The 57,671-nt window shown below is 67.6% G+C and carries 50 protein-coding genes (2 of these 50 only partly in view); 37 read left to right on the plus strand and 13 right to left on the minus strand.

Features of this window, described 5'->3' with window-relative positions; genetic code table 11:
• The 7 genes from WT60_RS23605 to gltA all read left to right on the plus strand — a co-directional run.
• Positions 1–756, plus strand: partial view of a GntR family transcriptional regulator gene (locus WT60_RS23605; RefSeq protein WP_081989283.1) — the 3' portion only. Its footprint begins 45 nt before the window's first position; 756 of the gene's 801 nt are visible here — the last part of the coding sequence; the start codon falls outside the window, past its left edge; the stop codon is at positions 754–756.
• Between the two features lie 199 nt (positions 757–955).
• On the plus strand, positions 956–1,372 hold the full coding sequence (gene sdhC / locus WT60_RS23615) for a succinate dehydrogenase, cytochrome b556 subunit (protein WP_038743506.1): 417 nt from the start codon (positions 956–958) through the stop codon (positions 1,370–1,372).
• Positions 1,373–1,376: 4 nt separating this feature from the next.
• Positions 1,377–1,745, plus strand: coding sequence for a succinate dehydrogenase, hydrophobic membrane anchor protein (gene sdhD / locus WT60_RS23620; protein ID WP_038743509.1), 369 nt, complete (start codon positions 1,377–1,379; stop codon positions 1,743–1,745).
• 3 nt (positions 1,746–1,748) lie between these two features.
• Positions 1,749–3,524, plus strand: a complete 1,776-nt coding sequence (sdhA, locus tag WT60_RS23625; RefSeq protein WP_059576296.1) for a succinate dehydrogenase flavoprotein subunit — start codon at positions 1,749–1,751, stop codon at positions 3,522–3,524.
• Positions 3,525–3,545: 21 nt separating this feature from the next.
• On the plus strand, positions 3,546–4,247 hold the full coding sequence (locus WT60_RS23630; RefSeq protein ID WP_038743513.1) for a succinate dehydrogenase iron-sulfur subunit: 702 nt from the start codon (positions 3,546–3,548) through the stop codon (positions 4,245–4,247).
• Position 4,248: 1 nt separating this feature from the next.
• Positions 4,249–4,521 (plus strand): succinate dehydrogenase assembly factor 2, encoded by a 273-nt coding sequence (locus WT60_RS23635; RefSeq protein ID WP_004528990.1) that lies wholly within the window; start codon positions 4,249–4,251, stop codon positions 4,519–4,521.
• Positions 4,522–4,573: 52 nt separating this feature from the next.
• Positions 4,574–5,875 carry a citrate synthase gene (gene gltA / locus WT60_RS23640; RefSeq protein WP_060355666.1) on the plus strand — a complete coding sequence of 434 codons (1,302 nt, stop codon included), beginning with the start codon at positions 4,574–4,576 and terminating at the stop codon, positions 5,873–5,875.
• An 82-nt stretch (positions 5,876–5,957) separates the two neighbouring features.
• On the opposite strand, the gene WT60_RS23645 is transcribed toward gltA, so the two are convergent.
• Positions 5,958–6,929: an AraC family transcriptional regulator gene (locus WT60_RS23645; protein ID WP_038743519.1), complete on the minus strand. Its 972-nt coding sequence runs from the start codon at positions 6,927–6,929 to the stop codon at positions 5,958–5,960.
• 75 nt (positions 6,930–7,004) lie between these two features.
• Between WT60_RS23645 and WT60_RS23650 the strand changes: the two genes are divergently transcribed.
• The 3 genes from WT60_RS23650 (at position 7,005) to WT60_RS23660 (ending at position 9,471) form a co-directional block, all read left to right on the plus strand.
• Entirely contained in the window at positions 7,005–7,394 is a 390-nt protein-coding gene (locus WT60_RS23650; protein ID WP_059642285.1) for a VOC family protein, read from the plus strand.
• 220 nt (positions 7,395–7,614) lie between these two features.
• Positions 7,615–7,932, plus strand: a complete 318-nt coding sequence (locus tag WT60_RS23655; protein ID WP_226383157.1) for a hypothetical protein — start codon at positions 7,615–7,617, stop codon at positions 7,930–7,932.
• Positions 7,933–8,226: 294 nt separating this feature from the next.
• Entirely contained in the window at positions 8,227–9,471 is a 1,245-nt protein-coding gene (locus WT60_RS23660) for a DUF1479 domain-containing protein (RefSeq protein WP_060355667.1), read from the plus strand.
• A gap of 121 nt (positions 9,472–9,592) precedes the next feature.
• Here WT60_RS23660 and mdeB read toward each other — a convergent pair whose 3' ends face one another.
• Entirely contained in the window at positions 9,593–12,316 is a 2,724-nt protein-coding gene (gene mdeB, locus WT60_RS23665) for an alpha-ketoglutarate dehydrogenase (protein WP_059576286.1), read from the minus strand.
• Between the two features lie 161 nt (positions 12,317–12,477).
• Here mdeB and WT60_RS23670 point away from each other — a divergent pair, with 161 nt between their 5' ends.
• The 5 genes from WT60_RS23670 (at position 12,478) to leuB (ending at position 16,651) form a co-directional block, all read left to right on the plus strand.
• Positions 12,478–13,005, plus strand: coding sequence for an Lrp/AsnC family transcriptional regulator (locus tag WT60_RS23670; protein ID WP_059642276.1), 528 nt, complete (start codon positions 12,478–12,480; stop codon positions 13,003–13,005).
• Positions 13,006–13,208: 203 nt separating this feature from the next.
• Positions 13,209–14,618, plus strand: a complete 1,410-nt coding sequence (gene leuC / locus WT60_RS23675) for a 3-isopropylmalate dehydratase large subunit (protein ID WP_059576282.1) — start codon at positions 13,209–13,211, stop codon at positions 14,616–14,618.
• Between the two features lie 2 nt (positions 14,619–14,620).
• Positions 14,621–14,764 carry an entericidin A/B family lipoprotein gene (locus WT60_RS23680; RefSeq protein ID WP_038743532.1) on the plus strand — a complete coding sequence of 48 codons (144 nt, stop codon included), beginning with the start codon at positions 14,621–14,623 and terminating at the stop codon, positions 14,762–14,764.
• A gap of 77 nt (positions 14,765–14,841) precedes the next feature.
• A complete protein-coding gene (gene leuD / locus WT60_RS23685; RefSeq protein WP_038743535.1) occupies positions 14,842–15,492 on the plus strand; it encodes a 3-isopropylmalate dehydratase small subunit in 651 nt (216 codons plus the stop codon).
• 91 nt (positions 15,493–15,583) lie between these two features.
• Positions 15,584–16,651, plus strand: coding sequence for a 3-isopropylmalate dehydrogenase (gene leuB / locus WT60_RS23690; protein ID WP_060355668.1), 1,068 nt, complete (start codon positions 15,584–15,586; stop codon positions 16,649–16,651).
• 171 nt (positions 16,652–16,822) lie between these two features.
• On the opposite strand, the gene WT60_RS23695 is transcribed toward leuB, so the two are convergent.
• On the minus strand, positions 16,823–16,993 hold the full coding sequence (locus WT60_RS23695; RefSeq protein ID WP_060355669.1) for a hypothetical protein: 171 nt from the start codon (positions 16,991–16,993) through the stop codon (positions 16,823–16,825).
• Here WT60_RS23695 and asd point away from each other — a divergent pair.
• From asd to WT60_RS23765, 14 genes are all read left to right on the plus strand, one after another.
• Positions 16,992–18,113 carry an aspartate-semialdehyde dehydrogenase gene (gene asd / locus WT60_RS23700; RefSeq protein WP_038743541.1) on the plus strand — a complete coding sequence of 374 codons (1,122 nt, stop codon included), beginning with the start codon at positions 16,992–16,994 and terminating at the stop codon, positions 18,111–18,113. The genes WT60_RS23695 and asd overlap by 2 nt on opposite strands.
• Positions 18,114–18,248: 135 nt before the next feature.
• A complete protein-coding gene (locus WT60_RS23705) occupies positions 18,249–20,939 on the plus strand; it encodes a FimV/HubP family polar landmark protein (RefSeq protein ID WP_060355670.1) in 2,691 nt (896 codons plus the stop codon).
• Entirely contained in the window at positions 20,939–21,751 is an 813-nt protein-coding gene (truA, locus tag WT60_RS23710) for a tRNA pseudouridine(38-40) synthase TruA (RefSeq protein ID WP_060355671.1), read from the plus strand. The genes WT60_RS23705 and truA overlap by 1 nt, the downstream gene beginning before the upstream one ends.
• Positions 21,752–21,771: 20 nt before the next feature.
• Positions 21,772–22,479 carry a phosphoribosylanthranilate isomerase gene (locus WT60_RS23715; protein WP_226383219.1) on the plus strand — a complete coding sequence of 236 codons (708 nt, stop codon included), beginning with the start codon at positions 21,772–21,774 and terminating at the stop codon, positions 22,477–22,479.
• A gap of 69 nt (positions 22,480–22,548) precedes the next feature.
• Complete coding sequence (trpB, locus tag WT60_RS23720) at positions 22,549–23,742, plus strand: tryptophan synthase subunit beta (RefSeq protein WP_038743549.1); 1,194 nt, start codon at positions 22,549–22,551, stop codon at positions 23,740–23,742.
• A gap of 9 nt (positions 23,743–23,751) precedes the next feature.
• Positions 23,752–24,600: a site-specific DNA-methyltransferase gene (locus WT60_RS23725; RefSeq protein WP_038743551.1), complete on the plus strand. Its 849-nt coding sequence runs from the start codon at positions 23,752–23,754 to the stop codon at positions 24,598–24,600.
• Positions 24,601–24,641: 41 nt separating this feature from the next.
• Complete coding sequence (gene trpA, locus WT60_RS23730) at positions 24,642–25,457, plus strand: tryptophan synthase subunit alpha (protein ID WP_059576484.1); 816 nt, start codon at positions 24,642–24,644, stop codon at positions 25,455–25,457.
• Between the two features lie 83 nt (positions 25,458–25,540).
• Entirely contained in the window at positions 25,541–26,413 is an 873-nt protein-coding gene (accD, locus tag WT60_RS23735; RefSeq protein WP_038743556.1) for an acetyl-CoA carboxylase, carboxyltransferase subunit beta, read from the plus strand.
• A 112-nt stretch (positions 26,414–26,525) separates the two neighbouring features.
• Complete coding sequence (gene folC / locus WT60_RS23740) at positions 26,526–27,839, plus strand: bifunctional tetrahydrofolate synthase/dihydrofolate synthase (protein WP_038743868.1); 1,314 nt, start codon at positions 26,526–26,528, stop codon at positions 27,837–27,839.
• Positions 27,840–27,868: 29 nt separating this feature from the next.
• Positions 27,869–28,693, plus strand: a complete 825-nt coding sequence (locus tag WT60_RS23745) for an SPOR domain-containing protein (protein ID WP_060355672.1) — start codon at positions 27,869–27,871, stop codon at positions 28,691–28,693.
• 6 nt (positions 28,694–28,699) lie between these two features.
• A complete protein-coding gene (locus tag WT60_RS23750; protein ID WP_059576261.1) occupies positions 28,700–29,194 on the plus strand; it encodes a CvpA family protein in 495 nt (164 codons plus the stop codon).
• 52 nt (positions 29,195–29,246) lie between these two features.
• The gene (purF, locus tag WT60_RS23755) at positions 29,247–30,782 is read left to right on the plus strand and encodes an amidophosphoribosyltransferase (RefSeq protein WP_038743561.1); all 1,536 of its coding nucleotides are present in this window, start codon (positions 29,247–29,249) and stop codon (positions 30,780–30,782) included.
• Positions 30,783–30,958: 176 nt separating this feature from the next.
• Positions 30,959–32,230, plus strand: coding sequence for an O-succinylhomoserine sulfhydrylase (locus tag WT60_RS23760; RefSeq protein WP_186448654.1), 1,272 nt, complete (start codon positions 30,959–30,961; stop codon positions 32,228–32,230).
• 244 nt (positions 32,231–32,474) lie between these two features.
• Positions 32,475–32,852: a cupin domain-containing protein gene (locus tag WT60_RS23765; RefSeq protein ID WP_059576255.1), complete on the plus strand. Its 378-nt coding sequence runs from the start codon at positions 32,475–32,477 to the stop codon at positions 32,850–32,852.
• On the opposite strand, the gene WT60_RS23770 is transcribed toward WT60_RS23765, so the two are convergent.
• From WT60_RS23770 to WT60_RS23780, 3 genes are read right to left on the minus strand one after another with little or no spacing between them, the layout of a single operon-like run.
• Positions 32,837–33,805, minus strand: coding sequence for an NAD-dependent epimerase/dehydratase family protein (locus tag WT60_RS23770; protein ID WP_060355673.1), 969 nt, complete (start codon positions 33,803–33,805; stop codon positions 32,837–32,839). The genes WT60_RS23765 and WT60_RS23770 overlap by 16 nt on opposite strands.
• Positions 33,792–34,835, minus strand: coding sequence for a GDP-mannose 4,6-dehydratase (gene gmd, locus WT60_RS23775; RefSeq protein WP_038743568.1), 1,044 nt, complete (start codon positions 34,833–34,835; stop codon positions 33,792–33,794). Before gmd ends, WT60_RS23770 begins: the two co-directional genes overlap by 14 nt.
• A 34-nt stretch (positions 34,836–34,869) precedes the next feature.
• Positions 34,870–35,928 carry an acyltransferase gene (locus WT60_RS23780; RefSeq protein ID WP_060355674.1) on the minus strand — a complete coding sequence of 353 codons (1,059 nt, stop codon included), beginning with the start codon at positions 35,926–35,928 and terminating at the stop codon, positions 34,870–34,872.
• A gap of 557 nt (positions 35,929–36,485) precedes the next feature.
• On the opposite strand from WT60_RS23780, the gene WT60_RS23785 reads away from it, so the two are divergent.
• The 3 genes from WT60_RS23785 to WT60_RS23795 are packed head-to-tail and all read left to right on the plus strand — an operon-like array spanning position 36,486 to position 42,622.
• A complete protein-coding gene (locus tag WT60_RS23785) occupies positions 36,486–38,648 on the plus strand; it encodes a hypothetical protein (protein WP_038743572.1) in 2,163 nt (720 codons plus the stop codon).
• Between the two features lie 48 nt (positions 38,649–38,696).
• Entirely contained in the window at positions 38,697–40,163 is a 1,467-nt protein-coding gene (locus WT60_RS23790; protein ID WP_038743574.1) for an oligosaccharide flippase family protein, read from the plus strand.
• Positions 40,160–42,622 carry a glycosyltransferase gene (locus WT60_RS23795; protein WP_060355675.1) on the plus strand — a complete coding sequence of 821 codons (2,463 nt, stop codon included), beginning with the start codon at positions 40,160–40,162 and terminating at the stop codon, positions 42,620–42,622. The genes WT60_RS23790 and WT60_RS23795 overlap by 4 nt, the downstream gene beginning before the upstream one ends.
• Positions 42,623–43,678: 1,056 nt before the next feature.
• Here WT60_RS23795 and WT60_RS23805 read toward each other — a convergent pair.
• Positions 43,679–44,851: an acyltransferase gene (locus WT60_RS23805; protein ID WP_038743578.1), complete on the minus strand. Its 1,173-nt coding sequence runs from the start codon at positions 44,849–44,851 to the stop codon at positions 43,679–43,681.
• Positions 44,852–45,069: 218 nt separating this feature from the next.
• Between WT60_RS23805 and WT60_RS34700 the strand changes: the two genes are divergently transcribed.
• Together WT60_RS34700 and galU are read left to right on the plus strand one after the other, a co-directional pair.
• Positions 45,070–45,213, plus strand: a complete 144-nt coding sequence (locus WT60_RS34700) for a hypothetical protein (RefSeq protein WP_009915643.1) — start codon at positions 45,070–45,072, stop codon at positions 45,211–45,213.
• A 275-nt stretch (positions 45,214–45,488) separates the two neighbouring features.
• On the plus strand, positions 45,489–46,376 hold the full coding sequence (galU, locus tag WT60_RS23815) for a UTP--glucose-1-phosphate uridylyltransferase GalU (RefSeq protein WP_038743581.1): 888 nt from the start codon (positions 45,489–45,491) through the stop codon (positions 46,374–46,376).
• A gap of 827 nt (positions 46,377–47,203) precedes the next feature.
• Here galU and WT60_RS23820 read toward each other — a convergent pair.
• Positions 47,204–48,331, minus strand: coding sequence for an acyltransferase (locus WT60_RS23820; RefSeq protein ID WP_059641810.1), 1,128 nt, complete (start codon positions 48,329–48,331; stop codon positions 47,204–47,206).
• Between the two features lie 274 nt (positions 48,332–48,605).
• Between WT60_RS23820 and WT60_RS23830 the strand changes: the two genes are divergently transcribed.
• Entirely contained in the window at positions 48,606–49,049 is a 444-nt protein-coding gene (locus tag WT60_RS23830; protein WP_038743586.1) for an HU family DNA-binding protein, read from the plus strand.
• A 2,578-nt stretch (positions 49,050–51,627) separates the two neighbouring features.
• Here WT60_RS23830 and WT60_RS35320 read toward each other — a convergent pair.
• The 3 genes from WT60_RS35320 to WT60_RS23845 form a co-directional block, all read right to left on the minus strand.
• A complete protein-coding gene (locus WT60_RS35320; RefSeq protein ID WP_038743590.1) occupies positions 51,628–52,782 on the minus strand; it encodes a porin in 1,155 nt (384 codons plus the stop codon).
• A gap of 459 nt (positions 52,783–53,241) precedes the next feature.
• A complete protein-coding gene (locus WT60_RS35325; RefSeq protein WP_038743592.1) occupies positions 53,242–54,189 on the minus strand; it encodes a YihY/virulence factor BrkB family protein in 948 nt (315 codons plus the stop codon).
• Positions 54,190–54,428: 239 nt separating this feature from the next.
• Entirely contained in the window at positions 54,429–54,662 is a 234-nt protein-coding gene (locus WT60_RS23845; RefSeq protein WP_059576226.1) for a hypothetical protein, read from the minus strand.
• A gap of 205 nt (positions 54,663–54,867) precedes the next feature.
• Here WT60_RS23845 and WT60_RS34705 point away from each other — a divergent pair, with 205 nt between their 5' ends.
• Entirely contained in the window at positions 54,868–55,365 is a 498-nt protein-coding gene (locus WT60_RS34705; RefSeq protein WP_060356725.1) for a hypothetical protein, read from the plus strand.
• A gap of 53 nt (positions 55,366–55,418) precedes the next feature.
• Positions 55,419–56,441, plus strand: a complete 1,023-nt coding sequence (locus tag WT60_RS23850) for a succinylglutamate desuccinylase/aspartoacylase family protein (protein ID WP_038743872.1) — start codon at positions 55,419–55,421, stop codon at positions 56,439–56,441.
• Positions 56,442–56,728: 287 nt separating this feature from the next.
• Here WT60_RS23850 and WT60_RS23855 read toward each other — a convergent pair whose 3' ends face one another.
• Entirely contained in the window at positions 56,729–57,487 is a 759-nt protein-coding gene (locus WT60_RS23855) for a GvpL/GvpF family gas vesicle protein (protein WP_060356726.1), read from the minus strand.
• Positions 57,475–57,671: the 3' end of a GvpL/GvpF family gas vesicle protein gene (locus tag WT60_RS23860; RefSeq protein ID WP_059576215.1), read on the minus strand. It continues 604 nt past the right edge of the window; 197 of the gene's 801 nt are visible here — the last part of the coding sequence; the start codon falls outside the window, past its right edge; it ends in the stop codon at positions 57,475–57,477. The genes WT60_RS23855 and WT60_RS23860 overlap by 13 nt, the downstream gene beginning before the upstream one ends.

Here is a 57,671-nt window from a genome sequence, read left to right on the forward strand (position 1 = left end):
GGCTCCACGCAGCCCGGCGGCGAGGCCGCGGCCGCGCCTTCGCCGACTTTCAGCCCGCTCTATCAGCAGATCAAGGCGCTCATCACGCAGAGCCTCGAGGCGGGCGAGTGGAAGCCCGGCGAGATCATCCCGAGCGAAGTGGAGCTCGCCGGCCGCTACAAGGTAAGCCAGGGCACCGTGCGCAAGGCGATCGACGAGCTCGCGGCCGACAACCTGCTCGTGCGCCGCCAGGGCAAGGGCACGTTCGTCGCGACCCACAGCGAGGAACGCGCGCAATTCCGGTTTCTGCGCCTGCTTGCCGACGACGGCGCCGAGCATCCGCACGTGAGCCGCCTGCTCGAATGCCGGCGGATGCGCGCGCCCGCCGAGATCGCGCGCCAGCTCGACCTGAAGCCGGCCGACCCCGTCGTCCAGGTGCGGCGCGTGCTCGAGTTCGACGGCGTCGACACGGTGCTCGACGAGATCTGGCTGCCGGGCGCGATGTTCCGCGGGCTCACGTTCGAGCGCCTGAGCGATTACAAGGGGCCGCTCTACGCGATGTTCGAGAGCGAGTTCGGCACCCGGATGATCCGCGCGAGCGAGAAGATCCGCGCGATCGCGGCCGAGCCCGCCGTCGCGGATCTGCTCGGCGTGCCGCCCGGCTTCCCGCTCTTGTCGGTCGAGCGCGTGTCGTACACGTATGGCGATCGTCCCGTCGAAGTGCGGCGCGGATGGTATGTCACAACCGGGTACTACTATCAGAACGATTTGAGCTGACATTCGGGTTCAGGGTAAGGCGTAGCCTGAATCAAGGTAAGGCGAAACGACAGGTAATTGCGTGCCCCATGTGCGTAGCACGTTTCGTGAAGCGTTTATACCGTGAAATGCAACGCTCCAGAGCAGAGCTTTCGCTGCAGCGCGAAATAAAAAGGCGCTAAAATCACGGATTAGTGTGACAACATAGTAGGGGTCTAGCATGTCTGAAACAGTAAGAAAGCCGAGGCCGGAGTACCGGAACATCGGGTTCGGCGACATCACGCTCAAGTACCGTATGCCGCTCGCGGCTCGGGTTTCGATTCTGCACCGGGTCAGCGGCGCTCTGCTGTTCCTGTTCCTTCCTTTCCTGCTGTACCTCTTCGACCAGAGCCTGACGTCCGAACTCAGCTTCGAGGTCTTCAAGGCGTTCCTCTCCAACATCATCGTCAAGCTGATCGTCCTCGCGCTGTCGTGGGCGTTCCTGTTCCACTTCTGCGCCGGGATTCGCCATCTGCTGATGGACATGAACCACGACGCGGTGTCGAAGGAACGCGGCAAGAAGACGTCGGTCGTCGTGCTCGCGGTGTCGAGCATTCTCACGATCGCCGTCGCGCTCAAACTGTTCGGAGCATTCTAAGAAAATGGCAGCGAATAACCGTATCGGCTCGAAGCGCCTCGTCGTCGGCGCTCACTATGGTCTGCGCGACTGGCTCGCGCAGCGCGTCACCGCCTGCGTGATGGCGATCTACACCGTCATTCTGCTCGTCTGGTTCTTCACCGCGCGCGATTTCTCGTATGAGGGCTGGGCGTCGATCTTCGCGACGCAATGGATGAAGCTCGCGACCTTCGTCACGCTGCTTTCGCTCTTCTATCACGCGTGGGTCGGCGTGCGCGACATCTGGATGGACTACGTCAAGCCCGTCGGTGTGCGCCTGCTGCTGCAATCGCTGACCATCGTCTGGCTGCTCGCGTGCGCGGGCTACGCTGCGCAGATTCTCTGGAGAGTTTAAAGAATGGCTGCAATCAAAACTTCCCTGCCGCGTCGCAAGTTCGACGTGGTGATCGTCGGCGCGGGCGGCTCGGGGATGCGCGCGTCGCTGCAACTGTCGCGCGCGGGCCTCTCCGTCTGCGTGTTGTCGAAAGTGTTCCCGACCCGTTCGCACACGGTCGCCGCGCAAGGCGGGATCGGCGCGTCACTCGGCAACATGAGCGAAGACAACTGGCACTACCACTTCTACGACACGATCAAGGGCTCCGACTGGCTCGGCGACCAGGACGCGATCGAATTCATGTGCCGCGAAGCGCCGAACGTCGTGTACGAGCTCGAGCACTTCGGCATGCCGTTCGACCGTAACGCCGACGGCACGATCTATCAGCGTCCGTTCGGCGGCCACACCGCGAACTACGGCGAGAAGCCGGTGCAGCGCGCGTGCGCGGCGGCCGACCGCACCGGCCACGCGCTGCTGCACACGCTGTATCAGCAGAACGTCGCGGCGAAGACGCAGTTCTTCGTCGAATGGATGGCGCTCGACCTGATTCGCGACGCGGACGGCGACGTGCTCGGCGTGACGGCCCTCGAAATGGAAACGGGCGACGTCTACATCCTCGAAGGCAAGACCACGTTGTTCGCCACGGGCGGCGCGGGCCGGATCTTCGCGGCGTCGACCAACGCGTTCATCAACACGGGCGACGGCCTCGGCATGGCCGCGCGTTCGGGCATCGCGCTGCAGGACATGGAATTCTGGCAATTCCACCCGACCGGCGTGGCCGGCGCGGGCGTGCTGATCACCGAAGGCGTGCGCGGCGAAGGCGGCATCCTGCGCAACGCGAACGGCGAGCGCTTCATGGAGCGCTATGCGCCGACGCTGAAGGATCTGGCGCCGCGCGATTTCGTGTCGCGCTCGATGGACCAGGAAATCAAGGAAGGCCGCGGCGTCGGCCCGAACAAGGATCACGTGCTGCTCGACCTGTCGCACATCGGCGCCGAGACGATCATGAAGCGTCTGCCGTCGATCCGCGAGATCGCGCTGAAGTTCGCGAACGTCGACTGCATCAAGGAACCGATTCCGGTCGTCCCGACGATCCACTACCAGATGGGCGGCATTCCGACCAACATTCACGGCCAGGTCGTCGGCACGTCGCGCGACCACAAGGAGCCGGTCAACGGCTTCTACGCGGTGGGCGAATGCTCGTGCGTATCCGTGCACGGCGCGAACCGTCTCGGCACGAACTCGCTGCTCGACCTCGTGGTGTTCGGCCGCGCGGCCGGCAACCACATCGTCGAGCACGTGAAGAACCAGAAGGAGCACAAGCCGCTGCCCGCGGACGCCGCCGAATTCTCGCTGTCGCGCCTCGCGAAGCTCGAGAAGTCGACGTCGGGCGAGTACACGCAGGACATCGCGAACGACATCCGCGCGACGATGCAGAAGCACGCCGGCGTGTTCCGCACGTCCGCGCTGCTCGAGGAAGGCGTCGAGCAGATGGCGGGCCTGACGGAGCGCGCCGCCAACGTCCACCTGAAGGACAAGTCGAAGGTGTTCAACACCGCGCGCGTCGAAGCGCTCGAGCTCGCGAACCTGATCGAGGTCGCGCGCGCGACGATGGTGTCGGCGGAAGCGCGCAAGGAAAGCCGCGGCGCACACGCGCACAGCGACTACGAGCACCGCGACGACGAGAACTGGCTGCGCCACACGCTCTGGTACAGCGAAGGCGATCGCCTCGACTACAAGCCCGTCCAAATGAAGCCGCTGACGGTCGAGTCCGTGCCGCCGAAGGCGCGTACGTTCTAAGCCAGCGCAAAGGAATCTGAAATGGCCAAACGCATTTTCGAAATCTACCGCTACGATCCGGACAAGGACGCCGCGCCGCGCATGCAGTCGTACGAGCTGGAGATCCAGCACGAGCGGATGCTGCTCGACGCGCTCGTCAAGCTGAAGTCGGTCGACGAGACGCTGTCGTTCCGCCGCTCGTGCCGCGAAGGCGTGTGCGGATCGGACGCAATGAACATCAACGGCAAGAACGGCCTCGCGTGCCTGACGAACCTGAACGACCTGCCGCAGAAGATCGTGCTGCGTCCGTTGCCGGGCCTGCCCGTCGTGCGCGACCTGATCTGCGACTTCACGCAGTTCTTCAACCAGTACCATTCGATCCGTCCGTACCTGATCAACGACGAGCCGCCGCCCGAGAAGGAGCGTCTGCAGTCGCCGGAAGAGCGCGACGAGCTCGACGGCCTGTACGAGTGCATTCTGTGCGCGAGCTGCTCGACGTCGTGCCCGAGCTTCTGGTGGAATCCGGACAAGTTCGTCGGCCCGGCGGGCCTCTTGCAGGCGTATCGCTTCATCGCGGACAGCCGCGATCGCGCGACGGGCGAGCGCCTCGACAACCTCGACGATCCGTACCGTCTGTTCCGCTGCCATACGATCATGAACTGCGTCGACGTGTGCCCGAAGGGCCTGAACCCGACGAAGGCGATCGGCAAGATCAAGGAATTGATGGTGCGCCGCGCGGTCTGACATGAGCGAATCGTCGCATCAATCCGACCCGCATCGCCGCGCGCGGCTTCGCTGGCGCGCGCGGCGCGGTCTGCTGGAGAACGATCTGATTTTCGAGCGTTTCTTTGCCAGACACGAGCACGACCTCAGCGACGCAGACGTGAGCGCACTGTCGCGCCTGCTGGATCTAAGCGACAACGACCTGATGGACTTGCTGCTCGCGCGCAAGGAACCAGAAGGCGACCTTGCCGGCCCGGACATGTCCAGGCTGCTGGAGATGCTGCGCAGCGTTTGAGAGCGTTGTGCCCGTTATCGAATCCGTTTCTATTTTCGATTGAGGATGTGTCATGACCCCGTCTGATGTTAAAGCCACGCTATCGTTCAGCGATAATTCGCCGAGCGTCGAACTGCCGATCTACAAGGGGACGATGGGCCCGGACGTGATCGATATCCGCAAGCTGTACGGCCAGACCGGCAAGTTCACGTATGACCCGGGCTTCATGTCGACGGCGTCGTGCAACTCGGCGATCACGTACATCGACGGCGACAAGGGCGAGCTGCTGTATCGCGGCTACCCGATCGACAATCTCGCCGAGAACGCGGACTTCCTCGAATCCTGCTATCTGCTGCTGAAGGGCGAGCTGCCGAACGAGGCGCAGAAGAAGGAGTTCGTCGCCACGGTCACGAAGCACACGATGGTGCACGAGCAGATGCAGTTCTTCTTCCGCGGCTTCCGCCGCGACGCGCACCCGATGGCGATCCTCGTCGCCGCGGTCGGCGCGCTGTCCGCGTTCTACCACGACTCGCTCGACATCAACGATCCGCGCCACCGTGAAGTGTCGGCGATCCGCATGATCGCGAAGCTGCCGACGCTCGTCGCGATGGCGTACAAGTACAGCATCGGCCAGCCGTTCGTGTATCCGCAGAACAATCTGTCGTACAGCGCGAACTTCATGCGCATGATGTTCGCGAACCCGTGCGAGGAATACCAGGTCAACGACGTGCTCGTGCGCGCGCTCGACCGCATCCTGATCCTGCACGCCGACCACGAGCAGAACGCGTCGACGTCGACGGTCCGTCTCGCGGGCTCGTCGGGCGCGAACCCGTTCGCGTGTATCGCGGCCGGCATCGCGTGTCTGTGGGGCCCGGCGCACGGCGGCGCGAACGAAGCCGCGCTCAACATGCTCGAGCAGATCGGCACGCCGGACAACATTCCCGAGTTCATCAAGCAGGTGAAGGACAAGAACTCGGGCGTGAAGCTGATGGGCTTCGGCCACCGCGTGTACAAGAACTACGATCCGCGCGCGAAGCTGATGCGCGAAACGTGCTACGAAGTGCTGAACGAGCTGGGCCTGCACGACGACCCGCTGTTCAAGCTCGCGATGCAGCTCGAGAAGATCGCGCTGGAAGACGAATACTTCGTGTCGCGCAAGCTGTACCCGAACGTCGACTTCTACTCGGGCATCGTCCAGCGCGCGCTGGGCATCCCGACTTCGATGTTCACCTGCATTTTCGCGATGGCGCGTACGGTGGGCTGGATCGCGCAGTGGAACGAGATGATCGCCGATCCCGAGCAGAAGATCGGCCGTCCGCGGCAGCTGTTCATCGGCGAAACGCCGCGTGCGGCGAAGCCGATCGGTCAGCGCTGATCGACGGCTTGCGCGGCGTGCGGCTAGCCCGCCGCGCACCACGCTGCATCGAACACCCCGACGGTTTGCCCGTCGGGGTGTTTTATTTTCGGCGACGCGTTTTGCCGCTAGACGAGCCGCGCTCGAGCGAAGGCGGGCGCACGTCGATGCTTGCGTCGCGCGCGGGCGCTTCGTCGGGCGTGCGGCCGGGCCCGGCGAGGAACTGCCGGTAGGCGCGCGGCGTCATCCGGCGCGCGGCGAGAAACTGGCGGTTGAAGTTCGCGAGATTCGCGTAGCCGGAGCGTGTCGCGACGAGCGACACGGGCCAGCCGGTCGACGCGAGCAACCGCGCCGCGTGCGCGAGCCGCAGCCGCTGCAGATAGCGGCCGATGCTTTCGCCGACGTGTTGCGCGAAGCGCCGCTGCAGCGAGCGCTCGGACAGGTGCGCGACCGCCGCGAGCTCGGCGACGCGCAGCGGCTCGTGAAAGCGGCGGTCGAGCAGATCGAGCACGCGGTCGAGCCGCTCGGCTTCGGGCGCGAGCGCCGCGTCGTCGGCGGCGCGGTAGGCGGCGGCGGTCGCGAGCGGCGTCGCCGGCGCGTCGGCGAGCAAAGCGAGCACGTCGAGCGCGGCCGCGAGCCGCACGCGCGGCGCGCGATCGACGAGCGCGGGCAGCCGCGCGCGCATCTCGGCCGTGGCGTCGGACCCGAACGCGAGCCCGGGCGCGGCCCGGCGCAGCAGCGTGCGCAGGCCGGCGAATTCGGGGCAGCAGGCGGCGACGCGCTGCGCCCAGTCGCCGTCGAACCACACGACGAGCGCGACGAGCGGCGCATCCGGGTCGATACGCTCGTCCGACGCCCACGTATGCGGCAGGTTCGGCGGCACGAGCACGAGGTCGTCGCCCGCGTAATCGGCGGCATGATCGCCGACGAAGCGTTTGCCGCGGCTGTTCAGCGTGAGCGTCAGCTCGTATTCGGGGTGGTGATGCCATTCGTACGGAATCTGCGCGAGCCGGCGCCGAAAGACGCGGACCGAGCAGCCGTCGGGGATCGCGACCCGTTCGTAGCGCGGCTTCACGCAGGCCTCCGTCCGCTCGCGCGGCGCGCGCGCGTGGCATCATCGCCGAATCTCGACGACACGAGAGGCACGCGAATGTTTTCACATGTCTGCATGGGCGTAACCGATATCGAACGCGCTTTCGCGTTCTATGAGCCGTTGATGGACGCGCTGCGGCTCGAGCTCAAGTTTCGCGATCCGCACGGCTGGACGGGTTGGAAGCCCGCCGATGCGCCGCGTCCGCTGTTCCTGATCGGCCGGCCGTTCGACGGCGCGCCGCCCGCGCCCGGCAACGGCCAGATGACCGCGTTCCTCGCGGCCGACCGCGCGACAGTGGACCGCGTGTACGCGCTCGCGCTGCAGGCGGGCGGCGCGAGCGAAGGCGCGCCCGGCTTGCGGCCTCATTACCATCCGAACTACTACGGCGCGTACTTTCGCGATCTCGACGGCAACAAGCTGTGCGTATGCTGCCACGAGCCGGAGTAAGTGTGCGCGCCGCCGAACGGTGGGGGGAACGCGAGCACGTGTTCGCAAGATCTTTCGACGGCCGCCGCGCGCGCGGCGACGGCGCTCGCATGCGCGGGAGAGCGGCCGTCGCTGCGCGCGGCAAAATGGCAAACGGCGCCGTGCGCACGCGTCTAGAATGGCGACATTACATTTTTCTTGCGGGGTACGGCATATGCGCGCAATGGGGCTTGTGGCGGCGTTGGCCTGTTCACTGTCGATCGAGGGCGCGGCCGCCGGCGTTGCCGAGGACAACGTGCTGAGGGCCGCGCGTGCGATGCCTGAGCGATCGGCGGCGGCCGACTGCCGGCAATGGGCGCAGCCCGTCCCCGTCCATGCGCAGGACGGCGCGTCGTCAGGCTGGGTGCGCGCGCTCGTCGCGATGGCCGCCTACAACGCCGCGGCGGCGTCGAGCACGCCCCGTTCGCGCGAGACGGCCCGATCGCTGTGCGACGAGCATCGCGCGGCGATGTTCTCGAGCGAACACTACATGTTCGCGCCGCCGACGATGGCGCGCTGATCGCGCGGCGCGATTTCTCCACGCGAGCGGCGGCGGACAAGCCGCCCGCGGTCCACCGGGTGCGTTCGTCGCGACGGCGCGAGTCGTGCCTTCGCGCACGCGTCGCCGCTTCCACGCCCGCGCCGAGCTGCGCGGCCGTCACGTGGGCCTTCGCAGGACGCCTGTCCGGGCGATTGGCGTCATCGTATCGATAGTCGGCGCGATTGCATCGCTTCGAGCGGATCGGGCGATCTACGCTGAATGGGCGCGTCAAAGCACGCCGCACCATCCAGAACCCGATCCAGGAGACATCCGATGCCGTTCCCTATCGACGACCTCCCGGCGGCGATCCGCACGACGAAAGCGGTGCTGCGCGCCGCGCTGCCGAACCGCGCTCGGGTGTTTCGCGAGCTCGAAGGCGAAATCGCGCGGCAGGCCGACGCGATCCTGACCGATCGCGCGCAAGGCCGTGACACGATCGCCGTGCTGCGCTTCGCCGACATTGCCGCCGGCCGCGTCGATCCGGCGTCGCTCGCCGCGTTGAGAACGCGCGGCGCGTGCGTGATTCGCGGCGTGTTCGACGAACGGCGGGCGAGCGACTGGAACGACGAGATCGCCGCGTACGTCGAGTCGAACCGGCTCGACGACAAGCTCGCGCATCGCGCCGAGGACCGCTATTTCGGCACGCTCGCGTCGAGCAAGCCGCAGATCTACGGCATCTACTGGTCGAAGCCGCAGATCGCCGCGCGCCAGTCGCCCGAGCTGACGCAGGCGCGCGTGTTCCTGAACCGTCTGTGGCGCGCGCAGAGCGAAGGGCGCGTGCATTTCGATCCGGCGCGCGTGCCGACCTACGCGGACCGCATCCGCCGGCGGCCGCCGGGCTCGTCGTCGCTCGGGCTGTCGCCGCACGTCGACGGCGGCTCCGTCGAGCGCTGGCTCGGGACGAATTTCCGGCGCGTCTATCGGCACGTGCTCGCGGGCGACTGGCGCGCGTACGATCCGTTCGACGCGGCGTTCCGGCCGGACGTCGAGGAGATTCCGTCGCCCGCCGTCTGCTCGATGTTCCGCACGTTTCAGGGCTGGACCGCGCTGACGCCGCAAGGGCCGGGCGACGGCACGCTGCAGTTGATCCCGATCGCGAACGCGATGGCCTACGTCGTGCTGCGCGCGCTGCAGGACGACGTGCCGGACGACGACCTGTGCGGCGCGCAGCCGGGCCGCGCGCTGTCGGTGCTGCCGGCGTGGCATGCGCCGCTGCTCGCCGCGCTCGTGCCGATTCCGCAGATGCAGCCGGGCGACGCGGTGTTCTGGCACGGCGACGTCGTGCACGCGGTCGAGGACGCGCATCGCGGGACGGGCTACAGCAACGTGATGTACATCGCGTCGGCGCCCGGCTGCGCGAAGAACGACGCGTATCTGAAGCGGCAGTTGCCGAGCTTCCTGCGCGGCGAGAGCCCGCCGGATTTTCCGGCCGATCACTTCGAGACCGATTTCGCCGGGCGTGCCCAGGCGGGCGATTTGACCGAGCTGGGGCGCGAGCAGATGGGGTTCGGCTCGTGAACCGCGGCGGCGGGGGGCCGCGCCGCCGATTCGTGCCGTCGCGCCGACGCGTCGCCGCCGCCGCGTCCGTCGTCCGTTTGTCGTCGAGATGCGCCGGCCCGCACGCGCCTCGCCGGCACCGTCACCGTTCCCACGGCGGCGTGCGCGACGCGTCCTGCTTGCCGTACCGCGCGATCGCATCGCGCACGACGGCGCGCGTCGCAATCCCGTCGTCGGCGAGCGCGTGCAGCGCGGCGATCACGATCGACGCGCGATCGACCTCGAAGAACGCGCGCAGCGCCTGGCGCGTGTCGCTGCGGCCGAAGCCGTCGGTGCCGAGCGTCACGTAGCGGCGCGGCACGTACGCGCGGATCAGCTCGGGCAGCGCGCGCGCATAGTCGGTCGCGGCGATCACGGGCCCTTGCGTCGCGGCGAGCGCCGACGTGACGTAGGGCGTCGCGGGTTCGTGCGCTTCGTCGGCGTCGAAGAGGCGCTGCGCGCGCTCGGCCGCGATGCCGTCGCGCTGCAGCTCGGTGAAGCTCGTCACGCTCCAGACGGCCGCGTCGATTTGCCAGTCGTCGCGCAACATGCGCGCGGCCGCCAGCACCTCGCCGAGGATCGCGCCCGAGCCGAGCAACTGCACGCGCGCGGCGGGCAGCGCCGCCGCGTCGAGCGGGTACATGCCCTTGAGAACGCCGTCGCGAACCGCGTCGGCGCGCGCCGCGGGCAGCGACGGCTGCGCATAGTTCTCGTTCGTGACGGTCAGGTAGTAGAACGTGTCGCGCTGCCGCTCGACCATCTCGCGCATCCCTTCGTCGACGATCACCGCGACTTCGTACGCGAACGCCGGGTCCCACGCGCGGCAGTTCGGCACCGTCGACGCGGCGAGATGGCTCGTGCCGTCCTGGTGCTGGAGCCCTTCGCCGCCGAGCGTCGTCTTGCCGGACGTCGCGCCGATCAGGAAGCCGCGCGCGCGCTGGTCGGCGGCGGCCCAGATCAGGTCGCCGATCCGCTGGAAGCCGAACATCGAGTAATAGATGTAGAACGGCAGCATCGGCAGGTCGTGCACGCTGTACGACGTCGCGGCGGCGATCCACGACGACATCGCGCCCGCCTCCGAAATCCCTTCCTCGAGGATCTGTCCGCGCGTGTCCTCGCGGTAGTAGAGCATCGAGCCGAGGTCTTCCGGCTCGTAGCGCTGGCCGAGCGGCGAGTAGATGCCGACCTGCCGGAACAGGTTCGCCATCCCGAACGTTCGCGCCTCGTCGGCCACGACGGGCACGATGCGAGGCCCGAGCGCCGCGTCCTTCAGCAGGCCGCCCAGCATCCGCACGATCGCCATCGTCGTCGACATCTCGCGGCCGTCGGCGTCGAGCGCGAATTGCCCCCAGGAAGGCAACGACGGCACGGTCATGGCCGTCGCCGCCGCCGCCCGCCTTCTGGGCAGGCAGCCTCCCAGGGCAGCCCGGCGCGCATGCAGATATCGCATCTCCGGGCTGTCTTGCGCGGGCTTGTAGAACCGGAGCTGCTCGACGTCGTCGTCGGACAGCGGCAGCCGGAAACGGTCGCGGAACGCGAGCAGGTGCTCGACGTCGAGCTTCTTCTGCTGATGAGTGGTCATCCGGCCCTGGCCGATCGCGCCCATGCCGAAGCCCTTCATCGTCTTCGCGAGGATCACGGTCGGCCTGCCCTCGTGCCGCAGCGCGCTGTCGTATGCGGCGTACAGCTTGCGCGCGTCGTGGCCGCCGCGGCGCAGCCGGTCGATGTCCTCGTCGCGCAGATGCGCGACGAGCGAAGCAAGCGCGTCGTCCTGGCCGAAGAAGCGTGCGCGGTTGTATGCGCCGTCGTTCGCGGAGAAGGTCTGGAACTGGCCGTCGACGGTCTGCGCGAACGCGCGCGCGAGCGCGCCCGTCGCGTCGCGCGCGAAGAGCGCGTCCCAGTCCGAGCCCCACAGCACCTTGATCACGTTCCATCCGGCGCCCGCGAACTGCGATTCGAGCTCGTCGACGATACGGCCGTTGCCGCGCACCGGGCCGTCGAGCCGCTGCAGGTTGCAGTTGATCACGAACACGAGATTGTCGAGCCCCTCGCGCGCGGCGAGCGACAGCGCGCCGATCGATTCGGGCTCGTCCATCTCGCCGTCGCCGAAGAAGCCCCACACCTTGCGGCCGTCGGTGCGCAGGAGGCCGCGGTTTTGCAGATAGCGCATGAAGCGCGCCTGATAGATCGCGTTGATCGGGCCGATGCCCATCGAGCCCGTCGGGAACTGCCAGAAGTCGGGCATCAGCCACGGATGCGGATACGAGCACAGGCCCGGCCCGGAGATCTCGCGCCGGTAGTGCTCGAGCTGCGACTCGCTCAGGAAGCCTTCGAGGAACGCGCGCGCATAGACGCCCGGCGACGAATGCGGCTGGAAGTAGACGAGATCGCCGCCCGACGCGCCGCCCGCGGCGCGAAAGAAGTGGTTGAAACCGACCTCGAACAGATCGGCCGCCGACGCGTAGCTCGCGATGTGCCCGCCGAGTTCGCCGTATGCGCGGTTCGCGCGGACCACCATCGCGAGCGCGTTCCAGCGCAGCACCGCCGCGAGGCGCGCTTCGAGCTCCAGGTCGCCCGGATACGGCGGCTGCGCGTCGAGCGGGATCGTGTTCACGTACGGCGTCGCGTTCGCGTGCGGCGCGGCGAGCCGGCGGCGCGCCGCGTGCTCGGCGAGCTGCGCGAGCAGGAACTGCGCGCGCTCGGCGCCCGCATGCTCGACGACGCCGTCGAGCGCGTCGAGCCATTCGGCGGTTTCCTGCGGATCGGTGTCGTCGTGGCGGCGCGCGGCCGTGCTGACCGGGCGAATACCGTTCGATAAGTCGTTCATGCGGGGCTCCGGGCGGGGCGGAAACTGGGAAGCGACAACGGCAGCAACAGCCGTCAAGGTTATCCACCGCGCCGCAGAATGTGCATCTCTTTTGGCTCGAATTTTGGTTTCGTGTAACGTGGTAATTCCTGAAAAATCGTCGTTTTCAGAAAATTTGCACTATGAGCGCTCCTTCCCGCCGGCTGGACCGGATCGACATCGGCATCCTCAACCAACTGCAGCAGAACGCGCGGATCACGAACGCCGAGCTCGCGCGCGCGGTGAATCTGTCGCCGACGCCGTGCTTCAACCGCGTCCGCGCGCTCGAGAAGCTCGGCCTCATCAAGCAACAGGTGACGCTGCTGAATCCGGAGCCGCTCGGGCTGCGGATCAACGTGTTCATCCAGGTGAGCCTCGAAAAGCAGGTCGAGGACGCGCTGCGCCGCTTCGAAGAAGCGATCGACAAGCGGCCCGAGGTGATGGAGTGCTATCTGATGTCGGGCGACGCCGATTACCTGCTGCGCGTCGTCGTGCCGAGCATGAAGAGCCTCGAGCGGTTCATCCTCGATCAGTTGACGACGATCCCCGGCGTGTCGAACATCCGGTCGAGCTTCGCGCTCAAGCAAGTCCGCTACCGGACCGCGCTGCCGCTGCCCGCGGGCGGGCTCACGCTCGCGGGCGGCGACGACGAATCGAACGAATGGGTGTGAGCGACGCCGCTCGCGCGTGCGTCTGCGGCGCTGCGCGCGCATCCGAATATTGCCGGGTAATCCTGATACCCGTATCGGCTGTACCACTCAACTCACTGTTTTTTATAGGTTTTTTCGTTTGCCTGGTATAAAAATGCGCGCGTCGCGTGGCATAATCGAGCGCATCGAACGCTTGTTCGCCGTTATAACGACCCCGCATACCCATGGCACAGACTCTCTACGACAAATTGTGGAATTCGCACGTCGTCCACACCGAAGAGGACGGCACCGCATTGCTCTACATCGATCGCCAGTTGCTGCACGAAGTCACGAGCCCGCAGGCGTTCGAGGGGCTGAAGCTCGCGCAGCGCCCGGTGTGGCGAATCAGCGCGAATCTCGCGGTGTCCGATCACAACGTGCCGACGACGGACCGCAGCCACGGCATCGCCGATCCGGTGTCGAAGCTGCAGGTCGACACGCTCGACGCGAACTGCGACGCGTTCGGCATCACCCAGTTCAAGATGAACGACGTGCGCCAGGGCATCGTGCACATCATCGGCCCGGAGCAGGGCGCGACGCTGCCGGGCATGACGATCGTGTGCGGCGATTCGCACACGTCGACGCACGGCGCGTTCGGCGCGCTCGCGCACGGCATCGGCACGTCGGAAGTCGAGCATGTGCTCGCGACGCAGACGCTGCTGCAGAAAAAGAGCAAGAACATGCTCGTGAAGGTCGAGGGCCAGTTGCCGCGCGGCTGCACCGCGAAGGACATCGTGCTCGCGATCATCGGCAGGATCGGCACCGCGGGCGGCACCGGCTACGCGATCGAATTCGGCGGCTCGACGATCCGCGCGCTGTCGATGGAAGGCCGGATGACGGTCTGCAACATGGCGATCGAAGCGGGCGCGCGCGCCGGCATGGTCGCCGTCGACGACACGACGGTCGAGTACCTGAAGGGCCGCCCGTTCGTGCCGACGGGCGCGGAATGGGATCAAGCCGTCGAGTACTGGCGCCAATTCACGTCCGACGAAGGCGCGCAGTTCGACCGCGTCGTCGAGCTGAACGCGGCCGAGATCGTGCCGCAGGTCACGTGGGGCACGTCGCCGGAGATGGTCACGTCGATCGACGGCCGCGTGCCCGATCCCGAGCGTGAAAAGGACCCGGTCAAGCGCGACGCGATGGAGCGCGCGCTCGCGTACATGGCGCTCACGCCGGACACGCCGATCGAGGCGATCAAGGTCGACAAGATCTTCATCGGCTCGTGCACGAACGCGCGCATCGAGGACATCCGCGCGGCCGCGTACGTGGTGAAGAAGCTGAATCGCCGCGTCGCGTCGAACGTGCGGCTCGCGATGGTCGTGCCGGGCTCGGGCCTCGTGAAGGCGCAGGCCGAGCGCGAAGGGCTCGACAAGGTGTTCACGGAAGCCGGCTTCGAATGGCGCGAGCCGGGCTGCTCGATGTGCCTCGCGATGAACGCCGACCGGCTCGAGCCGGGCGAGCGCTGCGCGTCGACGTCGAACCGCAACTTCGAAGGCCGGCAGGGCCAGGGCGGCCGCACGCACCTCGTCAGCCCGGCGATGGCGGCGGCGGCGGCGATCGAAGGCCACTTCGTCGACATTCGCAAGCTGGGGTGAGCATGAAGGCTTCGATCTTCCGGCGCGTCGCCGCCTTGCTCGCGCTGACGGGCTTCGTGCTCGGCCTTGCCGGCTGCAACACGGTCGCGGGCATGGGCGAGGACATCAACGCCGCCGGCCGCGCGATCAAGCGCGCGGCGGACTGACGGCGCGCGCGAGCGCGCCGACTCGGGATTCGATTTCGCCGGCCCGCGCGGCCGGCCTCCAATCTGGTTGACGGATCATGGAAAAATTCAATGTGCATACCGGCGTCGTGGCGCCGCTCGATCGCGAGAACGTTGACACCGACGCGATCATTCCGAAGCAGTTCCTGAAGTCGATCAAGCGCACGGGCTTCGGCCCGAACGCGTTCGACGAGTGGCGCTATCTCGATCACGGCGAGCCCGGCCAGGACAACTCGAAGCGGCCGCTCAATCCGGATTTCGTGCTGAACCAGCCGCGCTACCAGGGCGCGTCGATCCTGCTCGCGCGCAAGAACTTCGGCTGCGGCAGCTCGCGCGAGCACGCGCCGTGGGCGCTGCAGCAGTACGGCTTTCGCGCGATCGTCGCGCCGAGCTTCGCCGACATCTTCTTCAACAACTGCTACAAGAACGGCCTGCTGCCGATCGTGCTGAGCGAGCAGCAGGTCGACCATCTGTTCAACGAGACGTACGCGTTCAACGGCTATCAGCTGACGATCGATCTGCAGGCGCAGGTCGTGCGCGCGCCGGACGGCCGCGAGTATCCGTTCGAGATCACCGCGTTCCGCAAGTACTGCCTCGTGAACGGCTTCGACGACATCGGGCTCACGCTTCGCCACGCGGACAAGATCCGCCAGTTCGAAGCCGAGCGGCTCGCGAAGCAGCCGTGGCTCAACAACCGGCTGATCGGCTGACGTTTTTCGTTTCTCGCGCGAGCGCGCGGCCGGGCACGGCGGCGCGCCCGCTTCGCCCGAAACCAATCCTCCATCTAGTCAGGAATTTCGCATGAAGATTGCAGTGCTGCCCGGCGACGGCATCGGTCCGGAAATCGTCAACGAAGCGGTGAAGGTGCTGAACGCGCTCGACGAGAAATTCGAGCTCGAAACCGCGCCCGTCGGCGGCGCCGGCTACGAGGCGAGCGGCCATCCGCTGCCGGACGCGACGCTGAAGCTCGCGAAGGAAGCGGACGCGATCCTGTTCGGCGCGGTCGGCGACTGGAAATACGACTCGCTCGAGCGCGCGCTGCGCCCCGAGCAGGCGATCCTCGGCCTGCGCAAGCATCTCGAGCTGTTCGCGAACTTCCGCCCGGCGATCTGCTATCCGCAGCTCGTCGACGCATCGCCGCTCAAGCCCGAGCTGGTCGCGGGCCTCGACATCCTGATCGTGCGCGAGCTGAACGGCGACATCTACTTCGGCCAGCCGCGCGGCGTGCGCGCGGCGCCGGACGGCCCGTTCGCCGGCGCGCGCGAGGGCTTCGACACGATGCGCTATTCGGAGCCGGAAGTGCGCCGCATCGCGCACGTCGCGTTCCAGGCTGCGCGCAAGCGGCAGAAGAAGCTGCTGTCGGTCGACAAGTCGAACGTGCTGGAGACGTCGCAGTTCTGGCGCGACGTGATGATCGACGTATCGAAGGAATACGCGGACGTCGAGCTGTCGCACATGTACGTCGACAACGCGGCGATGCAGCTCGCGAAGGCGCCGAAGCAGTTCGACGTGATCGTGACGGGCAACATGTTCGGCGACATCCTGTCGGACGAGGCGTCGATGCTGACGGGCTCGATCGGCATGCTGCCGTCGGCGTCGCTCGACAAGAACAACAAGGGCTTGTACGAGCCGTCGCACGGCTCCGCGCCGGATATCGCGGGCAAGGGCGTCGCGAACCCGCTCGCGACGATCCTGTCGGCCGCGATGCTGCTGCGCTATTCGCTGAACCGCGCCGAGCAGGCGGACCGGATCGAGCGTGCGGTCAGGAAGGTGCTCGAGGCGGGTTACCGGACGGGCGACATCGCGACGCCGGGCTGCAACAAGGTCGGCACGGCGACGATGGGCGACGCGGTCGTCGCGGCGCTGTAAGCGCCGCGAGCGCGCCGCGCGTTCGACGCGGCGCGTCGTCGCAACAAGGACGGGCGGCTCCGAAAACGGGGTCCGTCCGGTTTTAGCGGCCGTTGTGCGGCCACCGAGGTTTGTGTAGACTCGAACGATGGCGACTTCCCTGATCTCCCCGGTCTCGAAACTCCACGGCAATCAAGCCCGTGCGGGTGCGCGCGCCATCGTCATCGGCAAAATCATCATCACGAAAACGATCACGAAAACGATCACGAAAATCTGATCGTCGTCCGTCGTGCCCGCCTGTTTCCCCGCGCGGTCGCGCCGGGGGCGGAAAAGGCGGGGAAGCTCCAGCAAAGGGTTAGTCATGAACGTAGGTCTCGTAGGTTGGCGCGGCATGGTCGGCAGCGTGCTGATGCAGCGCATGCAGGAAGAAGGCGATTTCGATCTGATCGAGCCGGTGTTTTTCAGCACCAGCAACGCGGGCGGCAAGGCGCCGTCGTTCGCGAAAAACGAGACCACGCTCAAGGATGCGACGAGCATCGACGACCTGAAGAAGTGCGACGTCGTCATCACGTGCCAGGGCGGCGACTACACGAACGACGTGTTCCCGAAGCTGCGCGCGGCCGGCTGGAACGGCTACTGGATCGACGCGGCGTCGTCGCTGCGGATGAAGGACGACGCGGTGATCATCCTCGATCCGGTGAACCTGAACGTGATCAAGGACGCGCTCGTCAACGGCACGAAGAACTTCATCGGCGGCAACTGCACGGTCAGCCTGATGCTGATGGCGCTGGGCGGCCTGTTCCGCGAGAACCTCGTCGACTGGATGACGGCGATGACGTACCAGGCCGCGTCGGGCGCGGGCGCGCAGAACATGCGCGAGCTGCTCGCGCAGATGGGCACGCTGAACGGCGCGGTTGCGGCGCAGCTCGCCGATCCGGCGTCGGCGATCCTCGACATCGATCGCCGCGTGCTCGCCGCGATGACGAGCGACGCGATGCCGACGAGCCAGTTCGGCGTGCCGCTCGCGGGCTCGCTGATTCCGTGGATCGACAAGGATCTCGGCAACGGGATGTCGAAGGAAGAATGGAAGGGCGGCGCGGAAACGAACAAGATCCTCGGCAAGCCGGCGATGGGCGAGCCGGGCTCGATTCCGGTCGACGGCCTGTGCGTGCGGATCGGCGCGATGCGCTGCCACTCGCAGGCGCTCACGATCAAGCTGAACAAGGACGTGCCGCTCGACGAGATCAACGGCATCCTCGCGTCGGCGAACGACTGGGTGAAGGTCGTGCCGAACGAGCGCGAAGCGTCGATGCGCGATCTGTCGCCGGCGAAGGTGACGGGCACGCTGTCGGTGCCGGTCGGCCGCCTGCGCAAGCTCGCGATGGGTGGCGAATACCTGTCGGCATTTACCGTCGGCGATCAATTGTTGTGGGGTGCGGCCGAGCCGCTGCGCCGGATGCTGCGCATTCTGCTCGACAAGTAAAGTAAACTACGCGATTACGACGCGTACACAACCCGAAAGCGTCGCGTTTCACGCGACGCTTTTTTTATTTGCGGTCCGATTTTGTCTTATTCCAAACGCGAACCCAGGCCGCGTAACGCCGCGGCGACCAAGCCGATGACGCTTCGATTCCTTTCTTCGACGACGATCTCCGATGGCCTGCCGAGCGCGCGACGCGCCGTCGCGGTCGCCATCCTCGCGCTCGCCGGCGCGACGGCTGCGCACGCGGCGCCCGATGCGGCGAGCGCCGCCGCGGGCGACCAGGCCGCGCCGCTCACGATCACCGTGCGACCCGGACAGTCGCTCAACGACATTGCTGTCGCCGTCACGCAGTCGCACGATCCCGCCGTGCTGGCCCGCGCGGGCCGCGCGCTCTTCGACGCGAATCCGCAGGCGTTCATGAAGCGCGATCCGAGCCGCTTGAAGATCGGCGCGCAATTGACGGTGCCCGCGCTCGACGCGACGGGCGCGGCGGCCGGCGTGGCCGACCCAGCCGGCGCGGCGGCGGGCGGCGCGCTCGCGTCGGCGGCGCTCGCGGCGTCGCATGCGGCCGCGTCGGCTGGGTCGGCCGGGTCGGCCGCAGCGGCCTCGCATCCGGTGGCGACGTCGGCGGCGTCGCACGTCGCCGCGGCAAGCGGCGCAACGTCATTGGCGGCGTTGGCGGCTTCCGGCGCAGCCGGTTCCGCGTCGACCGTGAACGGCGAGTCGGCGCCCGGCGCGGCGTCGGCGCATGCTTCGTCCGCGGCCGCTCAGGCGGCGGCGCCCGCCGCTTCGTCCGGTGTCGCCAGCGCGCACGTCTGGAGCGGCTCGATCCAGCAAGCGCCGGCGGGGGCGAACGGCGCGTCGGCGGCGGGCGCGGAGGCGCTGCTCGCTCCCGGCGCCGCAAATCAGATGCCTTCGGGCTCGGCAACGCAGGCCGCGACGGGCGCATCGCAAGCGCGGCCGTCGAGCCTGCAGCAATTGCTCGCGTTGAAGAATCGCGTCCTGATGGAGTTGCAGAAGCACGGGATCGGCAAGCCCGCCGCGAACCTTGCTCCGCCGCCGGCGCCCGCCGCCGGAAGCGCGCAGAAATCGCAGGCTGGTGCCGAGGCTGGGGCGGCGACGTCCGCGGTGGCCGGCTCCGAAACCGCAGGCTCCGAAACGGCGGGCTCAGAGGCCGCGGTCGGATCTGCCGCCGGACCGGCGACGAACGCCGCTTCCGCGCCGGCCGTGACGTCGCCCGCGAGCGTATCGCCGCGCGCGACGGCGCCGCAGGCGCCGTTCAACATGGGCGCCGCGATCGCGGTGGGCGCGGCCGTCGTCGCGCTGATCGCGGGCTTCGCGCTGCGCCGGCGCAAGAAGGGGCCGTCCGCTGACGCGATCGAGCCGGGCGCGTTCACGCCGGCCCCGGCGCTCGATCCGGATGCGGTCGCGGCCATTGCCGGCGCGCCGGCCGAACCCGAAGCGGCGGAAAAGACGCACGAAGCGGGCGAACAGGGCGCGAACGCGGCTGCTCGGCACGCATTGCCGATCGTGCCGCCCGTCGAAACCGACAAGGCGTCGGCGAAGGGCGAATCGATGTTGTCGTCGGCGGCCGGCCCGGACCTCGAGCCGGCTCGCGAGCCGCATGCGCGAGCAGCCGAGCCGTTGACGCTGAAGATGCCGCAGGCGGACGAGCCCGGCAGCGCGCCGTTCGCGGCCAAATCGGCGGCCGAATCGGCGGCCGAGGCGGGCGTCCCGCCGACCGGCGCGAAGCCGGCGCCGTACGCATGGCGACAGGCGTTCCCGCGCGACGCGATCGCCGCGCTCGACAGCCTCGATATGCCGCTGCCGCCGCGCGAGTCGGCGCCTGACGACATCGGCCAAGAAGTGCAATCGCAACCTGTCGAACCGGCGGGTTCGAATGCTTCCCAGGATGCAACTAACGGTCAAGCCGACGCGCATCGGCCGATTGGCGCGGAAGCGCCGCGTGAAGCGGGAGCGCTTGGCGAAGCAAAGCCGGTGGCGGATCGGAATGAGGGCGAACCGTTCGACGATGAAATGCATGCGGCCCGCCCATGGGTTGCCGAGCCGCTGCATGCCACGCCGCCGGGCGGAATCGAGCCTGGCGAAGCGGTAGCGCGGGCGGCTGAATCGTCGGCGATCGAACCACTGGGCGAAGCCGCGCGGGGGCAGGATGCGCGATCGACCGAGCCGCGATCGTTCGCGACGGAAGCGGGCTCGACGCATTCCGCCGGTCAGCAGGCGGCTCGCGCCGAAGCGACGGAGCCGCAAGCGCCGACGCCGATCGGAGCGGCGCCGGATGTGCACGAGCGGGCGCACGAGCAGGCGCACGCGCAGCGGCAGGCCGGCGCCGTGCCGCAGCAAGCCGCCGTGCCGCACGAGGCCGCCGTGCCGGGCATCGAACTGCCGAACGCGCCGTTGACCGCACATGTCGAGCCGCCGCCGGCGGCTGCGCAGCCCGGCGCAGCGTTCGCTGCACCCGCGCCGGTGCCGGCGTCGTCGAGCAGCGAACCGGCCCGCGAGCCGGCCGCGCCATCGCAGTCCCCGTCCCCGAACTTGCCGCCGCTCGGCGTCGCGCAATTCGGCGCGCTGAACCTCGACTTCGATCTGGAACTGCCGGCTGGCCCGAGCGCGTCGCTGCCGGCATTCACGCCCGAGGCGCTCGCGAAGATCGCGCGCAACAAGCTCGAGCTCGCGTCCGAATACGTCGAGCTCGGCGATCTCGCCGGCGCGCGCACGCTGTTGCACGAGGTGATCGAAGCCGGTCACGCCGACACGCGCGACGAAGCGCGCGTGATGCTCGCCAAGCTCGCCGATCTGTCGTGATGAGAATCGCACTCGGCATTCAATACGACGGCGCGGCGTTCTGCGGCTGGCAGTCGCAGCCGCACGGCAAGACTGTCCAGGACGTGCTCGAGCGGGCGCTCGCCGAATTCGCGCAGACCTCGCTGCACACGACGGTCGCGGGCCGCACCGATACCGGCGTGCACGGCCTCGGCCAGGTCGTCCATTTCGACACGGAGCTCGATCGCGCGGATTTCTCGTGGGTGCGCGGCACGAACGCGTTCCTGCCGCCGACGGTCGCCGTGCAATGGGCGAAGCCGATGCCGGACACGTTCCACGCGCGCTTCGCCGCGTTCGAGCGCACCTATTACTATGCGCTGTACGTGCATCCGGTGCGCTCGCCGATGCTCGCCGCACGCGCGGGCTGGGTCCACACGCCGCTCGACGTCGATGCGATGCGCGAAGCCGCCGAGCACCTCGTCGGCGAGCACGATTTCTCGGCGTTCCGTTCGTCGGAGTGCCAGGCGAAGTCGCCCGTCAAGCATCTGTACCAGATCGGCATCCGCCCCGACGGCGATTTCATCCATTTCCGCTTCCGCGCGAACGCGTTCCTGCACCACATGGTGCGCAACCTGATGGGCTGCCTCGTCGCGGTGGGGCGCGGCCGCTATCCGGCGTCGTGGCTCGCGCAAGTGCTCGAAAGCCGGGACCGCGACTGCGCGGCGCCGACCTTCATGCCCGAAGGGCTCTATCTCGCGCACGTCGGCTATCCGGCCGAATTCGCGGTGCCGCCCGCGCAGCTCGGCAGCGTGCCGTGGAGCAGCGTGTGGGCCGATCTGGACGGACGACCATGATGACCGACAAGACGAAGACAATGGACGATACGCTCGCCGCGGGTGCGCGCGACGACGTGCTTGCCGCCGCGCCGCCGCCGCGCACGCGGATCAAGCTCTGCGGGCTGTCGAAGCCCGGCGACGTCGATTGGGCGGCCGAGCTGGGCGCCGACGCGATCGGCCTCGTGTTCTACCCGAAAAGTCCGCGCGCCGTGACGATCGACCAGGCGGCCGCGCTTGCCGCGCGCGTGCCGCCGTTCGTGTCGGTCGTCGGATTGTTCGTCAATTCGACCGAGGACGAGATCGCGCGCGTCGCGAACGAAGTGCCGCTCACGCTGCTGCAATTCCACGGCGACGAGACGCCCGCGCAATGCGCGTCGCTCGCCGCCGCGGCGCGCCTGCCGTGGCTGCGCGCGCTGCGCGTGGGCGTGGCGGCCAGGCCGGCCGATTTGGTAGAATCGGCTCTTCACTATTCGGCAGCACGCGGCTTGTTGTTCGACACCCTCGTCGAGCACTACGGCGGCAGCGGCAAGGTCTTCGATTGGTCACTTATCCCAGCAGAGCTCGCGCGTCGGGCCGTTTTGAGTGGTGGGTTGAACGCGCAAAACGTCGGTGATGCGATCCGTCAGGTGCGCCCGTTCGCGGTCGATGTCTCGAGCGGCATCGAAACGCCGGGCGCGAAGGGCGTGAAGGATCGCGCCCGCATGGCGGCGTTCGTGCGCGCGGTGCGCGACGCGGACGCCGGGTGATGCCAGCCCGCGCGGCGGGCGCCGGAAACGAGAACCGGCGCGCCGCGCGGTCGAACCGAGAGTGACGTCATGTACAACCTTCCCGATGATCGTGGCCATTTCGGCCCATATGGCGGCGTGTTCGTCGCCGAAACGCTGATTCACGCGCTCGACGAGCTGCGCGCCGCGTACGAGAAATTCAAGAACGACCCCGACTTCGTCGCCGAGTACAACCGCGAACTGAAGCATTTCGTCGGCCGTCCGTCGCCGATCTATCACGCGCAGCGCTGGAGCGACACGCTCGGCGGCGCGCAGATCTACCTGAAGCGCGAAGACCTGAACCACACGGGCGCGCACAAGGTGAACAACGTGATCGGCCAGGCGCTGCTCGCGAAGCGGATGGGCAAGAAGCGGGTGATCGCCGAGACGGGCGCGGGCCAGCACGGCGTCGCGACCGCGACGATCTGCGCGCGCTTCGGCATGGAGTGCGTCGTCTACATGGGCGCGGAAGACGTGCGCCGCCAGGCCGCGAACGTCTATCGGATGAAGCTGCTCGGCGCGACCGTCGTGCCCGTCGAATCCGGCTCGCGCACGCTGAAGGACGCGCTCAACGAAGCGATGCGCGACTGGGTCACGAACATCGAGAACACGTTCTACATCATCGGCACGGTCGCGGGCCCGCACCCGTATCCGATGATGGTGCGCGACTTCCAGCGCGTGATCGGCGACGAGTGCAAGGTGCAGATGCCCGAGCTCGCCGGGCGGCAGCCTGACGCGGTGATCGCGTGCGTCGGCGGCGGCTCGAACGCGATGGGCATCTTCTATCCGTACATCGACGATCAATCGGTGCAGCTGATCGGCGTCGAGGCGGCGGGCGACGGCCTCGACACGGGCCATCACGCGGCGTCGCTGATCGCCGGCAGCCCCGGCGTGCTGCACGGCAACCGCACGTACCTGCTGCAGGACGACAACGGCCAGATCATCGAGACGCACTCGGTGTCGGCGGGCCTCGACTATCCGGGCGTCGGCCCCGAGCACGCGTGGTTGAAGGACAGCGGCCGCGCGCAGTACGTCGGCATCACCGACGACGAAGCGCTGAAGGCGTTCCACGACTGCTGCCGGATCGAGGGGATCATCCCGGCGCTCGAATCGAGCCACGCGATCGCGTATGCGACGAAGCTCGCGCCGACGCTGCCGAAGGACAAAGTCCTGCTCGTCAACCTGTCGGGCCGCGGCGACAAGGACATGCACACGGTCGCCGAGCGATCGGGCATCGCGCTCTGAACCCGAACGATGCGTGACCTGATCGAAGAGCCGGCGGGCGGCGCGGCGAGCGGGGCGGAAGCGGTTCCGGCCGCGGACGCCGCTCGCGCGCGGCCGGCCGGCATCGAACTCATCAACCGCGATTTCCTGACTGAAGCCGCGAGCCTGCCGGACGCGTCGATCGACCTGATCGTCGCCGATCCGCCGTACGGGCTCGGCAAGGATTACGGCAACGACTCGGACAAGCGCTCCGGCGACGACCACCTCGCGTGGACGCGCGAGTGGCTCGAACTCGCGATTCCGAAGCTCAAGTCCACCGGCTCGATGTACGTGTTCTGCACGTGGCAGTACGCGCCCGAGATCTTCAGCTTCCTGAAGACGAGGCTCACGATGATCAACGAGATCATCTGGGACCGGCGCGTGCCGAGCATGGGCGGCACGACGCGCCGCTTCACGTCGGTGCACGACAACATCGGCTTTTTCGCGGTGTCGAAGGGCTATTACTTCGATCTCGATCCGGTTCGCATCCCATACGACGCCGATACGAAGAAGGCGCGCTCGCGCAAGCTGTTCGAAGGCAGCAAGTGGCTCGAGCTCGGCTACAACCCGAAGGACGTGTGGTCCGTGTCGCGCCTGCATCGCCAGCATGCGGAGCGGGTCGACCATCCGACCCAGAAGCCGCTCGAGATCATCGAGCGGATGGTGCTCGCGAGCTGCCCGCCGGGCGGCCGCGTGCTCGATCCGTTCATGGGCAGCGGCACGACCGCGGTGGCCTGCGCGCGGCAGCGGCGCGGCTTCGTCGGCTACGAGATCAACGAAAGCTATTGCGCGATCGCGCGTGAGCGCGTGGCGGCGCTCGCGGCGCCGATCGACGCGTAAGCGTCGCCGCGCGCGCGATAGCGTACGATTTGGAAAAAACCATGTCCCGTATTCAGAACACCTTCGCCGCACTCGCCGCCCAAGGCCGTAAAGGGCTGATTCCGTTCATCACCGCGGGCGATCCCGATCCGGCGAAGACGGTCGAGCTGATGCACGCGCTCGCCGAAGGCGGCGCCGACGTGATCGAGCTCGGCGTGCCGTTCTCCGACCCGATGGCGGACGGCCCCGTGATCCAGCGCTCGTCCGAGCGCGCGCTCGCGAAGGGCGTGACGCTCGCCGGCGTGCTCGGCGACGTGAAGCGCTTCCGCGAGCGCGACCAGAAGACGCCCGTCGTGCTGATGGGCTATGCGAATCCGATCGAGCGGATGGGCGAGGACGCGTTTGCCGCGGCCGCGCGCGACGCGGGCGTCGACGGCGTGCTCGTCGTCGACTATCCTCCGGAGGAATCGCACGATTTCGCCGCGAAGATGCGCGCGGCGGGCATCGATCCGATTTTCCTGCTCGCGCCGACGTCGACCGACGACCGGATCGCCGCCGTCGGCCACGTGGCGAGCGGCTACGTCTACTATGTATCGCTCAAGGGCGTGACGGGCGCCGGAAATCTGGATGTTTCCAGCATTGCGGGTAAAATCCCGGCCATCAAGTCGCGCGTGCCGCTGCCGATCGGGGTCGGTTTCGGCATCCGCGACGCCGCGACGGCGCGCGCGGTGGCCGAGGTGGCGGACGCCGTCGTGATCGGCAGCCGCCTCGTCCAGTTGCTGGAGCAGGCCGCGCCGGAGAACGCCGCCGCCGAACTCGAGGCGTTCGTCGCCGAGCTGCGCGCCGCGATCGACGGCGCGGCCGAGCCGGCCGCGTAAGCGACGCGCGGGACACGTCAACACAAGCTGACCGCGGGCCGGGGGCAGAACGCCCGGCCCGCCACCGAACAGGAAACCATACGATGAGCTGGCTCGACAAACTGTTGCCGCCGAAGATCAAGCAGACCGATCCGAAAAGCCGCAAGGGGATTCCCGAGGGCCTGTGGGTCAAGTGCCCGTCGTGCGAAGCGGTGCTGTACCGTAACGACGTCGACGCGAATCAGCACGTGTGCCCGAAGTGCGATCACCACATGCGGATCGGCGCGCGCGAGCGCCTCGACGCGCTGCTCGATCCGGAGGGCCGCTACGAGATCGGCCAGGAGATCGTGCCGGTCGATTCGCTGAAGTTCAAGGACAGCCGCAAGTATCCTGATCGTCTGAAGGAAGCGATGGACGAGACGGGCGAGACCGACGCGATGGTCGTGATGGGCGGCGCGATCCACACGCTGCCCGTGGTCGCCGCGTGCTTCGAGTTCTCGTTCATGGGCGGCTCGATGGGCTCGGTCGTCGGCGAGCGCTTCGTGCGCGGCGCGCAGAACGCGCTCGAGCAGCAGGTGCCGTTCATCTGCTTCACCGCGTCGGGCGGCGCGCGGATGCAGGAAAGCCTGCTGTCGCTGATGCAAATGGCGAAGACCACCGCGATGCTGACGAAGCTCTCCGAGGCGAAGCTGCCGTTCATTTCGGTGCTGACCGATCCGACGATGGGCGGCGTGTCGGCGAGCTTCGCGTTCTTGGGCGACGTCGTGATCGCCGAGCCGAAGGCGCTGATCGGCTTCGCGGGCCCGCGCGTGATCGAGCAGACGGTGCGCGAGAAGCTGCCGGAAGGCTTCCAGCGCGCCGAGTTCCTGCTGACGACGGGCGCGATCGACATGATCGTCGACCGCCGCAAGATGCGCGACGAGATCGCGCAACTGCTCGCGCTCTTGCAGCGCCAGCCGGCCGACGCGCTGGCTTGACGGCCGCGCGCATGATCGCACCACCGCGCGTCGCTCGGCTTGCGCCGAGCGGCGCGTTTGTTTTTTCGGCGGATTCTCCCGGACTCGCCGCTTTGACTCGCAGTTGAATTCGATGAGCACTTTTCCCACTCTCGACGCGTGGCTCTCGCATCTCGAAAGCGCGCATCCCGTCGGCATCGACATGGGCCTGACCCGCATCGGCCAGGTCAAGGACGCGCTGAAGCTCGCGTTCGCGTGCCCGGTGGTCACCGTCGGCGGCACGAACGGCAAGGGCTCGACCTGCGCGTTCGTCGAGACGATTCTCGTGCGCGCGGGCTATAAGGTCGGCTGCCACACGTCGCCGCATCTGCTGCGCTTTAACGAGCGCGCGCGCATCGACGGGCGGATCGTCGAGGACGCCGAGCTGCTGCCGCACTTCGAGGCGGTCGAGGCGGCGCGCACGAGCCTGCCGGAGCCGGTGTCGCTCACGTATTTCGAGTTCACGACGCTCGCGATCATGCACCTGTTCGCGTCGCGCGGGCTCGACGCGGTGATCCTCGAAGTCGGGCTCGGCGGCCGGCTCGACGCGGTCAACGTGATCGACACCGATTGCGCGATCGTGACGAGCATCGACGTCGACCACATCGAATACCTCGGCGACACCCGCGAGAAGATCGCGTTCGAGAAGGCGGGCATCTTCCGCGCCGGCAAGCCCGCGATCTGCGGCGACCCGGCGCCGCCGCAGACGCTCGTCGACCACGCGGCGGCGATCGGCGCGGACCTCTGGCTCGTCGGGCGCGACTTCCGCTTCGCGACGCAGCCGGGCAGCGAGCGCCAGCAATGGACGTACGTCGGCCGCGACAAGCGCTATCCGGCGCTCGCGTATCCGGCGCTGCGCGGCGCGAACCAGCTGCTCAACGCATCGGCCGCGCTCGCCGCGCTCGAGGCGCTGCGCGAGCGTCTGCCCGTGTCCGCGCAGGACATCCGGCTCGGGCTCGCGAACGTCGAGTTGCCGGGGCGCTTCCAGGTGCTGCCCGGCAAGCCGCTCGTGCTGCTCGACGTCGCGCACAACCCGCACGCGGCCGCGGTGCTTGCGCAGAATCTCGACAGCATGGGCTACTACCCGTACACGCACGCGGTGTTCGGCGCGATGGCCGACAAGGATCTCGCCGGAATCGTCGCGCGCCTGAAGGGCTCGATCGATCACTGGCATCTGACCGACCTGCCGTTGCCGCGCGCCGCGTCGGCCGACGTGCTCGAGCGCGTGCTGCGCGGCGCGGGCGTCGAGAGCGGCGCGCAGCACAGCGTCACGCGCCACGCGAGTCCGGCCGACGCGTTCCTCGATGCACTAAAAAGCGCATCCGACAATGATAGAATCTTGGTTTTCGGTAGCTTCTACACGGTAGCGGGCGTGATGCCCGTCGTGGACCGCCGCCATGACCACTGACTGACGAGTAGCTTCGGGTTCAGCCATACATGGGAATTTTCTCGTTCGGCAAGAAAGAGGACGACGCGCCGCAAAGGCGCGGGTCGCGGTCCGGCGCCCGGGCCGTGCGCACCGAACGCGTGGAGCGCCGGTCGCGCCGCACCGAGCGGCCCGACACCGACGCACTGCTGCTCGATCCGACCCTTCCTGAAAAACAACGCGCGCGCCGGCGCCTCGTCGGCGCGATCGCGCTCGTCGTCGCCGCGGTGATCGTGCTGCCGATGGTGCTCGATTCGCATCCGAAGCCCGTCACCGACGACGTCCAGATCGACATTCCGAACCGTCCGTCGCACCAGGCGGCCGCCGCGAACGACGAAGACGCGTCGGACCTCCAGGCGGGCGTCGCGCACGACGAGCCGCCCGCGTCCGAAACGGCCGCGACCGCGAGCGTCGCGCCCGCCGCGCCGGCGCCGGCGCCCGCGCCCGTCGCGACCGCGAAGACGGACGCGAAGCACACGCAGGACGCGAAGCACACGCAAACCGCCGCCGCGAAGGCGCCGAGCGCCGCGCAGAAGCCGGCCGCGCAGCCGTCGCAGGATGCCGCGGCGGCGCGCGCCTCGGCCGACGGCGACGCGTCGTCGCCCGCATCGCCGCCCGGCGCGCGCTTCGCGCTGCAGCTCGGCTCGTTTCGCGACGACGCGACCGCCCGCGCCTGGGCGGCGAAGTTGAAAGCGGCGGGCGTGCCCGCGTATGTCGAGCATCGCAAGCAGGCCGACGGCAGTACGGCTACACTGTTGCGCGCGGGGCCGTTCGCCGATCGCGCGGCCGCTTCCTCCGCGATCGCGAAGGTGCGCGAAGCGGGCCTCACGCAGTAAAGGGCGATGCTGACCGCTTTCGATTACGCCGTCCTGCTGGTGATCGGTCTGTCGGCGATGCGCGGCGCGTGGCGCGGCTTCGTCGGCGAGATCTTCGGCCTGATCGGCTGGATCGCCGCATTTTTGATCGCGTGCCGATTCGTCGGCGTCGTGCTGCCCTACATTCCGGCGACTTGGCCGGGCGGCGCGTTGACCCAGTGGGTCGTCGCGTTCGCGTTGATCGTCATCGGCGTCGTGCTCGTCGCGGGCGTCGCGAACGCGTTGCTGTCGCGGATCGCGCAGGCGACGGGCCTGGGCGGCGTCGACCGGTCGCTCGGCATGATGTTCGGCCTCGTGCGCGGCGTGCTGCTCGTGCTGCTGCTCGTCGCCGGGGCCGGCTTGACCGAGCTGCCGAAACAGGATTTCTGGCGCGACGCGTTGTTGCGTCCGTTCGCCGAACAGGGCGTGCGCGAGCTGAAGCCGCTCTTGCCCGACGGGCTCGCTGCGTACATTCACGTCTGATCCGCGCGAGCGCACCGACCGAACCGTTTTTTGTATCGTTGAAGGACATGCCATGTGCGGCATCGTAGGCGTTATCTCCCAGTCTCCGGTCAACCAGCTCGTCTATGACAGCCTGCTGCTGCTGCAGCACCGCGGTCAGGACGCGGCGGGCATCGCGACGGCGGACGGCAGCAATTTCCACATGTACAAGGCGAACGGCATGGTGCGCGACGTGTTCCGCACGCGCAACATGCGCAGCCTGCCCGGCACGGCCGGGATCGGTCAGGTCCGTTATCCGACGGCGGGCTCCGCGTCGAGCGAAGCCGAAGCGCAACCGTTCTACGTGAACGCGCCGTTCGGCATCATCCTCGCGCACAACGGCAATCTGACGAACTGGCAACAGTTGAAGGACGAGATGTTCCGGATCGACCGCCGCCACATCAACACGAATTCCGACAGCGAAGTGCTGCTGAACGTGCTCGCGCACGAGCTGCAACTGTCGACGACGGGCCTCGAGCTCGATCCGGATTCGCTGTTCAAGGCGGTCGCGGGCGTGCACCGCCGCGCGCACGGCTCGTACGCGATCGTGTCGCTGATCGCGGGCTGCGGCCTGCTCGCGTTCCGCGATCCGTTCGGCATCCGCCCGCTTTGCATCGGCAAGCTCGAGACCGAGCAGGGCACCGAGTGGATCGTCGCGTCGGAATCGGTCGCGGTGGAGGGCATCGGCTTCGAGTTCGTTCGCGACGTGCAGCCGGGCGAGGCGGTCTTCATCGACGTGAACGGCAAGTTCCACAGCCGCCAGTGCGCGGACAAGCCGAGCCTGAACCCGTGCATGTTCGAGTACGTGTACCTCGCGCGTCCGGATTCGTGCCTCGACGGCGTGCCTGTGTACAACGTCCGCCTGCGCATGGGCGACTACCTCGCCGAGAAGGTCAAGCGCGAGCTGCCGAACGTGCCGATCGACGTCGTGATGCCGATTCCCGATTCGTCGCGGCCGGCGGCGATGCAGGTGGCGGCGAAGCTCGGCGTCGAGTACCGCGAAGGCTTCTTCAAGAACCGCTACGTCGGCCGCACGTTCATCATGCCGGGCCAGGCGGTGCGCAAGAAGTCGGTGCGCCAGAAGCTCAACGCGATGAGCATCGAGTTCAAGGACAAGCACGTGCTGATCGTCGACGATTCGATCGTGCGCGGCACCACGTCGCACGAGATCGTGCAGATGGCGCGCGACGCGGGCGCGAAGTCGGTGATCTTCGCGTCGGCGGCGCCGCCCGTGAAGTTCCCGAACGTCTACGGCATCGACATGCCGACGCGCGGCGAGCTCGTCGCGCACGGCCGCACCGACGAGGAAGTCGCGAAGATCATCGGCGCCGATTACCTGATCTATCAGGACGTCGACGATCTGCGCCGCGCGGTGCGCGACATCAATCCGTCGCTCGAGCGCTTCGAGGCGTCGTGCTTCGACGGCGAGTACATCACGGGCGACGTCACGCCCGAGTATCTCGACGCGATCGAGCGCGCGCGTCTCGCGCCCGCGTCGCAGGCCGATCGCGATTCGAACGGCGAAGGCGCCGAGCGCTCGCAGATGAACCTGCAGCTGTCGGTCGAGTGAGCGCCCCGCGCACATGACCGAAAAGGCGTGATACGATGAGGCCTTGCGTCGATTTGATTTCAGCTTGCGGACGCGGGGCAACCCAAAACAGCTAAAGCGAAGGCCGGTGAGCAGCGCCACGCCGGCCCGAGTCGATAGCTGTTCGTACCGCACACTAAGCCCGCTGATGCCGACGCATGAGCGGGCTTTTTGTTGGTCTGCGCATTCGCCGCGCGGCGCGCACGGCGGCGATGCGCTTGAAAACGGATGAACGGAACATGGACGATTCTCTCAACTTCGACACGCTCGCCGTGCGCTCGGGCACGCTGCGCAGCGAATTCAACGAACATTCGGAAGCGCTCTTCCTGACGTCGAGCTTCTGCTACGCGAGCGCGGCCGAGGCGGCCGAGCGCTTCAAGCATTCGGAAGACTATTACACGTACTCGCGCTTCACGAACCCGACCGTCACGATGTTCCAGGATCGCCTCGCGGCGCTCGAGGGCGGCGAGGCGTGCATCGCGACCGCGTCCGGGATGGCGGCGATCACGTCGGTCGTGATGGCCGCGTTGCAGGCGGGCGACCACCTCGTCAGCTCGCGCAGCCTGTTCGGCTCGACGCTCGGGCTGTTCGGGCAGATCTTCGCGAAGTTCGGCATCGAGACGACGTTCGTCGATCCGGCCGATCTCGACGCATGGCGCGCCGCCGTGCGCCCCGAGACGAAGATGTTCTTCCTCGAGACGCCGTCGAACCCGATGACCGAGCTCGCCGACATCGAGGCGATCGGCAAGATCGCGAAGGCGGCGAACGCGCTGTTCGTCGTCGACAACTGTTTCTGCAGCCCGGTGCTGCAGCAGCCGCTCAAGCTCGGCGCGGACGTCGTGATGCACTCGGCGACCAAGTTCCTCGACGGCCAGGGCCGCGTGCTCGGCGGCGCGCTCGTCGGCTCGAAGGCGTTCATCATGGAGAAGGTGTTCCCGTTCGTGCGCACCGCGGGGCCGACGCTGTCCGCGTTCAACGCGTGGGTGCTGCTCAAGGGCATGGAGACGCTGTCGCTGCGCGTGAACCGGCAATCGGAGAACGCGCTCGAGATCGCTCGCTGGCTCGAGGCGCATCCGGCCGTCAAGCGCGTGTTCTATCCGGGGCTCGAATCGCATCCGCAATACGCGCTCGCGAAGCGCCAGCAGAAGTCGGGCGGCTCGGTCGTGTCGTTCGAGCTGAAGGGCGACACGCCCGAGCAGCAGCGCGCGAACGCATGGCGCGTGATCGACGGCACGAAGATCGTGTCGATCACCGCGAATCTCGGCGACACGCGCACGACGATCACGCATCCGGCGACGACGACGCACAGCCGCATCACGCCTCAGGCGCGCGAGGCGGCGGGGATCACCGAGGGGCTGATCCGGCTTGCGGTCGGGCTGGAGGACCCGGCGGACATTCGCGACGATCTCGCGCGGGGGCTCGAGGGCTGACGCTGAAAATCTTGCGGCGCGCACGCATGCATGGCGCGTGGCGCGCGCGTCGAGCCGCATCGCCTTGCTTCGCATCGCTTCGCTTTGTTTCGCCTTGCTTCGCCTTGCTTCGCTTCGCGCGGTGCCGCGTGAAGCGTGGGAGCGAGCCGCGACACACCGCACCGGGCCGCGACGCGCCGCCTTCGGCGCGTTCGCGCCAACTGCTAAGCTGGCCGTTCGAATGCATCGAACCAGAAGCGTCCCCATGTTTCAAGCCGGCATCGGCATCAATTTCGAAGCGGCGTTGCGCGACGTGGCTGAATACTGGTCGCCGCGCGTCGTCGGGCGCGTGAACGATCAGTACGTGAAGGTCGCGAAGCTGAAGGGCGAATTCACATGGCACAAGCACGCCGACGAGGACGAGATGTTCCACGTCGTCTACGGCAGCTTGCGCATTCGATTCGAGGATCGCGACGTCGTGCTGAACGCGGGCGACTTCTGCATCGTGCCGAAGCACACGATGCACAACCCGGTCGCCGGGGAAGCGTGCGGGATCGCGCTGATCGAGACCGTCGCGACGCTGCACACGGGCGACACGCCGCGGCCGCTCGCGAAGAGCATCGACGCTCAGCTGGCCGGCTGACCCTCGCGCGCGACGATTGTCGAGCGCATGTCGTCGTACATCCATCGCAGCGTTTCGTCGAGCGGCGTGCGGTGCGTGTCGCCGATCGCGCCGCGCAGCTTCTGCCGCGAACCGACCAGCTTCTTCACTTCGTTCGCGCGCACGAAGCGCGGATCGACGCTAACGGCGATCACGTAGCCTGCGATACGCGCGAGCATCGCCAGCACCTCTTTCAACGCATAGCCGCGCTCCGCGCATACGTTGAACGTCTCGCCCGCCGGCGCGGCGTCGATGAGCCGCGCGTACGCGTCGACGACGTCGCGCACGTCGGAGAAATCGCGGCTCACGTCGAGATTGCCCAGCGAGATGCGCGACTCGCCGCGCGCGTAGTGCGCGACGAGCTTCGGCAGCAGATACGCGTCGCTCTGGCCGACGCCCGTGTAGTTGAACGGTCGCGCGATCACGATCGGCAGGCGGTCGAACCAGAGCCTCGCCATGTATTCCATCGCGAGCTTGCTGACCGCGTAGTCGTTCGCCGGCGACGGCGGCGTCGTTTCATCGAGCACTTCGGTCGGCGCATTGCCGTAGACGTTCGCGCTGCTTGCGAGCAGCACCGCGTTCGGGCGCGTGTCGAGGCCCTCGAGCGACGCGAGCAGGTTGCGCGTGCCGACCACGTTGACGAGGTACGTATCCTGCGGATTGCCGTGCGCGACATGCGCGCGCGCCGCGAGATGCACGACCGCGTGCGGCCGGGCATCGGCGACCGCCGCGTGCAGCGAGTCGACGTCGAGCAGATCCGCCTTCACGCATCGCCAGCGCCGCAGCAGCGGATCGCCGAGCACGTCGGTGTTGGGGGCGACCGTGCCCCACACGTCGTAGCCGTCCGCTTCGAGGCGTGCGGCGAGATGGCGCCCGGTGAAGCCTGCGATGCCGGTGACGAGCGCGCGACGCGCGCCGGGTTCAGAAGGTTTCATGGTGACTGTTGCGCGTGATGTCGGCCTCGACCATCATACGGCACAGCGCTTCGAGCGTCGTCTGCGGCGTCCAGCCGAGCTTTTCCTTCGCCTTGTCCGCACAGCCGATCAGCAGATCGACTTCGGCGGGGCGGTAGAACTTCGGATTCACCGACACGAGCACGTTGCCCGTCGCGGTGTCGATTCCGCGCTCGTCCTCGGCCTTGCCGCTCCATTCGAGTTGATAGCCCGCCGCCGCGAACGCCATCCGCACGAAATCGCGCACCGTCTCGGTGCGGTTCGTCGCGAGTACGTAGGTGTCGGGCTCGTCCGCCTGCAGCATTCGCCACATTCCTTCCACGTATTCGAGCGCGAAGCCCCAATCGCGCTTTGCGTCCATGTTGCCGAGCTCGAGCCGGCTCGCCTTGCCGAGCTTGATCTTCGCGACGGTGTCGGTGATCTTGCGCGTGACGAACTCGCGGCCGCGCAGCGGCGACTCGTGATTGAACAGGATGCCGCTCGAGCCGAAGATGCCGTACGACTCGCGGTAATTGACCGTCGTCCAGTGCGCGAACAGCTTCGCGACGCCGTACGGGCTGCGCGGATAGAACGGCGTGCTCTCGGTCTGCGGAATCGCCTGCACCTTGCCGAACATCTCCGACGTCGACGCCTGGTAATAGCGCGTCTTCGGGTTCACGATGCGAATCGCCTCGAGCAGGTTCAGCGCGCCGAGGCCCGTGACGTCGGCCGTCGTCGTCGGTTGGTCGAACGACACGCCGACGAAGCTCTGCGCGGCGAGGTTGTACAGCTCGCCCGGCCGGGTCCGTTCGATGAGGCGCAGGCTCGAACCGAGATCGGTCAGATCGTGCTCGACGAGCGTCAGGTTCGGATGCTTGTCGACGCCCAGTTCGGCGATGCGCCAGAAGTTGACCGAGCTCGTGCGGCGATACGTGCCGACGACTTCGTAGCCCTTGTCGAGCAGGAGCTTCGTCAGATAAGCGCCGTCCTGGCCCGTTATCCCGGTGATGATCGCCTTGCGTGCTTGGGTCATTGCGGTTTCCTAATCGAACGATGGGGGAATCGGATCATGCGGACGCGCCCGCGAGCGCCAGCCGGGGCGCGCCGCGCGTCAGGCGCCGCTCGAAGCCGTACCAGCTCGCGCTCGCGTACGCGAGCGTGATGCCGAACGCGAGCGCCGCCGTCAGGTAGCGGTTCAGATGCAGCGGCCAGAGCGCGTACAGCACGCTCAGGTGGACCAGATAGATCGTGTAGCTGACGGTGCCGACATAGACGAGCGCCGGATTCGTCAGCACGCGCTGCACGAGGCCGCGGCCGCGGCCGCGCAGCGCGATCACGACGATCGACGTGCAGAGCACGAGCGAGATGCTGTAGAGCGCCGCATTGGAAAGCGGCGTGTTCGCCGCGCGAAAGCGCGGATACGACAGATGCAGCCACGCGAGCACGGCGAGCGCCGCGCAGGCGGCGGCGATCGCCGCGCCGTAGTACGGCTCGAGCGCGCGGCGGTCGCGGCGCAGCACGACGGCGATGAGCGCGCCCGCGGCGAGCAGATCCATCCGGAACGGCGTCAGGTAGTAGATCGGCCAGAACGAATCGAACCACGGCGTCGCGATCGCGCGCAAGAGCGGCGCGGCGGCGATCAGCGCGGCCGCGACCCACGCGAGCGCGCGCTCGGGAACGAGCAGCACGACGAACGGCCAGAAGATGTAGAACTGCTCCTCGACGGCGAGCGACCACAGCACGTTCAGGCTTTCGTGCCCGATGCCGCCGAGCGACAGGCCGATGTTCGTCGAGAAGAACGCATACCAAGGCCAGTGCCTGGCCCACTCGACGCCGAACAGCAGCGACGACGCGACGAGCAGCAGCAGATACGGCGGCAGGATGCGGCGCACGCGGCGCGCGTAGAAGTAGCCGAAGTACGATTCGCCGCGCGCCTTGCGCTCGAGCAGGATGCCGGTGATGAGCAGGCCGCTCAGCACGAAGAAGAGATCGACGCCGATCCAGAGCGGCGCCTTGAGCGCATGCTGGAAGAACACGGCGAGCACGGCGAACGCACGCAGGCCGTCGAGCTGGACGATGCGGCCGGCGTGGGCGGGCGGGGCAACGAGCGTATCGCGAGTCGTCATCGGGCGTGGGGGCGGACGACGACGATTCGATGCGGGCCGCGCGCGGCGCTTCCGTCGCTCGGATCATCGTGCATCCGCTGAAATAAATGAAAGATCGAACTGAAATCGATTCTAGGGAAAAGAAATCGGCAAAAAAACGCGCCGAGATTCGTTCGACTTTCTCCGATACGGCGCGGCGACCGGGGCGGCCGCGTGAGCGGCGAACGCGGCGTGAAATTCGATTCCGATCTTTTTTATCGTGCGCACATCGCAGTGCGGCATTTCCTACGCGGCCGGCGCGGGCCGCCGGTCGTTCCTGCCGGCGCAGGGCCGCATGAAACGGCTAGAAACGATCATTCGATACGCGATTGCACATCGAAATATCCGCAAATATTTCCAAATTTCTTGTGAATATTTTTGCTTGTAACCTGCTTCGCATCGTTTGAAACCTATTTTGCGATGCGTGCATGCGTCGCAAACGCACGAGCGTTTCGCGCGTTTGGCTCGCATTTGCGCCGGACGCGCGCCGGCGTTTCGTCACGGTCGAAGGGAGAGGCGTTTTGCGACGTTTGATGCTAATGGGAGTGGCGGCGTGCGCGGCGGCGGCGTTCGCGGGCGCCGCGCAGGCGGAGAACGTGCTGCCCGCGACGACGTCGTGGATCGGCAATACCTATGGTTACGGCGACGGCACGTGGACGCAGATCGACATTCGCGCGATCGCGGTCACGCCCGACGGCAAGGTGTACACGAACGCGCCATGGGACGAGAGCGGCGCGGAGGCGAGCGTCTATCAGGACGGCAAGATGCTCGGCTTCGCGGGCGGCACGCACGGCTGGGGCAACGCGGGCGGCAGCGCGATCGCGGTCAACGGCCGCTATGCGTACGTGGCGATCGCGGTCGGCAACGAGAAAGGGCGGCTCGTCTCGCCGGGCATCTGGCCGGACAAGGGCCGGCAGTGGTACGGGATCTCGCGCCGCGAGATCGGCGACGTGAAGCAGGCCGCGCCGTTTCGCAGCGCGAAGGCGGGCGATGCGCGCGCGAAGCTCGCGGCGAGCTTCCTGATGGTCAACGACGTGCCGACCGACACGCGCGCGGAAGTCGCGGGGCTCGCCGCGAACGACAGCGTGCTGTACGCGACCGATCCGCTGCACGACACCGTCGGCGTGTACGACGCGCAGACGATGCAGAAAAAAGGCTCGTGGAGCGCGCACGAGCCGGGCCGGATCGCGCTCGCGGGCGACGGCACGCTGTGGCTGCTGACCGACACGGTGAACGGCCCAGCGAAGCTCGCGCACGTGCGCCCCGACGGCCGCGCGATCGACGACGCGCCCGAGCTGCCGCCGGGCACCGACGCCGTGGACGTCGCGGCCGACGCGAAGGGCCGCGTGCTGATCGCCGACAACGGCCCGCGCCAGCAGATCCTGATCTTCTCGAAACCCGCCGACGGCGGCTATGCGATGTCCGGCACGCTCGGCGAGCGCGGCGGCATCTTCTCGGGCTACGCGGGACGGCCGGGGCCGCAGCGCTTCAACGGGCTGACGGGCGTCGGCGTGGATCGCGCGGGCAACGTCTACGTCGCGACGAACGGCATCGGCCCGCGCCACGGCACGATCGGCGCGGGGCTCGGCAGCACGCTCGAGAGCTACGCGCCCGACGGCCGGCTGCGCTGGCAGGTGCAGGGCCTGTTGTTCGTCGACGGCGCGTGGATCGATCCGGGCCGCCCGAACAGCGTCTACACCGGCAACAAGCGCTTCGAGCTCGATCTGTCGAAGCCCGTCGGCAAGGAATGGAAATATGCGGGATTCCTGTCGAACCGCTTCAAGTATCCGGACGATCCGGTGTTCAACACCGATCAATGGCCCGGCATGCCGTTCGCGCGCAAGGTCGCCGGCCGCACGTTCCTCTATCTGACCGACATGTACGCGGATCATCTGAAGATCTACCGCTTCGATGCGAAGCGCGACGGCGAGACCGCGATTCCGTCGGGGCTGCTCGCCGGGCGCGCGCGGCCCGTCGACAAGGTGCCGAACCGGCCGTCGGGCGGCGACTGGATCTGGCGCGACGCGAACGGCAACGGCCGCTTCGACGAAGGCGAATTCGAGCTGAACACGACCGGCAAGGGCATGGCGGGCGGCTGGGGCTGGTGGGTCGACACGAGCGGCGACATCTGGCGCACGAGCGACACGCGCGGCATCCGGCGCTTTCGTTTCGGCGGGCTCGACAAGGCCGGCAACCCGATCTACTCGTACGACAAGCTGACGACGTATCCGACGCCCGCGCCGTTTACCGAGCTGCGCCGCGCGCTGTACGACGCGTCGAGCGACACGCTGTACGTGACGGGCTACACGGCCGACGCGCCGCGCGTGGGCGGCCTGTCGAAGGAGGTGGGGCGCGTGCTCGTGCGCTTCGACAAGTGGTCGAGCGGCACGCCCGTCGTGCGCTACCAGGTTTCGCTGCCGTGGCAGCTCGACGCGAAGCCGATCTTCACGCTGATCGGGCTGACGCTCGAGGGGCGCTATCTGTTCGGCGTCGAGCCGGTCGGCACCGTGCACGTGTACGACAAGGACAGCGGCCGCGAACTCGGCGTGATCAAGCCGGGGCCGGAAGTGGGGCGCGCGTCCGGCTGGGTCGACGTGCCGTTCGGCATCAGCGCATACCGGCGCGAGAACGGCGAATACCTGATCTTCGTCGAGGAGGACGCGCGCGGCAAGGTGATGATGTATCGATGGAGGCCGCAATGATCGGCGCAGCGGCGAAAGCGGCCGCGAACGCAGCGGGGCGGCGCGGCCATGGATAAAGGCATTCTGAAGAACGTCGCGATCAATTTCTTCGGATTGATCTTGCCGACTTTCGTGTCGCTCGTGACGGTGCCCGCGTACATCAAGGCGCTCGGCGTCGAGCGCTACGGCGTCGTGAGCCTCGTGTGGACGCTGATCGGCTATTTCGGAATCCTCGATCTCGGCATGAGCATGGCCGCGCAGAACCACATCTCGAAGGCGCTCGCGAGCGGCGACGCGAAAGAGAGCGCGCGCGTGTTCTGGAGCGCGTTCTGGCTCAATCTCGCGACCGGGATCGCGGGCGGCCTTCTGATCTACTTCGGCGCGTTCCTGTACACCGCGTACTTCACGAAAGTGTCGGTCGAACTGCAGCACGAGGTGTATCTCGCGCTGCCGTGGCTCGCGCTCGCGATTCCGCTCGCGAACGTGTCGTGGGTGTTCGCGGGCGCGATCAACGGCGCCGAGCGTTTCGGCGTGTTCAACACGAACCAGACGATCGGCACGTTCCTGTTCCAGCTGATGCCGCTCTTCGCCGCGTGGCTCGTCGCGCCGACGCTGCAGGTCGTGCTCGCGGCGGCCGTCGGCGCGCGCTTGATCGCCGCCGTGATGCTCGGCGCGGCAAGCATGAAGGTGCTCGGCATCCGCAGGATCGAGCCGCCGCAGCTCGGCACCGCGAAAGGGCTCTTCAATTTCGGCGGCTGGATGCTGATCGCGAGCACGACGAGCATGATCGCCGACACGCTCGACCGCGTGATGCTCGGCGCCGGGCTCGGCGCGAAGTACGTCACGTATTACACGGTGCCGCAGAACCTCGTCACGCGCCTGAACATGCTGCCGAACGCGCTCGTGCGCACGCTGTTTCCGCGGCTGTCGGCGCTCGGGCGCGATCACGCGGACACGCTCGTCAAGCAGTCGCTCGAATTCCTGAACGGCGTGTTCACGCCGATCGCGATCGCCGCGATCTTCGCGCTCGGGCCGTTTCTCGCGCTGTGGGTCGGCAGGGATCTCGCGGAGCTGTCGGCGCCCGTCGGGCGCGTGCTCGTGATCAGCGTGTGGCTCGTCGGCCAGGCGAGCGTCACGCGCATCCTGATCCAGTCGCAGGTCAACCCGGCGCGCGCGGCGGCCGCGGGCCTCGTGCAGATGCCGTTCTTCGTCGGCGCGCTGTGGGTCGGCATCCATCATTTCGGGCTGATCGGCGCGGCCGTCGTCGTCGCGGCGCGCGCGCTCGTCGATTACGGCGTGCTGCTGTATCTGTCCGCGATCCGGATGCGCGCGATCGCGCTCGACATGTTCGCGCACCTCGCATTCCTGCTGGCGAGCCTGTACGTCGCGCCCGCGCTGCCGGGCCTGGCCGCCGCGATCGCCGGATGCGCGGCGGCGGTCGCGCTGAACGTCGGCTGGTCGATCACGATGACGCCCGGCATGCGCGCGCTCGCGCGCAGCGTGCTCGTGCGCCTGAACTCGAGGAAGAGCGTATGAATCGCGATCTTGCAGAACATCCGTTGCAACGCGCCGCGACGTTCCAGGACGTCGAGCGCGCCGCGCGCGACGCGCGCGTCGCCGATGCGCCGCCGCCCCCGCTCCGTGCGCGCGATGCGGCCCGGCCGCTGCGCGTCGCGATCGTCCATGACTGGCTCGTCACCTACGCGGGCGCCGAGCGCGTGCTCGAGCAGATCGTCGCGTGCTTTCCGGACGCGGATCTCTTCAGCCTCGTCGATTTTCTCGACGACCGCACGTTCCTGCGCGGCAAGCCGGTCACGACGTCGTTCATCCAGAAGCTGCCGTACGCGCGCACCAAGTACCGCAGCTACCTGCCGCTGATGCCGCTCGCGATCGAGCAGCTCGACGTGTCCGCTTACGATCTCGTCATTTCGAGCAGCCATGCGGTCGCGAAGGGCATTCTCACCGGGCCGGACCAGGTGCACGTGAGCTACGTGCATTCGCCGATCCGCTATGCGTGGGACCTGCAGCATCAGTACCTCGAACAATCGCAGTTGACGCGCGGGGCCAAATCGGCGCTCGCGCGGCTGATCCTGCATTACATCCGCAACTGGGACGTGCGCACGTCGAATTCGGTCGACCGCTTCGTCGCGAACTCGGCGTTCATCGCGCGGCGCATCCACAAGGTCTATCAGCGCGACGCGGCGGTCGTGTTTCCGCCCGTCGACGTCGACGCGTTCACGCTGTCGACGCACAAGGAAGACTTCTATCTGACCGCGTCGCGGATGGTGCCGTACAAGAAAATCGATCTGATCGTCGACGCGTTCGCGCAGATGCCCGAGCGGCGGCTCGTCGTGATCGGCGACGGCCCCGACATGCGCAAGATCCGCGCGAAGGCCGCGCCGAACGTCGAAATCATGGGCTATCAGCCGTTCTCGGTGCTGCAGGACCGGATGCGCCGCGCGAAAGGGTTCGTGTTCGCGGCCGAGGAGGATTTCGGGATCTCGGTCGTCGAGGCGCAGGCGTGCGGCACGCCCGTCATCGCGTTCGGCAAGGGCGGCGCGCTCGAGACGGTGCGCGACGCGGCGTCGCACGAACGGCCGACCGGCGTGTTCTTCGACGAGCAGAGCGTGCGCGCGATCGTCGAAGCGGTCGACGATTTCGAGCGTGCGCCGGGCCGTTTCACGCCGGAGGACTGTCGCGCGAACGCCGAGCGGTTCTCCGCCGCGCATTTCCGCCGGCGCTTCGTCGCGCAGATCGATGCGCTCCTGCCGAACGCGCAGGCGCGCGCGAAGCGCGCGGACGCGACGCGGCCGAGCGGCCGCGCGGCGCTCGCGGCGAGCGGCCTGAAGGCGCTCGTGCTCGACCAGAGCGGCGTGCTGGGCGGCGCCGAGCTGTCGCTGCTCGAAATCATGAAGCATCTGCGCGATTCGGCCGACGTCGTGCTGTTCGACGACGGCCCGTTTCGCGCGGCGCTCGACGACGCGGGCGTGCATGTCGACGTCGTCGGGCAGCGCGCGCTAGCGGGCGTGCACAAGCAGGGCGGCGTGTCGCTGCGCGCGGCGGGCAGCCTGCTCGCGCTCGTGCGCGAGGTGGCGCGCCGCGCGCGCGAGTTCGACGTGATCTACGCGAACACGCAGCGCGCGATGGTGGTCGGCGCGCTTGCCGGGCGGCTCGCGCGCAAGCCGGTCGTCTGGCATTTGCGCGACATCGTCAGCGACGCGCATTTCGGCCCGAAGCAGCGGCTCGCGATCAAGCAATGCGCGCGGCTCGGCGTGACGCGCGTGATCGCGAACTCGGACGCGTCCGCGCAGGCGTTCCTCGCGCTGACGGGCTTCGATCGCCGCGCGGTGCAGGTCGTCTTCAACGGGATCTCGGCCGAGCCGTTCGTCGCGCTGGAACCGGTGCGCCAGGCCGCGCTGCGCGTGCGCTTCGGCCTGCCGGCCGATGCGTGGATCGTCGGCTCGTTCAGCCGGCTCGCGCACTGGAAGGGGCAGCACGTGCTGCTCGAGGCGGCGCGGCTCTATCCGGACATGCACGTCGCGCTCGTCGGCGCGCCGCTGTTCGGCGAGGACGAATACGCGGCCGAGCTGCGCGGCTTCGTCGCGCTGCACGGGCTTGGCGAGCGCGTGCATTTCCTCGGCTTTCAGCGCGACGTCGCCGCGTGCATGAAGGCGGTCGACGTCGTCGCGCACACGTCGATTACGCCCGAGCCGTTCGGCCGCGTGATCGTCGAGGGAATGCTCGCGAAGCGGCCGGTCGTCGCGGCGCGCGCGGGCGGCGTCGTCGAGATCGTCGACGACGACGTGAACGGCCTGCTCTGCGAGCCCGGCGACGCTCATGCGCTCGCCGATGCGCTCGCCGCGCTGCGCACCGATGCGGTGCTGTGCGAGCGGCTCGTCGCGAGCGGTTACGACACGGCGGTGAGCCGTTTCGGTACGCGGACCTATGTCGAGCAGGTCGAGCGGATTCTCGTCGAGACTGCGCGGCGGCGGTGAAACCGGTTTGCCGTGAGCGGACGGTCGGGCGGGGTTCGGGCGGGTCGGCGCGGGCTCTTGTGCGACTCGCTTGTCGTTTGTCGCTTGTCATGTCGGCATGTGCCGGCACATGCCGTCACGCGTCGATGCGATGAGGAGCCGAGCGCGCGCTGTCGTCGTGGTCGCGCAATGGACGCCGCCGTGCCGACTGTGGAAATGCCGATTGATCCGTTCCCGCGCTCTGTCGAGACTCGGCGGCCTTGCCCAAGCTCGACTGGTCTAAGTTAGGCGAATCGCACAAACGCTGGCTCGAACGTTTGGGACAACCATGTCGCCGGCGCGCATCGCGCCCGCCATCCCACTTCGTTGCATGCGTCGCATCGAGGGCAGATGCGTGGATTGCGTCGTTATCGGCAATATCGCTGTCCCGACACCGGGATTGTTGCGTGGCTGTTCATGTCGCCGGGCAAAGCATCCGCCGGGCTCGCGCGGCCGTTTGACGTCGATTCGTTCGGCGGCGTTCGGCTCGGGGCGCGATGCTCCGCCGATATCCGATGCCAAGCGACGGACCAACCGCGGGCGGTCGGCGCTTCGGCGGCCGCGGATAAGCGGCGGCCGCGGATAAGGAAAGGCGCTCACATCGCCGCTGCCGTGCGCAGGCGCGATTGGCCGAACGATAAGGCGAATGTCGACGGCGTGGATTCGCACTCGCGCCGATCGGTGAGGATCGGCCGGCTGCATTCCATCTTCCGGGCCAAACGACGGACTGGCTGCCGGCCGCCGCGCTCCGACAGCGCGGTATCGGCGACGCCCGCCGCGTTGCCGCCGCGCCGCCGCCGCCGAGGCGCGGACACGCGACTCACCCGACGGCCGGGCGCATGCCGACGGCCTTGCCGCCGCTTCGCGACCCGGGCCTGCCCGCGAGTGCGCCCGGGCATCGGGCCCGCGCCGGCCCGCACACGGGCCGCGTGCCGCCCGCGTCACCTGCGCCACTCGCACCACCCGCACCACCCGCACCACCCGCACCACCCGCACCACCCGCACCACCCGCACCACCCGCACGGCCCGTGCCGTCCGTCAAACCGGCATCCGCTGCTGCGCGGCCGCCGCGACGGCACGCTTCGGCTTGAGGTTCGTCGACCAGCGCATCGCCGGCAACTCGAACATTCGATAGAACAGATACGCGACGGGGATGACGGCCGCGGTGAACATGAGCGACGGCCAGATCGACAACTGCAACTGCGAGCGATACAGCACCGACGCGAGGCACACGAAGAACGGCAGATGGATCAGGTACAGCGAATAGCTGAAATTGCCGAACCAAGACAGCGCCCGCATCGGCGCGGACGCCGACACGGGCCGCGCGAGCGCCGCGTACAGATAGCACGCGAAGCCTGCCGCCCAAAGCTGGAACGCGGCGTATTGCCCGAAGTGGAACGCGACGCAGCCGAGCGCGACGCCCGCCGCCGCGGCCACGTACCAGAGCCGCGACGGGGCGTGCGCGGCGTGCGCGTCGCGCTGCGCGCGAACGTCGGCGATCCACGCGCCGACCGTCCACGACAGCCAGTACGACGTGAAGAACTGCAGATCGTGCCGTTCGAGCAGCCATGCCGACGCGGCGTTGACGAGCGCGATCGCGACGACGACAGGCAGCATCCCGAAGCGGCGTCGCGCCGCGAAGAGGAGCGGGTAGATCACGTAGAACTGCACTTCGAGCGACAGCGTCCACAGCGCGCCGTTCGACCCGTACGTGTAGCCCGCGACGCCCTGCAGCGACAGCAGGTTGACGACGAACGACGCGAGCCCGATGTCGCGGATCTTGTGGCTGACGGGCTCGAACTGCAGGCTGATCGAATCGAACACGAGCGTCGCGATGAGCGCGGCGAGCAGCACCGGGTAGATCCGCGCGAAGCGGCGCGCCCAGAAATTCGGCGCGTTGAGCCGGTACGACGGATCGGCGGCGAGCTTGAGCGCGGCATTGCGGTGGATGCAATAGCCGCTGATCACGAAGAAGATCGGCACGCCGGCCGAGCCCCACGCGAACGGGAACGTCAGATAGCCGACGATCACGCTCGGGTCCAGCGCGTGGCCATACGTCCGATGGAAGCTCTGCATTCCGACCCACACGACCTGACGGCAGTGGAAATACGCGACGAGCAGCGCGGCGAAGCCTCGCAGCGCGTCGATCAGGTGTTCCTTGTGGTCGGTGGCGGGCGGCCGCGCACCCGGCGTCACGCTCGAAGCATTCATGCGGTCCGGTTCCTTGCAATGAGAAAGGCGCAAATGGCGCCATTCGATCGTAATCCGCAAGAAATCCGGGCGGGAGAATAAAAAAATCGCTTTCCGAATAAATGTAATTAATCGTATCCGTTCGTAACGCTTTTCACGTTGCGGCATGGAGGCAAATTATTTATCGATTTTTTTCTGATAGCTTGAGATCCCATGTCGATTGAAGGAAGGAGCCCACGATGGACATGCATTGGATCGCAAGCGGCGCCGTACTGCTCGTCATGGCCGTGTTGTCGGCGTATCGGGACGCGCTGAAGAACGAGCCGATCAACCGCTTCGGCTTTGGCCGCGGCGGCGCGCCTTATTCGGAGGAGTTCGAATAATTGAACGTGCCGGATCGAATCGGTAAATTGTCGCGAAGCACCCGGCAGGCCGGCAAGATCGACCGACTTCGCGACGATTATCCGAATATGCCTATATCCGGGCGGCCCTTTCATATTAATGAAAGTGGAACCGCGTCCAGCAGACTTTTATTCAGATTGATGTTTTGCCGGCGCGTCGGATGCCGATGCGCATCGTTCGTCGAGCGAAGCGGCGCGCGGCGTGCGACCCCGACATGTGACGCCCGGCCAATCGTCAACACTTTCGGGATGCGATCATGTTGAAAGTCACCAAAGCCGTGTTCCCCGTTGCCGGTCTCGGCACACGGTTTTTGCCCGCCACCAAGGCGAGTCCCAAGGAAATGCTGCCGGTCGTCGACAAGCCGCTGATTCAGTATGCGGTCGAAGAGGCGATCAACGCGGGCATCACCGAGATGATCTTCGTGACGGGGCGCAGCAAGCGCGCGATCGAGGATCACTTCGACAAGTCGTTCGAGATCGAATCCGAGCTCGAGGCGCGTGGCAAGGAGAAGCTGCTCGAGCTCGTGCGCGGCATCAAGCCGAGCCATGTCGATTGCTTCTACGTGCGCCAGGCGGCCGCGCTCGGCCTCGGCCACGCGGTGCTGTGCGCGGAGAAGCTCGTGCACGGCGAGCCGTTCGCGGTGATCCTCGCCGACGATCTGCTGCACGGCGACCAGCCGGTGCTCAAGCAGCTCGTCGACGTCTTCAACCACTATCACAGCTCGGTGATCGGCGTCGAGACGATCGAGCGTGAAGACAGCCGCTCGTACGGCGTCGTCGAAGGCCGCGAGTGGGAAGAGGACATCATCAAGCTGTCGGGCATCATCGAGAAGCCGGCGCCCGAGCATGCGCCGTCGAATCTCGGCGTCGTCGGGCGCTACGTGCTGATGCCGAGCATCTTCGATCATCTGCGCAAGATCAAGCCGGGCGCGGGCGGCGAGCTGCAGCTGACGGACGCGGTGCAGTCGCTGCTGACCGAGGAGCAGGTGCTTGCATACCGCTATTACGGCACCCGCTTCGACTGCGGCAGCAAGCTCGGCTACCTGAAGGCGACCGTCGAGCTCGCGCTCCGGCATCCGGAAGTGGGCCGCGAATTCGAGGCGTACCTGCGCAACTGCCTGCCGGCGCTCGCCGCGGTTGCTTAGCATCCCCGTCTTCTGATTCTGACGTCCAAGGTGTGTGGTGGTTGTTCCGTTCGCCCCGGTTCGCACGAGCCGGGGCATTTTTGTGTCTGGGTTGTGTCTGGGGCGCACGGCGATGCAAGGCGGCGCGGCCGCGCGCGGGCGTCCCGAATTCGAACGGCTTTCGAGCGGCAGGGTGGCCGTGGCTGCTTGCCGGTGGAGATCGTCGGCCGCAAGCAGGGTATCGCCATGCAACCGCGTGCCGACTGACATCGCTCGCCCGCGGCGGCTGTCCGGCATTCCGCCGATTGATCCCGCTTCATCGCGACCGCGTCGCGACGTTGCCGCTAGCCGAAACGCGAGCGCTGCCGGAATGAACGCATGATCGCGGGCGGCGCAGCGTAAAGCCGCGCTTGAACCGCGATTCGCAGCAGGATGGCGTCATCGCGCCGAGCGGGGCGACGTCGAGCGAACGGACCCGAGGTCGCGCGGTCGCGCATGCGTGTATGCGTGTATGCGGGCGCGCGTCCCAACTCTCCGTCCCGACCGATCCGCCGTTCGTCATCCGAAGCCTGCCTCGCCATGCGTGGCGCGGTGTGCGTGTGCATCGACGCGCCGATCGCGGCCCGCGCCGCAGTCGCGCACCGATTCGACCGCGCCGCCACCGACGCGCCGCCCGCACGCGGCTGCCCGCACGCGGTGGTCTCCGCACGGTAGTCCGCATGTCGCGCGCGTCCGATCGACGCCTGTCACCGCGCGACCGCGCGTTCGTGTCGCATGCGTTTGCTGTACGACGCGGCTCGCAACGGCCCTTGGCCGCCGCGAGCGCGTCCATTGCGGCATCGCGCCCGTCACCGCGCGGCCGCGCGCTCGCGCGGCGCGAACCGCCGCCGCAAGGCGGCTTCGAGCGGCTTCTTGTAGTCGAGCACGCGCTTTTCCAGGTACTGCCATGAAAGGTGCGCGAGCAGCACGGACAGCGCGAACTGCAGGATTTCAGGCAGTATGTCCTGCAGCGAATGCGGCACGCGTAGCCGCTCGTAGATGCGCGGCATCACGCCGATGCGCTCCGGGATCAGGTTGTGAAACAGATAGAAACCGTAGCTGATCGTGCCGAGGTACGCGATCGGCGCCCATTCGAGCAGCGCGACGGCCGGATGTTCGGGACGGCTCACGATCCAGAACAGCACGATGCCGATCGACACGCCGAGGCCGATGTCCGCGAGGCCGCTCGCCGTCGCGGAAAGCGGCGCGGCCCACAGTGTCAGCGTCGAGCAGAACGCGACGCCCGCCGCGCCGGCCCACGGCATCAGCGTGCCGAGCACGCCTTCGGGCGCGGTCACGCCGCCGCTGCGCAGAATGCCGCCGACGCCGCCGAGCGCGATCAACGCGAAATTCCACGGCGAGAACGCGTAAATGAGCACGGGCGACGCGTGTTGCAGATAGAGCAGTAGATGCGCGGCCGCGGCGAGCGCGATGGCCGCCGCGCACAGCGCGAGATGGCGCGACGCGCGGGTGGAGAGCAGCGCGATCGGCGCGATCAGGTAGAACTGCTGCTCGACGGCGAGGCTCCAGAAATGCGACGTGGTGCCTGGCCAGCCTTCCTTGACGGCGCCGATCCAATAGTCCGACAGAAACACCGCATGCCAGCGCAGCCCGAGGTCGACGTCGTGCTGATAGAGGTGGTGATGCGCGATCGCGAGCGCGGCGAGCAGCAGATAGTAGACGGGCAGGATGCGCAGCGCGCGCTTGCCCGCGAACAGCCAGAACGCGTAGCGGCGGCACGATGCGCCGCGCTCGATCGCGAGCCGGCTGCGGTGCAGCTCGCCGACGATCAGCAAGCCGCTGATGAGGAAGAACGCCCAGACGCCGATCTGGCCGACGTCGAGCGCGCCGAAGTGCGCGCGGTGCGACAGGAAGACGAGTGTGACGGCGACGGCGCGCAAACCGTCGAGCCCTCTAACGTGTTTGACTGCGCGCATTCCAAATCCCAAACGATGCGATGCCGGCGGACAGTATAGGAATGCAAATGTCGAACATAATTCGCTCGAGCGAATCGATGCGCGACGCAAAAAGCGCTGCGCGCACGGGTCGAAACGACTTCCGTAGTCAGCGGCGCGCAACAAAACCTGCGGGAAACCCGTGGATAACGCATAAAAGTGCTGCACGAAGCGGCGCGGCGCTTGTAGAATCCGGCGTTGAAGCTCGCATGTCGCGCGCTTCGTGTATCCAACGACCACACCTGGTAGGAGAAACATGGCGACTTCCGCAAAAAAGGTGGCTAAGAAGGCTGCCGCACCGGCCAAGAAAGTGGCTGCCAAAAAAGCAGCGCCCGCGAAGAAAGTAGTGGCCAAGAAGGCTGTCGCGAAGGCGCCCGCCGCTCCGACGCCGCTGAAGGACAAGTTCACGAAGGCTTCGCTCGCAACGCACATCGCCGAGCGCGCGACCGTCGAACTGAAGGCTGTCAAGGCAGTGCTCGCGGCACTCGAGAACGTCGTGCTGGGCTCGATCCACAAGAAGGGCGCAGGCGAGTTCACGCTGCCGGGTCTGCTGAAGATCACGGCGCAAGCCGTGCCGGCGAAGAAGAAGCGCTTCGGCAAGGACCCGTTCACGGGCGAAGAGCGCTGGTTCCCGGCGAAGCCGGCCAGCGTGCGCGTGAAGGCTCGCGCGCTGAAGAAGCTGAAGGACGCGGCAGCGTAAGGACGGCGTGCGGCTTGCCGGAATCGTCCGGTAGCTGCGATAGTCCGAAAAAGTCCCCGCGTGCGAAAGCGCGCGGGGATTTTTTTGTCTGTGCGCGGCGTGACGTGATGTGGCGTGATGCGATGCCGTGTGGGCGCATGGGTGTGCGGACGTGTAGACGTGTAGACGTGTAGACGTGTAGACGTGTAGACGTGCGGGCGTGCGGGCGTGCAGACGTGGACATGCGCGCGCGGACGTGCTGCGGCGCGATTCGGCCTGATTCGGAGTGGTTCGGCGTGATTGGACGCGACGCGGTGCGGTGCCGCGATAGTCCGCCTCGATGCGACGAGGCGCGAGGAAGGGGCGAGGAAGGCGGCTGGCGATGCGCAGCCGGTCACGCGCGAGCGCCGCGAATGCCGTCGAATGCCGTCGCGAATGGACATTGTCTGACGTAGCCGGTAGCGGCGATCGCGGAGACGTCGCGGCGAGACAGCGAGACATGCGTCTCTCGATTGCCGCCGATCGACGGGCCGATGCCGTGACGATGCGATGCCATGTCGTCGCGTGATGCTCGACGGCGGGCTGCCGGCAGCGTGACGTTCCGCGTGCGTCGTGCGGCGCACGCAAGAGCGAGCTGAGCGCCGGCTGCTTGGTGAAACGGCCGCCGAGCGATCGAAGCGCCGAGTCGTCGACGGTCGAATGAGCCGGTGCGGCGAGCGCGTGGCGATCGGCGGCCGGCGTGCGCGATCTGCGAGTGTCGGCCTGCTGGTGTCGACCTGCGAGCATCGACCTGCGAGCGTCGACGACACATCGATGCGCGGCACACGACGTACACGCATGCGACGTGGATTCATTTCGAGATTGCGTGCGGGGGGAGGCGCGCCGCCAAGCGCCTCGCTTCGCGCTTGCATCGGCAACGCGCTGCACGGAGCGATCGGGAGGTGACGCGCGTGGTTCCGTGACGCAGCTCGCGCGAGCGCGAAACCGCGCGCGGCCCGATTGCGAACGACGACGGTCGTCGTCGCGCGGCGTCGTTTGCGTCGAATCGGCACGCGCATGCGTTGCACCGTCCGTCGGCAGCCGAACGCCTGAATCGTCGATCGATGCCGGACGCGTCGGGCGTGCCGGGACGTATGTGGCGCGGTGCAATGAAGTGCCGGCGCAAGTTCGGCATGGCGTTTTGCGCCGTTCGCGAGCGTCATGCAGGCACACGACCGAATTCATGCATGCGGCTGACGCCCGGGACATGTGGCCACGGAACGCATGCGGCGCCGGGCGGAGGTGTCGCGCATGCCGCGCGATCGCGGCAAGGCCGATGGGCGCCGGGCGATCATTGATGTCGTCGATTGGTTGCGTACTCGCGGAGCCGGAAGGCGCGGATGAAAGGCTTGCATCGGCAGCCGCCACGGCGATTGATGGTCGATCGATCCTGCGTTCGTCGAGCAAGCCGGCTCATATCCGGTCAGATGTGATGAAGCGTCGGCATACGATCGGCGCGGCGTCGCGCAACACCGGCGAGCGGCATATGGAGGCGCTGCCGGGAACCCATCGACCGCGCGGTCGCGCTCGGAGATTTGCTGCGCGGAAAGCGTGTGCGGCAACTGACCGGCAGACCGGCAGACCGGCAGACCGGCAGACCGGCAGACCGGCAGACCGGCAGACCGGCAGACCGGCAGACCGGCAGACCGACAGACCGACAGACCGACAGATCGACAGATCGACAGACCGACAGACCGACAGACCGACAGACCGACAGACCGACAGACCGACAGACCGACAGACCGACAGACCGACAGACCGACAGACCGGCAGACCGGCAGACCGGCAGACCGGCAGACCGGCAGACCGGCAGACCGGCAGACCGGCAGACCGGCAGACCGGCAGACCGGCAGACCGGCAGACCGGCAGACCGGCAGACCGGCAGACCGGCAGACCGGCAGACCGGCAGACCGGCAGACCGGCAGACCGGCAGACCGGCAGACCGGCAGACCGGCAGACCGGCAGACCGACAGACCGACAGACCGACAGACCGACAGACCGACAGACCGACAGATCGACAGATCGACAGATCGACAGATCGACAGATCGACAGATCGACAGATCGACGGGATGACTTGACAACAGGACGCGACGGCGCATCTTGCCGGTCGACTCTTCCGTTCTCGACTCGTCGCCGGCTGCGTCGCGCGTCGGCCGGCTCGCGGCGGTGAAGCCGAGGGCTCACGGGCGCGCCATGGCGGCCTTGCCGGCGCCGCGAGCGAGGCGCAGGGGTGCAGGCCCCAGGAGCCTGACCGAAGCCATCGGAGCGCGTATAGTGCTTGCTGCGTGTAATCCTCTTGCGAAAAGCCTTGCGGCCCGACGCAGCCATGTGCATGCAAACAGGAGCCATGCTCGCCCGGATCGATCCCGATCGGCGATGCCGTCTCCATGACGATCCCCCAAAAGGAAACAGCCCGATCAGCGTAAGCCGATCGGGCTGTTTCGGCCATCAGGCCGGCCATCTCATCAAGCCGGCCGTCCGCATGGGCGTTCGGGCCGGCTTTGCGGTCGCGGCCCGCGACGCCCGAAGGCGCCGCCGAGCCGCTGCCCGCAGCTGCGCTTAGAACTTGTGGCGCAGGCCGAGCGCGACCATCTCTTGCGACTTCGTACCGTTGACGCCGTACGAGCCGATCGATGCTTGCGCCGATTGCGTCGTCGTCGCGTCGAGGCGCTGCGTGCCGCTCGCGTGCTGGTAGGCGCCGGCGAGGTACACGTCCGTGCGCTTGGACAGCGCGTAGTCCGCGCCGAGCGACACTTGGTGGTACTTCGCATCGGTGTCGCCGCTCGCCTTCGTGTATGCATAGCCGAGGCCGAGCAGTATTGCCGGCGTCGCCTGGTACGTCACGAAGCCGCGGCCCGTGTTGTACTTCTCGGTCGACGAGAAGCCCGAGAAGCCGTCCGGCTTGTATTGCGAGTTGCTGTAGCCGAGGCCGACCGTGACCGGGCCGAACACGTACTGGCCTGCCACTTGGGCGATGCCGATCGACTTCGCGCTCGTGTAGCCGGAGTTGATCGCGCCGTCGAAGATCGCGTCGGACGAACCGCTCCACGTCGAGCGCACGCCGCTCGCCGGCGACGGGTTCGACGTGTAGAAATAGCCGGCGGCGACGCCGATCGGGCCGTTGTTGTAAGCGGCGGCTGCCGACCACGTCTGGCCTTGGCCGGGCGAACCCGCGATGCCGCTGAAGCCGTACAGGGCTTCGAACTGGAAGCCGGCGAACACGGGCGACGTGTACTTGACCGTGTTGTTCACGCGCAGGCTGTTGTCGTTGTTGTCGACGTCGCCCGGCGTGGCGAACAGGCTGCCGAAGTAGTTGTCCGCGGTGACCGGCTGAACCAGGTCGACGAGCGGATCGTACTGGCGGCCGAGCGTCAGCGTGCCGTATTGATCGCTTTGCAGACCGACGAACGCCTGGCGGCCGAACATGCGCTTGCCTTGGCCGAGCGTGCCGTCGTTCGAGTTGAAGCCGTTTTCCAACTGGAAGATCGCCTTCAGGCCGGCGCCGAGGTCTTCGGTGCCCTTCAGGCCCCAGCGGCTGCCTTGCAGGTTGCCGCTGCCCATCAGCCACGCGTTGTTGGCCTTGCCATCGTTGCCGTGGACGTAGGTGATCGACGTGTCAATCACGCCATACAGCGTGACGCTGCTTTGAGCCTGAGCTGCACCGGCGGCGCCCAGCAGGGCGAGCGAGAGGGTAGACAGAGCAAGTTTCTTCATCGAGTTATTTCTCCACGCGAGTGAGTCGTTATTTGTTGCGGATTGGAGAATAGCGCACTGCACCAGACGCAAGAAATCCAAAAAAATAAAGTGTCTCAAAAAGGTGACAGCGACGGAAAGTCGTTTTATATCAACTAGATAAGAGATTGTTTCGATTCGGGGAGCACCGGAAGATTGTTGCGGTGCGATTGTTGCGGAAACGAACGTTGCCCCCGTGTAGCCATGCCTTTTCGGCCTGTTTCTGCAACGAAATCTAGGTGGGCAAACGTTTGCGCGTGCGAGGCGAACCACGGCGGCGATCGATGTGCGCGCGGCGGCCTCGACCGGATGCGGCGCGACGCGGTTGCGTCGTGGCGCTCGGTGCGCGGATGCGTCGAGCCGAACGTTTGCGTGCGCGCAAGAACCGGAAAGGCGGGCGTAAGGAGCGGGCCGTACCGAGAGAGGCGGCGGTTTGGCGCGTCAATCGCGCGAGCCGCTGCGTGCCGTCGCGGCCTTTCCGCCGATTTCGGCTTCGGCCTCGGCCTCGGCCGAGAGGGCGTCCGACGCGTGCGCCGCGCCGCGCGCCGCCGCGAACTCCGCGCCGAGCAGCAGCACCGCGGCCGAGAAGTACAGCCACATCAGCAGCACCGCGAACGATCCCGCCGCGCCGAACGCGCTCGCGGTGCCCGCGTGCGCGAGGTACAGCGCGAACAGCTTCTTGCCCGCCGAGAACAGCACGGCGGAGACGATGCCGCCCGTCATCGCGTCGCGATTCGATACGCGTGCGTCCGGCAGGAACTTCATCAGCGTGCCGAACGCGAACGCGAGCACCGCGATGCCGATCGAGAACTGCAGCAGATTGCCGATCACGACGTACGGCGACGCGCCCCACAGCCAGCGGCCGATGAACGTGATCGCGGTGTCGAGCACGAGCGACACGATCAGCAGGAACGCGACGCCGAGCACCAGCCCGAACGAGATCAGCCGCACCCGCACGAGGCCGAGCACCGAGGATGCGCGTGTGCCGGTGGCGGGCCAGATCACGCTGAGCGCCGTGTTGAGCGACGCGAACGTCGCCGATGCGCCGAGCGCGAGCATCGCGAACGAGATCAGCGCCGCGAGGCCGCCGCGGCTGCCGCTGCGGTGCGCGCTCTCGACGATCGTCTGCACGCCGGCCGCCGCCTCGTTGCCGATCAGCTCGTGCACGTGGCTGAATACCTCGCCGCGCGCGGCGTCGGCGCCGAAGAACCAGCCGGCGACCGCGATCACCATCACGAGCGTGGGCGCGAGCGAGAACGCCGAATAGAACGCGATGCTCGCGGCCATCGCGGCGCAGCGGTCGGAGGAGAAGCGTTTGAACGCGTTGACCGCCCAGTTGACGTTGTGGCGGACGAGCTTGTGCGGTTGCTGTGGAATCAAGGGTTTCATGGATTGCGCGTACGGGCGCGAACATGGTGGGCGCGCCGGAGTCGTTTGCCGTTCTTGCGTCGGACGCCGGCCGATGAGAAAAGTTTATTCAATCCGGCGAACACGGGCGACGGCACGGGGCGCAGGGGCCGGACGCGCGTGGCTTTGCTGCGCCTTCGGGGCGGCGGGCGCGTGCCGTCGCGGTTCGCCGTCGCGGTTCGCCGTTGCGGGCGCGGAGGCGGCCGCCGCTCGCCGCGCGGTCAATCGGGCTCGGGCAGATCGAGACGCCGGACATCGCCGTTGTCGGGCGTCGCGCTTTCGTGAAACAGGTCGCCGAGATATTGGCCGAGTTCTTCGGCTTCGAGGAAATCGGGAATGACGAAATGCGCGGGACGACGCTTGCCGTCCGAGCCGGGATAGAACGGCACCCAGCGATCCTGCGCGCGTTCGACGAGGATCTGCTTGCCGAATACGTCGAAGCGGAGAGTCGTCATGCGTGGGGCTCCCGAAGGTTGGGCGTTTCGGCCTCGTGAGCCGCGGTGATCGTTCGCGCGGCTTTCATGCCTGTACGCGCGCTGCGCGAACGATGGCGTTCTTGCCGCGGCGCGCGCTTGCTCGACGCGAACGCGGCCGCAACGCGACGTTAGCAGAAAATCGCCCTGTGATGCGCTCGATGCGTCGGTGCATTCGACGGGTTTGATGTTCTCCATTCTCCGGCTGCTCCTGCTGCTCCCGCTGCTCCGGATGTTGCGGATGCTGCGGATGCTGCGGATGCGCTCGATGTGCTCGGCGGCGTCGATGCCGTGCATGCGCTATGCAAAGCATCGTGTGGCGCATAACGATCGAACGCATTCGTCGTTTCCGCCGACGCGGCGTTGCGATACGCTGCTGACGCCCGCAACGCCCGCAACGCCCGCAACGCCCGCAACGCCCGCAACGCCCGCAACGCCCGCAACGCCCGCGACATGCCGCGACATGCCGCGACCAACGCACCGCCGAAACATGCTCGGCAAATGCAACGCCGACGCCAATCGCAACGGCGGCGGGGCTGTCGCGCGCCGCGCTGCCGGAGCGTCGCCGGCAATGCGGCGGCACCGCACCGCGGCACCACCGCACCGCGGCACGGCAACGGCAACGGCAACGGCAACGGCGCGCCGCGTGCCGCCGCCCCGAGCGTTCGCCGGCGATTGCCGGTAAGCTTCATGACACCATCCCGTTCCCGCCCAGGCCGCCGCAGGCCGATGCCGACCATGACCGACACCTCCCGCTTTCGAAATCCCATCCGCAGCGAAGTCGATCTCGACGCGAACGGCAAGCATGCCGGCTATCTGCGCCTGCCGCACTCGGTCCATCGTTCGGCGTACGGATGGATTCCGATTCCGGTCGTGTCGATCCGCAACGGCAGCGGCCCCGTCGTGCTCGTGATGGCCGGCAATCACGGCGACGAGTACGAAGGGCAGATCGTCGTGTCGCGCATCGTGCGGGAGATCGATGCGGCGCATGTCGCCGGGCAGTTGATCTTCCTGCCGATGGCGAACTTTCCGGCGGCGGACGCCGGCGCGCGCGTGTCGCCGATCGACGGCGGCAACCTGAACCGCAGCTTCCCCGGCGACCCCGCCGGCGCGCCGACCGCCGTGATCGCCGACTACATCGAGCACACGCTGCTGCCGCGCGCGCAGTATTTGATCGATCTGCATTCGGGCGGCAGCTCGCTGCTCTATCGAGGCGGCAACATGCTCGCGCTCGAGCCGCGCGACGCGGCGGAGCGCGCGCGCGTACGCGAGTTGCTCGCCGCGTTCGGCCTGCCGCGCGCGTTCCTGCACGCGCCGAATCCGGTGCATGCGTCGTCGGCCGCGCGCCGGCAGGGCGCGATCTCGATCCTGACCGAACTGGGCGGCGGCGGCATGGCCGACCCGGCGTTGATCCGCGACGCGCGTCGCGGGCTGCTGCATTTTCTCGGTTTCGTCGGCGCGCTGCGCGGCCCGCTCGTGCCGGACAATCCGCCCGCGACGACACGCTTCATGCGGGTGGGCGGCGCGCATCATTATGTCTATGCGTACGACAGGGGGCTCTACGAGCCGCTCGTCGAGCTCGGCGCGCGCGTGCACGCGGGGCAGCCCGCCGCGCTGATCCATTTTCCCGATACGCCGCTGCGCGAGCCCGTCACGCAGTGCTTCGCGAGCGACGGCGAAGTCGTCTGCAAGCGCGTGCCCGCGCAGGTGCGGCGCGGCGATTGCCTGTTTCAGCTAGCGCAAGACGACGCGTCGGCGTGATCGTGCGGGTGCGTGCGCCCGGGCGAGCGTGGCGACGCGAACGTGTTGCGGAGGATTCGATGCGGCTGACGTCGCGACGGCGCGCCACGCATCGCGACACGCTGCGGTGCCCTGCGCCCTGCGCCTCTTACGCCTTACGTCGGGCGCTGGCGCGTGACTGCCCGCGATGGGCAACGTGAAGAGACGCGAATCGCGAATTGCACGGCGCACGGCGGCGAATCGCATGCTGCGTCCCGCGTCTCGCCGCGCGCGTCAGGGCGGGCCGTTCGGCAATCCGCTCGAGGCTTTCAAGGCGCGCGGCCGTCCCTTTCTCGACCCGCGCCGTTTTCGGATCTCGATGCGGCGGTCGACGGGCGACTCGTCGGTCCGAACGCGCGCGGCGGCTCCGCTGCCGACGCCCGCTCACCCGCGGCGAAGCTGTACGGCGGCCATGGGCCGGACACATAGAGCGGCAAGGCGGTGCGGCGCGCCGTTTGCCGGCATCGCTCGACGAAATCGTCGAGCGTCGCTTGCCTAACGAGAAAGCACAGGCTCGCGAAGCCTTCCACCTGTCCGTCGAACCGCCAGTCGCGGTACAGGTCGCGAAGCGCCGCCGCGATGCGTTCCCCGTGCGACAGCGCGACGGAATTGGGCGCCGCGCGAGCGGCAAGATAGGCGTGGCCGGGGCCGCCTGCTTGCGGGTGCGGCCGCGCGTGCCGCTCGTCGGGAGGCCGAAATCTCAGCCCCATTTCGACGCAGCCGTCGATTCGCTGCAGTAGATCGCGATACGTATCGCTTTCGTCGTCGAGCCACTCGCGCACGGCTCGCTTGTCGTCGAGGCAAGTGGGAAAGCGCATCGGCACGACGGCGCCGTGCCGGAAGAGCGTCGCCACGGTCTCGCCGAACGCGAGCGCCGCCGGTATCGTCGCGGATGGCGCCCGAGCGTGCTCCGAGACGACGGTGCGCAGGTGCGCGCCGTCCACGATTTCGAGCCGTGCGCCGTCCACGCCTGACGGCAGCGCGAAGGAACCCTTTTGCGTCAGCACGGCGTAGGTCAGCCAGACCATGTCGTCTCTTCGGCGAGCGGGGCGCAAAAGCTGTACGGCGGCCAGGGCCCGGAAAAGTCGAAATGCAATCCCCGTGCGGCGAACTCGGCGTCGACGGCTTTCGCTTGCCGACGGAATGCCTGGACATCGCGGTTTCGCACGAGGAACGCCCAGTTCGCGACGATTTCGTTCGGTGAATCCGAGG

This window comes from Burkholderia sp. MSMB617WGS, assembly GCF_001532025.2.
In the GTDB taxonomy this organism is placed as follows: Bacteria; Pseudomonadota; Gammaproteobacteria; order Burkholderiales; family Burkholderiaceae; genus Burkholderia; species Burkholderia savannae.

Excerpts from the sequence above, each read along its gene's own strand:
- WT60_RS23790 (WP_038743574.1), top strand. The coding sequence starts at position 38,697 with ATGGATAAAGGCATTCTGAAGAACGTCGCGATCAATTTCTTCGGATTG.
- WT60_RS23725 (WP_038743551.1), top strand. The coding sequence starts at position 23,752 with ATGCGTGACCTGATCGAAGAGCCGGCGGGCGGCGCGGCGAGCGGGGCG.
- galU (WP_038743581.1), top strand. The coding sequence starts at position 45,489 with ATGTTGAAAGTCACCAAAGCCGTGTTCCCCGTTGCCGGTCTCGGCACA.
- WT60_RS23635 (WP_004528990.1), top strand. The coding sequence starts at position 4,249 with ATGAGCGAATCGTCGCATCAATCCGACCCGCATCGCCGCGCGCGGCTT.
- gltA (WP_060355666.1), top strand. The coding sequence starts at position 4,574 with ATGACCCCGTCTGATGTTAAAGCCACGCTATCGTTCAGCGATAATTCG.
- WT60_RS23670 (WP_059642276.1), top strand. The coding sequence starts at position 12,478 with ATGAGCGCTCCTTCCCGCCGGCTGGACCGGATCGACATCGGCATCCTC.
- leuC (WP_059576282.1), top strand. The coding sequence starts at position 13,209 with ATGGCACAGACTCTCTACGACAAATTGTGGAATTCGCACGTCGTCCAC.
- sdhC (WP_038743506.1), top strand. The coding sequence starts at position 956 with ATGTCTGAAACAGTAAGAAAGCCGAGGCCGGAGTACCGGAACATCGGG.
- WT60_RS35320 (WP_038743590.1), bottom strand. The coding sequence starts at position 52,782 with ATGAAGAAACTTGCTCTGTCTACCCTCTCGCTCGCCCTGCTGGGCGCC.
- leuD (WP_038743535.1), top strand. The coding sequence starts at position 14,842 with ATGGAAAAATTCAATGTGCATACCGGCGTCGTGGCGCCGCTCGATCGC.
- WT60_RS23745 (WP_060355672.1), top strand. The coding sequence starts at position 27,869 with ATGGGAATTTTCTCGTTCGGCAAGAAAGAGGACGACGCGCCGCAAAGG.
- WT60_RS23770 (WP_060355673.1), bottom strand. The coding sequence starts at position 33,805 with ATGAAACCTTCTGAACCCGGCGCGCGTCGCGCGCTCGTCACCGGCATC.
- WT60_RS23695 (WP_060355669.1), bottom strand. The coding sequence starts at position 16,993 with ATGACTAACCCTTTGCTGGAGCTTCCCCGCCTTTTCCGCCCCCGGCGC.
- WT60_RS23820 (WP_059641810.1), bottom strand. The coding sequence starts at position 48,331 with ATGCGCGCAGTCAAACACGTTAGAGGGCTCGACGGTTTGCGCGCCGTC.
- WT60_RS35325 (WP_038743592.1), bottom strand. The coding sequence starts at position 54,189 with ATGAAACCCTTGATTCCACAGCAACCGCACAAGCTCGTCCGCCACAAC.
- WT60_RS23845 (WP_059576226.1), bottom strand. The coding sequence starts at position 54,662 with ATGACGACTCTCCGCTTCGACGTATTCGGCAAGCAGATCCTCGTCGAA.
- WT60_RS23780 (WP_060355674.1), bottom strand. The coding sequence starts at position 35,928 with ATGACGACTCGCGATACGCTCGTTGCCCCGCCCGCCCACGCCGGCCGC.
- sdhD (WP_038743509.1), top strand. The coding sequence starts at position 1,377 with ATGGCAGCGAATAACCGTATCGGCTCGAAGCGCCTCGTCGTCGGCGCT.
- folC (WP_038743868.1), top strand. The coding sequence starts at position 26,526 with ATGAGCACTTTTCCCACTCTCGACGCGTGGCTCTCGCATCTCGAAAGC.
- trpA (WP_059576484.1), top strand. The coding sequence starts at position 24,642 with ATGTCCCGTATTCAGAACACCTTCGCCGCACTCGCCGCCCAAGGCCGT.
- WT60_RS23795 (WP_060355675.1), top strand. The coding sequence starts at position 40,160 with ATGAATCGCGATCTTGCAGAACATCCGTTGCAACGCGCCGCGACGTTC.
- WT60_RS23660 (WP_060355667.1), top strand. The coding sequence starts at position 8,227 with ATGCCGTTCCCTATCGACGACCTCCCGGCGGCGATCCGCACGACGAAA.
- WT60_RS23760 (WP_186448654.1), top strand. The coding sequence starts at position 30,959 with ATGAGCGGGCTTTTTGTTGGTCTGCGCATTCGCCGCGCGGCGCGCACG.
- WT60_RS23715 (WP_226383219.1), top strand. The coding sequence starts at position 21,772 with ATGGACGATACGCTCGCCGCGGGTGCGCGCGACGACGTGCTTGCCGCC.
- WT60_RS23630 (WP_038743513.1), top strand. The coding sequence starts at position 3,546 with ATGGCCAAACGCATTTTCGAAATCTACCGCTACGATCCGGACAAGGAC.
- WT60_RS23850 (WP_038743872.1), top strand. The coding sequence starts at position 55,419 with ATGACCGACACCTCCCGCTTTCGAAATCCCATCCGCAGCGAAGTCGAT.
- WT60_RS23830 (WP_038743586.1), top strand. The coding sequence starts at position 48,606 with ATGGCGACTTCCGCAAAAAAGGTGGCTAAGAAGGCTGCCGCACCGGCC.
- trpB (WP_038743549.1), top strand. The coding sequence starts at position 22,549 with ATGTACAACCTTCCCGATGATCGTGGCCATTTCGGCCCATATGGCGGC.
- asd (WP_038743541.1), top strand. The coding sequence starts at position 16,992 with ATGAACGTAGGTCTCGTAGGTTGGCGCGGCATGGTCGGCAGCGTGCTG.
- purF (WP_038743561.1), top strand. The coding sequence starts at position 29,247 with ATGTGCGGCATCGTAGGCGTTATCTCCCAGTCTCCGGTCAACCAGCTC.
- leuB (WP_060355668.1), top strand. The coding sequence starts at position 15,584 with ATGAAGATTGCAGTGCTGCCCGGCGACGGCATCGGTCCGGAAATCGTC.
- accD (WP_038743556.1), top strand. The coding sequence starts at position 25,541 with ATGAGCTGGCTCGACAAACTGTTGCCGCCGAAGATCAAGCAGACCGAT.
- WT60_RS23765 (WP_059576255.1), top strand. The coding sequence starts at position 32,475 with ATGTTTCAAGCCGGCATCGGCATCAATTTCGAAGCGGCGTTGCGCGAC.
- WT60_RS23785 (WP_038743572.1), top strand. The coding sequence starts at position 36,486 with ATGGGAGTGGCGGCGTGCGCGGCGGCGGCGTTCGCGGGCGCCGCGCAG.
- WT60_RS23650 (WP_059642285.1), top strand. The coding sequence starts at position 7,005 with ATGTTTTCACATGTCTGCATGGGCGTAACCGATATCGAACGCGCTTTC.
- sdhA (WP_059576296.1), top strand. The coding sequence starts at position 1,749 with ATGGCTGCAATCAAAACTTCCCTGCCGCGTCGCAAGTTCGACGTGGTG.
- WT60_RS23855 (WP_060356726.1), bottom strand. The coding sequence starts at position 57,487 with ATGGTCTGGCTGACCTACGCCGTGCTGACGCAAAAGGGTTCCTTCGCG.
- gmd (WP_038743568.1), bottom strand. The coding sequence starts at position 34,835 with ATGACCCAAGCACGCAAGGCGATCATCACCGGGATAACGGGCCAGGAC.
- WT60_RS23705 (WP_060355670.1), top strand. The coding sequence starts at position 18,249 with ATGACGCTTCGATTCCTTTCTTCGACGACGATCTCCGATGGCCTGCCG.
- truA (WP_060355671.1), top strand. The coding sequence starts at position 20,939 with ATGAGAATCGCACTCGGCATTCAATACGACGGCGCGGCGTTCTGCGGC.
- WT60_RS23680 (WP_038743532.1), top strand. The coding sequence starts at position 14,621 with ATGAAGGCTTCGATCTTCCGGCGCGTCGCCGCCTTGCTCGCGCTGACG.
- WT60_RS34705 (WP_060356725.1), top strand. The coding sequence starts at position 54,868 with ATGTTCTCCATTCTCCGGCTGCTCCTGCTGCTCCCGCTGCTCCGGATG.
- WT60_RS23805 (WP_038743578.1), bottom strand. The coding sequence starts at position 44,851 with ATGAATGCTTCGAGCGTGACGCCGGGTGCGCGGCCGCCCGCCACCGAC.
- WT60_RS23750 (WP_059576261.1), top strand. The coding sequence starts at position 28,700 with ATGCTGACCGCTTTCGATTACGCCGTCCTGCTGGTGATCGGTCTGTCG.
- WT60_RS34700 (WP_009915643.1), top strand. The coding sequence starts at position 45,070 with ATGGACATGCATTGGATCGCAAGCGGCGCCGTACTGCTCGTCATGGCC.
- mdeB (WP_059576286.1), bottom strand. The coding sequence starts at position 12,316 with ATGAACGACTTATCGAACGGTATTCGCCCGGTCAGCACGGCCGCGCGC.